This window comes from Bacillus sp. A01H (assembly GCF_045277205.1).
Taxonomy (GTDB): Bacteria; Bacillota; Bacilli; order Bacillales; family Bacillaceae_G; genus Bacillus_A; species Bacillus_A paranthracis.
Map to the genome: position 1 here is coordinate 675,172 of NZ_CP117702.1, position 57,671 is coordinate 732,842.

The following is a 57,671-nucleotide window of genomic DNA, read 5'->3' on the forward strand; positions in this document are numbered from 1 at the left end:
ACTCGGCGGGGATTGGAATTACGAAAGTCCAAGTGAAATTATGGACGAAATCGCATCGCTTGCACCGTTATACTCTCAAGCAACGTACGATCGTCTAGAAGGATGGAATAGTTTATGTTGGGGTAGTCATGATGGTAGTGATACACCGCTATTATATGTAGACGGATTTAACTTCCCAGATAAACTAGCTCGTTTATCATTAGATGAATGGATACCACCAGTTGTAGCGCCAGATGAGTATGATTTACTTTTAAATAATGGACGTATGCTAGAACATTTCCATGAAGGGAATATGACGAATAAGTCGGCTGGTATTTTATCTAAAGTATCTGAAGTGTTCGTTGAAATTTCACCTGAACTTGCTATAGAGCGCAATGTGAAAGATGGTGGTCTTGTAGAATTAGCATCACCATTTGGCAAAATTAAAGTACAAGCGCTTATTACTGAGCGTGTAACGGGGAAAGAGCTATACTTACCGATGCATGCAACGATAAATGAAGAAGCGATCAATATTTTAACTGGGACGGCAACAGACCTTTATACGTGTACACCGGCGTACAAACAAACGATGGTGAAAATGCGTGTATTACGTGAAAAAGGAAATCGTCCGTTACCATCTTCAAACCCGCGAGATAAAAAGCGTAATCCGCAAAATGGTGTTGAAATCGAGCAAAAATGGCAAAGAAAACAATACGTATCACTCGTGGACTAGGGGGCGGAGATAGTGGCGAAAGAGATTACTTTAATTAAAAAGAAAGTTGTAACAGAGGAAGAACAGAAACAGCAAGTAGCAGATGAACTTCTAAATGAGCTATCTAATAATCGTGAAGCAGTAGAAGAAACGATGCAGCTGTTAGCGCAGTTACAGAAGGCTGGAATATTAGATGCGGCGATTAGTTTACTTGCTGCTAAGGAAGATGTTTCAAAAATCGCTGTGGAGCAATTAAATCGTGAACCAGTTAAAAATGCACTTAACAACATGATGGGGGCGGGGGAAGCACTGTCCTCAGTTGACCCAGAAGTAACAAAGCAAATCACATCGAGTTTAGTCACTGGATTGCAATTTGCAACAGATGAATTAAAGAGTGGTAAAAAAACAAAAGTGATGGACTTCTTTAAAGTGTTAAAAGATCCAGATATCAATAGAGCCATCACATTCGGATTTAGCTTCTTGAAAGCATTTGGACAAGGGTTAGAGAAAAAATAGAGTAAGTGAAAAGTGATGGGAAGTAGCCATCACTTTTTTCATTGTATGTATAAGAGTGTTCATGTTAAGCGGAATATATTATTATTAAAGGGATGGGTTAGAAATGGAAATGTGGAATCCATCTCAAATATCGTTTTAGAATGTGGAGGAATATATGCAACACCGTAAAAGACTATCTATACCAGGAGTAATGAGACATTCCTTTCAAACTGTTAGATTTGCCTTTTGGAATGTGTTAACATTCCAACTTGCTTATAAATTGTTAGCAGCGATTGTGTTTATCCCGCTTTTCGGTATTATTTTCAATAAGTTGTTGTACTTTGGTGGGTATGCAAACGCAACAAATGATGAGTTATTAGCATTTTTGAAAACACCATACGGGATTTTGGCGATCGTAATTTTATCTATATTGGCATTGTTCCTGATCTTTACAGAGTTTGCAGTACTTATTATCATTTCGTACTTCGCTCATAAAAGGCAGAAGGTGAGATTACGTCCGATTTTATATAAAACAGTAACGTATTTACCTTCTCTGTTTACATATTGCTTACCTGGCTTTGTTTTGTATGCAGTTGTACTATTACCACTATTAAGTATGGGATATAAATCTGCATTGATTCCTGAAATTCAAATTCCTAATTTTATTACAGGTGAACTATTTAAGACAACAATGGGGCAAGTTGGATATTATACTTTCTTTGCTGTAGTTGCCTATTTGAACCTTCGTTGGATTTTTGTTTTACCTATTATCGTTTTAGAGGAGAAGCCGTTCCGTACGGCAGCACGCAAAAGCGCAAACTTAGTAAAAGAAAGCTTCTTTAAAGTTTTGTTCTTTTTAGTAGGTTTTTTCATATCTGTAGGAATTGTTTTTCTTTTATGTGTAGGAGTTTATTTACTTTGTCTGTGGGGAGTATATGAATTTACAAACCCAGAAGGGACATTTGCACTACTAGCAGAGTCAACTATTTCAGTTTTCCTAACAAGTACATTGTATCTATTTAGCTTTATTATGACACCGTTCTATATTATGGCGTTAACAAGATTGTATTTACAAAAGGTTCCAGTCGAAGATGTTTTATTAGAAGAAGGATTAGATTATTCAAAGACGAAGGCAGATAAATGTTTCTTCCAAAAACATCGTTGGAAATTTATTGGTGTATATATTGTAGGAATTATTACGGCGGGAATGGTTGTTGCTTTCATTGTGACCTTTATTACAAACACATATAAAGAACCGATTATTATGGCTCATCGCGGTTATATTTCAAAAGGTGTAGAAAATACGAAAGAAGCTGTGCAGGGAGCTATTGATGCGAAAGCAGACTACGCTGAAATAGATGTATTACAAACAAAAGACGGTGAACTAGCAGTTATACATGATTTGAAGTTGAAACGTCTTGCCAATGCTAACGTTCATGTTTCGGATTTAACGATGGAAGAGTTAAGGCAGCTTACCCTTAGTCAAGATGGTTTTTCAGGACAAATCAGTACGCTGGATGAAATCATTAAGTTGGCAAAGGGTAAAATCAAACTCAATATTGAAGTGAAGCTTCATGGGGGCGAAAAAGACTTTGTAAACAAAGTATTAAAAACGATTAAAGATAATGAATTTGAGAAGCAATGTGTTATTCAAACGTTACATTATCCGCTTATAAAAGAGTTTAAGCGTGCAAATCCAAATATAAAAGTAGGATATATATTATATGCAAGTAGAGCTCACTTAAAGAATGTAAAGGCTGATTTTTATGTAGCGGAAGAATACATGTTAAATAAGAAATTAGTAAAAGAAGCAAGGAAGTTAAATAAACCAATTTACGTATGGACGGTAAATGATATGGAAAGTTTAAAGGGATATTATAAATTGAACGTAGATGGTATCATTACCGATTATCCTGAATCGGCACGTGAAACAATTAAGATGTTAAAAGAGCAAGAAGAGGAAGAAAGTGATCTGTTTGATAAAATTACGGAAACAACAGATGATTTATTTTCCAAGTTATTTATAAGTTATCCAGCTGCTAGTTAAATGCTAGCAGCTGTTTTTTTAGGGAAAGAATATATCTCTAAAGTATTGTTTAAACTTATAACTGTATATGTATACGGCATCATTGGTATTTCTTACATTGTTACATTATTGTCGAATAATAAATGATTGCTGCTTATTTTAAAGGAGTATAATAAAAATAGAGTGATAGATAATGAGATGGAACAACGAGGCTAATAGAATCAATGTTTTATATATTTGCACTATTCTAAATATATAAACTTTAAAAATATGGTATGTTAGCGTTTTCATAACTTTTAAGTTATGCTAGAATAAGGACATAAGTTATTAATTATTACAAAAAGAAAAAAGACTTTCTTTTTTCTGTTAATTATAAGGGGGCATTTCATTATGCGTATTGGGGTACCAGCAGAAATTAAAAACAACGAAAACCGTGTGGCAATGACACCAGCAGGTGTTGTACATTTAATTCGTAACAATCACGAAGTATTCATTCAAAAGGGTGCAGGTTTAGGATCTGGTTTCACAGATGCTCAGTATGTTGAAGCGGGAGCGAAAATTGTTGATACAGCTGAAGAAGCTTGGAACATGGAAATGGTTATGAAAGTTAAGGAACCAATTGAAAGCGAATACAAACACTTCAGCGAAGGTTTAATTTTATTCACATACTTACACTTAGCTCCAGAACCAGAATTAACAAAAGCATTAATCGAAAAGAAAGTTGTTTCTATTGCATATGAAACAGTACAATTAGAAAACCGTTCTCTACCATTACTTGCACCTATGAGTGAAGTAGCTGGTCGTATGGCTGCACAAATTGGTGCACAATTCCTTGAGAAGAACAAAGGCGGTAAAGGAATTTTACTTGCAGGTGTTCCAGGGGTTAAACGTGGTAAAGTAACAATCATCGGTGGTGGACAAGCTGGTACAAATGCTGCTAAAATTGCAGTTGGACTAGGTGCGGATGTAACAATCATCGACTTAAGTGCAGAACGTCTTCGTCAATTAGATGACATTTTCGGAAACCAAGTAAAAACTTTAATGTCTAATCCGTACAATATTGCAGAAGCTGTAAAAGAGTCTGATCTTGTAATCGGTGCAGTATTAATCCCAGGTGCAAAAGCGCCAAAACTTGTAACAGAAGAAATGATTAAATCAATGGAACCAGGTTCTGTTGTTGTAGATATCGCGATTGACCAAGGTGGTATTTTCGAAACAACTGACCGTATTACAACTCATGATAACCCAACTTACGAAAAACACGGCGTTGTTCATTATGCAGTTGCAAACATGCCAGGTGCGGTTCCACGTACATCAACTCTTGCATTAACAAACGTAACAGTACCATACGCAGTACAAATTGCTAACAAAGGCTACAAAGAAGCTTGCTTAGGCAACTCTGCATTACTAAAAGGTATTAACACATTAGATGGCTATGTAACATTCGAAGCAGTTGCAGAAGCTCACGGTGTAGAGTACAAAGGTGCTAAAGAATTATTAGAAGCAGAAACAGTATCTTGCTAATACAAGCATTATACAAAACAAAATCGAACAATATATAAACCAACATGATAAGAGCTAAGAGTGAATATCTCTTAGCTCTTCTTGGCAAAAGGGGGCATACATCGTGGCCAACCTATTTAAAAAGAAATCCGTTACGCAATTGTTAGGGGAAAGTAAAAGTAAAACTTTAACGAAAACGCTAGGGGCATTTGACCTAACAATGCTAGGGATTGGTGCGATAATTGGTACAGGAGTACTAGTATTAACAGGATTAGTAGCAGCAAGAGATGCTGGTCCAGCAGTTATCTTTTCATTCATGATTGCAGCGATTGTTTGTGGATTTGCAGCGTTGTGTTATGCAGAAGTTGCATCTACACTTCCGGTTTCAGGTAGTGTGTACACATATTCATATGCGACAATTGGTGAGTTTATTGCCCATCTAATGGGATGGACATTACTATCTGTATATGTCGTAACAACTGCCGCAGTAGCTGGTGGATGGACAGGTTATTTTAATAACTTAGTGAGTGGATTCGGATTAGAAATTCCAACAGAGTTGTTAAAGATTCCATCACAAGGTGGGATCGTGAATTTACCAGCAGTAGTCATTACATTAGTTTTAACTTGGTTACTATCAAGAGGTACGAAAGAAAGTAAGCGTGTGAATAACATAATGGTATTAATTAAAATTGGTATTGTTATTTTATTCATTGCAGTTGGTGCGTTTTACGTACAACCAGAAAACTGGACACCATTTGCACCATACGGTATTAGCGGAATCTTTGCCGGCGGAGCAGCAGTATTCTTTGCTTTTTTAGGATTTGATGCATTAGCAACTTCTGCTGAAGAAGTAAAAAATCCACAACGTGATTTACCGATTGGTATTATTGCTTCATTAGTTATTTGTACAATTATTTATGTTGTAGTATGTCTCGTTATGACAGGTATGGTTTCTTATAAAGAATTAGATGTACCAGAAGCTATGGCATATGTATTAGAAGTTGTAGGACAAGATAAAGTAGCGGGTGTAATCGCAGTTGGAGCTGTAATTGGTATTATGGCTGTAATCTTTGCTTACATTTATGCAACGACACGTGTATTCTTCGCGATGAGCCGTGACGGTTTATTACCAAAATCATTTGCGAAAATTAATAAGAAAACAGAAGCGCCAGTATTCTCAACTTGGTTAACAGGTATTGGTAGTGCTTTAATTGCTGGATTTATCGATTTAAAAGAATTGTCGAATTTAGCGAATATTGGAGCATTGTTAACATTTGCGATGGTAGGTGTGTCAGTTATTATTCTTCGTAAAACACATCCGAACTTAAAACGTGGCTTTATGGTACCACTTGTACCAACGCTACCGCTTATTTCAATCGCATGTTGTCTATTCTTAATGTTTAACCTACCATTAACAACATGGATCTACTTCGGTATTTGGTTAGCAATTGGAGTAGTTGTATACTTTGTTTATTCGAAAAAACATAGTCATTTAAAAGACGATGGAAGTTCGCAGGATAATTTAGAACAAGCTAATTAAAAGCTTAGTTAAAAGGGATATAAGTATAGTAAGCCTTGTGCGTCTAGGGAACGCGCAAGGCTTTTTCTTTTGTGTAAAGTGTATATTCTTTTTTGTATGAGAATGTAATGGATGCGGAAAATATGTGTAGATCTTTTTAAAATGTGAACGAAATGTTCAAAAAAATGTATGAGATTTCATTGACACATATGAATGGACGCTCATATAATAAAGGTATAAGATATATGAATGATTGTTCATATGTTCAAATAAAGAGGTGAGCTATAATGGCTGGAAATAAAGTAGAAACACCACAAGAGACATGTTCTCAAACGATAATTCATGAAGAAGTTGTTGAGCAAGTAAAACAAACAATTCCAACGGATGAAAGTTTAAGTAAAGTAGCAGAATTATTTAAAGTATTAGGCGATCGTACACGTACAAGAATATTACATGCGTTATTTGAAGCTGAAATGTGTGTTTGTGATTTAGCGTATTTATTAGGAATGACACAATCATCTATTTCACATCAGCTTCGTGTGTTAAAGCAAGCGAAACTTGTAAAGAATCGTAAAGAAGGAAAGGTCGTTTATTATTCGTTAGCTGACCAACACGTAATTCATATCTTCGAGCAAGCGTTTGAACACGTAAACGAGGAAGAATAAATAGAACGCGAGGAGGGAGAACGATGGCTGAAGCATTAGTGAAAAAGAAACTGATGTTAGAAGGTTTAGATTGTGCAAACTGTGCAATGAAAATTGAAAAAGGCGTTGGGAATATAGAAGGAGTAAATTCTTGCTCTGTAAATTTCGCGACAAAAACAATGGTTTTAGAAACAGCGCAAAATAAAGAAAGCGAAGTTGTTACAGAAGCAAAACAACTCGTTACAAAATTAGAACCGCACATTAAAGTGCAAGAAGAAAAAAACACAAAAATGGCAAAAGAAGTGTTTATATTAGAAGGTTTAGATTGCGCAAATTGTGCGATGAAGATTGAAAATAAAGTTAAGGAAATGCCGACGGTTTCAGCAGCAACTGTTGATTTCGTATCAAAGAAATTACGAGTTGAAGTAGCGAATAAAAGAGAATTAGAAACGACTGTAGCCAATATAACAAATGTCGTTCAAAAGTTAGAACCAGATGTGAAAGTTGTTCGTGAAGAAAAGGGTGGTCATGACCATGGACATAGTCACGATCATGGAGAAGCAAATGTGAAAAAAATGTTAGGACGATTAGTGGTTGGCGGAATTTTGACAGCAATTGCTGCATTAGCTGGCTTACCACAAATGATCACAATTCCGTTATTCGTCCTTGCGTATGTATTAATTGGTGGAGATATCGTTTGGAGAGCAGTAAGAAACATAACTCGTGGCCAAGTGTTTGATGAGAACTTCTTAATGGCAATTGCAACACTAGGAGCTTTCGCAATTCAACAATACCCAGAAGCGGTTGCAGTAATGTTATTCTATCAAGTAGGAGAACTATTCCAAAGTATTGCGGTAAACCGTTCTCGGAAATCAATTACTTCATTAATGGATATTCGTCCTGATTACGCGAATGTAAAGATTGGAAATGACACGAAACAAGTATCACCAGAAGATGTACAAATCGGCGATTATATTATCGTGAAACCTGGTGAGAAAGTACCGTTAGACGGAAAAGTAATTGAAGGAACATCAATGGTAGATACTTCAGCATTGACTGGTGAATCTGTACCACGTGAAGTTGAAATTGGAAATGATGTATTAAGTGGTTTTGTGAACCAAAATGGTGTATTAACAATTGAAGTTACAAAAGAATTTGGTGAATCAACTGTATCAAAAATTTTAGATTTAGTTCAAAATGCAAGCAGTAAAAAAGCGCCAACAGAAAACTTTATTACGAAGTTCGCGCGTTACTACACTCCAGTTGTAGTAATTACAGCAGCGATCATGGCGTTTATTCCACCACTTATTTTAGAAGGAGCTACATTCTCGGATTGGATTTATAGAGCGTTAGTGTTCCTAGTAATCTCTTGTCCATGTGCGTTAGTTGTATCTATTCCTCTTGGATTCTTTGGAGGTATCGGTGGTGCATCTAAAAGTGGTGTGTTAGTAAAAGGGAGTAACTATTTAGAAGCTTTAAATGATGTGAAATATATTGTTTTTGATAAAACAGGCACATTAACAAAAGGTGTCTTCAAAGTTACAAAAATGGAACCGAGCGAAGGTATTACAAATGAAGAATTATTAGAGTATGCAGCATTTGCTGAAGTGTATTCTAACCACCCAATTGCACAATCGATTCGAAATGCATATGGAAAATCAGTTGATGAAAAAATAATCGATGATTATAACGAAATTTCTGGTCACGGTACAGTCGTAAAAGTACAAGGAAAAGAAATTTTTGCAGGTAATGCTAAATTAATGAGAAAAGAGAACATTACATTTAAGCAACCAGAAACAGTAGGTACATTAGTTCACGTTGCTGTAGATGGAAAATATGCAGGTTATATTGTTATCTCTGATGAGGTAAAAGAAGATTCAAAACAAGCAATTCAAAAGTTAAAAGAACTAGGTATTAAGAAGACAGTCATGTTAACTGGTGATGCAAAACCAGTTGGTGAAGCTGTTGGTAAAGAGTTAGGTTTAGATGAAGTTCACGCAGAACTATTACCGCAACAAAAAGTAGAAGAGATTGAAAAAATTGATGCAGCGAAGCATGGAAAAGAAAAAGTTGCTTTCGTTGGTGATGGTATTAATGATACACCGGTATTAGCAAGAGCCGATGTTGGTATTGCAATGGGTGGTTTAGGATCAGATGCAGCAATTGAAGCGGCAGATATCGTTATTATGACTGATGAGCCTTCAAAAATTGCAACAGCTGTAAACATTGCAAAACGTACAAGACGCATTGTATGGCAAAATATTATCTTTGCATTAGGGGTAAAAGGATTAGTTTTACTACTTGGTGCTTTCGGTATTGCAACAATGTGGGAAGCGGTTTTCTCAGATGTTGGTGTGACACTACTGGCAGTTCTAAATGCAATGCGTGTACTACGAGTGAAAGATTTATAAAGTGAAACTTTAATCAGTGGGGGGCTTCATCCCCCGCTGATTATTAGCCTTCACCAATCGGGCTTTTACGGACAGTTGATCCCCCATCTAACGCCCTTGCTTTTGCTGAATTTTGGGGGTCTTGCTGCCCGTTAATGCGGGATAAAAAAGAGGACGCAACCTGCGTCCTCTTTTTTAGGTTATTCTGTTGAAATTGACTCAATAAAATAATAACAAATATTATTTTAGAAATAAATAACGTAATATTAAAATTTACAAATAAAAAATATTTGTCTTGTTATTTTAATATATTTTTTACAAAGATATATAGCATTGAAGAAAACAGAGAAGGAGCAGCTTCTCTGTTTTATTTTTGTATATTTTTTTCAACTTGTTCTCGAACAGTTTGAATGTAATTCATTTTATGATCCCAGCATTCTTGACTTAAATCGACAGGGTACTCTTCAGGATTTAAAGTTCGCATATACTCTTCCCAAAATAACGCGAGACTCTGTTCATTGTATTTTTGAATATCCAATATGTCAGGTAGTTCATATGTTCTTTCACCGTTAACGAAAATGTCTTTATGCAGTTCGCGCGCTTCAAAGTTTGTTACAAATTTACTTATATACGTGTGAACAGGGTGAAACATTTTTAAGCGTTCTTCTTTTCCTGGTTCTTCACAATCTAATGCAATATAATCGCCTTCTGCATGATCATTAACTCGGTTGATAATGCGATAAATTCGTTTTAGTCCTGGAGTAGTGATTTTTTCCGGGTTAGATGAAATTTTAATTGTATCATTTAACTTTCCATGAGTATCTTCAATCGCAACGAGTTTATAAACAGCCCCTAATGCTGGTTGCTCAAAGGACGTAATCAATTTTGTTCCAACGCCCCATACATCAATTTTTGCTCCTTGAGATTTTAAATGCATAATGGTGTATTCATCTAAATCGCTAGAAGCAATAATTTTTGTATTTGTAAACCCGGCTTCATCTAGTAGTTTTCTTGCCTTTTTAGATAAATAAGCCATATCACCACTATCGAGGCGAATGCCATAAAAATCGATGCGATCCCCGAACTCTTTTGCCACGCGAATTGCATTTGGAACACCAGATTTTAATGTGTCATATGTATCAACGAGAAAGACACACTTTTTATGAGTTTCAGCGTATTTCTTAAAAGCAACATATTCATCGCGATAAGCTTGAACAAAAGAGTGCGCATGTGTGCCGGCTACAGGTATCCCAAAGCGTTTTCCAGCCCGTACGTTACTCGTAGATGAGAAACCACCGATAAAGGCAGCACGTGTACCCCAAAGGGCTGCATCGAACTCGTGGGCACGTCTTGTGCCGAACTCTAAAAGTTCATCGTTATTTGCAGCGTGCTTCATACGAGCTGCTTTCGTTGCAATTAATGTTTGGTAATTCACAATGTTTAACAGGGCGGTTTCAATAATTTGTGCTTCGCCGAGCGGTGCATCGACACGTAATAAAGGCTCGTTATTAAAGACAACTTCACCTTCTTGCATACTTCGAATCGTCCCAGTGAATTTCATATTTTGTAAATACTGAAGAAATTCTTCTTCAAATTGTAATTCTGCTAAATAAGCGATATCGCTTTCGGTAAAGCTGAAGTTTTCTATGTACTCTACAATTTTTTCAAGGCCAGCAAAAACAGCATAACCGTTCTCGAATGGAAGTTTTCGAAAGTATAAATCAAACACCGAGCGGCGGTTATGAATACCATCTTTCCAATATGTATAAGCCATATTAATTTGATATAAATCTGTATGTAAGGCATAGCTATCGTCTTTATAATAAGTCATCGCGAAAACACCTCCATAATTTGGTTATAGTATACCAATTTTTCACGGATCGTAGCAAAGAATAGATATGAAAGTATAGTCAAGAGGGAAAAAAATGAAATATTGCATATTTTTTAGAAAATTAACATTTATCAATTTATATTTCTCAAGATTTTATGTATTATTAAAGTAATGGGGGTAAATGAGAATGGAGGAGGACAATGCAACAAACATTAGAAAAAATAGGCAAACAAGTCTTTTACAAACGGCTACAGCAAAAAATGACACAAGAAGAATTATGTCAGGGCATTTGTTCTGTCTCATACTTAAGTAAAATCGAAAATGGAAAAATCGAAGCATCAGAAGAGATTCTACAATTGCTCTGCGCAAGATTAGAAATTGCCGTGACGGATTTGAGAGATGTAGAAGAAGATGTGAAGGTGAAGTTGGATGAATGGTTGAATGCATTAGTTCATTTGGACAAGCCACAAGTAGAACGCATATATGAAGAATTACAAGGTGAAATGAAGCATGTTTTGGATTTTGAAATTATAAATTATTATAAACTGCTTTATACGCGTTATTTAATTATGAAACGAGATTTTCCTGCTGTTGAAGAAGAATTAGAGAGTTTAAAAAAGATGTACAAAAAGTATTCACCATTCCAGAAATTATTATATACGTATAGTAAAGGTCTATATTATTTTTTACAGCATAAATATAAGAGGGCATTGGAATACTTGACTCGAACAGAAGTAATGGCAAAGGAACAAGGTTATCACGAAAATGGAATATATTTCAATTTAGCTCTTGTTTATAATGAATTGGAAGTTGAACATATGACTTTACATTTTGCTAATGTAGCAATGGAAGGATTCAAGAATGAATATAAGTTTCGTTATGTGATAAATTGCCAGTTACTTATTGCATTGAGTTATATACAAAAAAAACAATATAATGAAGCACTATCTATTTATAATAATATTTTGAGGGAAGCAAATTCTTTTGCCGATAAAGAAAATATAACAGCTATTGCTTTAAATAATTTAGGCTTCCTGTACTACAACTTAAAAGATTATGCAAAAGCTAAAGATTATTATTTGCAATGCTTAAAGTACAAGAAGGAAGAGGATTTAAATTATATTGATGCAGTGTATGAAATCGCTTTACAGTGTATTGAATTAAAAGAATTTGAAGAAGCGAAAGATTGGATTGATAAAGGGATAGATATCGCGAAGAGGGATGAAAAGTATAAAAGTATGCTATATATACTTTTAATGCTTAAGCATAAATACTTTGAAACTAAAGATGTTTATAAAAAGTTTTTAGAAGTTGAGGCAATCCCATTTTTTAGAGGCGAAGAAAATAAAAAAGAATTAAAACTGGTTTATTTAGAACTAGCAGGATACCACGAAGAATTATTAGAGTTTAGGGAAAGTAATAATTATTATAAATTAGCAATTAATTTATTAGAAGAAAAGGGAGGAAAATAGTATGAAAAAGAAAATAATTATTGGTGCTTTAGCTTTGGTAGCTGTACTGGTGGTATTGGAACCGCAATATGCTTGGACATCGGATATCTATGGTCAAGGAGAAAAAGTAGTTGAATTGGTAAATTCTTAATAAAAACCCCCTTTCCAACCGGAAAGGGGTTTTTCAATATTTGTTCCTCAAAATTCTACAAAACTTGAGAAAAAATTAATTGAATTTTTAGTATATTAATAGTGGAAACATAATGCTAATATGAAACTACTCTTTTTCAAAAAATAATTTATTAGGGGGAAGGTTCATGAAAAAGAAAAGTTTAGCATTAGTGTTAGCGACAGGAATGGCAGTTACAACGTTCGGAGGGACAGGCTCTGCATTTGCAGATTCTAAAAATGTGCTCTCTACGAAGAAGTACAATGAGACAGTACAGTCACCGGAGTTTGTTTCTGGGGATCTAACTGGGGCAACTGGTAAGAAAGCAGAATCTGTTGTGTTTGATTACTTAAACGCAGCAAAAGGTGATTACAAGTTAGGGGAAAAGAGTGCGCAAGATTCTTTCAAAGTGAAACAAGTGAAGAAAGATGCTGTAACTGATTCAACAGTATTACGTTTGCAACAAGTATATGAAGGAGTACCTGTATGGGGGTCTACGCAAGTAGCTCACGTAAGTAAAGATGGTTCTTTAAAAGTATTGTCTGGAACAGTTGCGCCTGATTTAGACAAAAAAGAAAAATTGAAAAATAAAAATAAGATCGAAGGCGCAAAAGCAATTGAAATTGCGCAAAAAGATTTAGGGATTACACCTAAATATGAGGTAGAACCAAAAGCGGACTTATATGTATATCAAAACGGTGAAGAAACAACATATGCATACGTTGTAAATTTAAACTTCTTAGACCCGAGTCCAGGAAACTACTACTATTTCATTGAAGCAGACAGCGGTAAAGTGTTAAATAAATATAATAAACTTGATCATGTAGCAAATGAAGATAAATCACCAGTTAAGCAAGAGGCACCTAAACAGGAAGCGAAACCAGCTGTAAAGCCTGTAACAGGAACAAATGCAGTGGGTACTGGTAAAGGTGTATTAGGAGATACGAAGTCGCTTAATACAACGTTATCTGGCTCATCTTACTACTTACAAGATAATACGCGCGGAGCAACGATTTTCACATATGATGCGAAAAATCGTACTACATTGCCAGGAACGTTATGGGTAGATGCGGATAATGTTTTCAATGCAGCGTATGATGCAGCGGCAGTAGATGCTCATTACTATGCGGGTAAAACATATGATTACTATAAAGCTACTTTTAATAGAAACTCTATTAATGATGCAGGAGCGCCATTAAAATCAACAGTTCATTATGGAAGTAGATATAATAATGCGTTCTGGAATGGCTCTCAAATGGTATACGGAGATGGTGATGGTGTAACATTCACTTCATTGTCTGGTGGAATTGATGTAATTGGCCATGAATTAACGCATGCTGTTACAGAGTATAGCTCAGATTTAATCTATCAAAATGAATCAGGAGCATTAAATGAAGCTATTTCAGATGTTTTTGGTACTTTAGTAGAATTCTATGATAACCGTAACCCAGATTGGGAAATTGGTGAAGATATTTATACGCCTGGTAAAGCAGGAGATGCGCTTCGCTCTATGAGTGATCCAACGAAATATGGTGATCCAGATCATTATTCTAAGCGTTACACTGGTACTAGTGATAACGGTGGGGTTCATACGAACAGTGGTATTATTAACAAACAAGCTTATTTATTAGCAAATGGCGGTACGCATTACGGTGTAACTGTAACTGGTATTGGTAAAGATAAGCTAGGTGCAATTTATTACCGTGCAAACACACAATATTTCACGCAATCTACTACATTTAGTCAAGCGCGTGCTGGTGCAGTACAAGCTGCAGCTGATTTATATGGTGCGAACTCTGCTGAAGTAAATGCAGTTAAGCAATCATTTAGTGCTGTTGGTATTAACTAACGATCTAAAGGATAGCTATTAATAAAATACCTCAAAAATAAAGAAGGAGCATAGGCTCCTTCTTTATTTTTTTCTCCATTTTTTCCACAAATAAAACAATCCAATAGCGCCCGCGATTGTTACAATCCACTTCGCTTCATTTGTTCCGTTCATGACATGATAGGCCGAATATACTTCGATTAACAAAGCCGGTATTTTCCCTATCGTACTGGTAATACTGAAGGATAGTAATGACATTTTGCCTAGAGCTGCAAATAAAGTCACGATACTAGACGGAATGAAAGGAATGAAAGGAATGAGGCGGAACGATAGGACGAGTAGAAAGGCCTCTCTACCCTCTACATAAAGTAGGCGTTCTACCTTTGGATACTTATTTACTTTGCTGTGAGTGAATTTCTGAAGGCCTATACGATAAATATAAAACGAGATAATAGCCCCTAATGCCTCACCTGCGATCGAAATAAGGGTTCCGTTTGTTACACCAAAGAGCTGTATGTTAATAGCGGTCAAAAAAATACTAGGGATAACACCTAAAAGGCTAATGACTATGTTGATTAAGATACTAAGTGGAATTGCGATTGAATAATAGTCTGTTAAGAAGTTTTGAATTGTTTCAGCCATTGTTTAAAATCCTTTATCTTTTTTTGCATTACACCATATTTCCATTGTGTAGGCAAGTACAAATTTACATAATGTAGAAAAACGTTAAAAACACCATTATTATACCTTATATGGGTATTAGGTATATGAAGTAAGGGGTATATTTTACTTTTTAAAAAAATACAAATGAAACCTTTATTTAAAAGGTTAATAGATGATTTTAGGGGGAGGTTTAACTCGGGAAATAATCATAAAAACATAGGGGGATATTTATGTAAGGGCGAAAATAGCGGTTTTATGAAAAACGGGTGGTAATTTGGCAAAATAGATGAGGAATTTGAAAAATGTGTATGTTTTTTCGATGTGAAATTGACTTTTAGTGAAGTTACGATAATAATCATGAAAGAGGTGATATGATGAAACGAATAAGTAGTCTTTTCGTGAGTAGTTTATTGGCACTCATGCTGATCTTAAGTGGATGTGCAGGAAAAGAACAAAAAACAGAGAAACAAACAGGGAATCAATCGGCATCAGTAGAAAAAATTAGTGATAATATTTTAGATGAAATGGAAGGGCCACCTAAAAATGGTCATACGATTGAAAGACATGTAGGCAAATCAGAAGAAGATTTGAAGAATCGCTTGAAGACAGATAAAGTATCAGCAGCAAGTACATACTATGACAAGGAAACGGCAACGAAAGCTGTAAAAGATAGTTTGAAGCAGCATGATAAGGAAATTCAAGATTGGTTAAAAAATTCTAAAGAGGCTCGTCTCGTATTAAATACAACACATTCATTCCCGGTTGGAAAAACGGTAATAAAGAAAAATATGAATGTAAAAGACAAGTTAGTCAAAACTGTTACTGTTTTAGCGAGAGATAAGTCAGGGGATTTAGGATATAAGATCATTACTTCTTATCCATCTGATAAATAAGAAGGGGGAGTAAATATGTATACGACATTACAATATTTTTTCAAATCGTATTGTACGTTAAGTATCCATGAAGATGAAATAGTAGGCGTGATGGAAGAGTTTATAGAGCAAGAAGACGAAGAAATTGTTTTGAAATTACGCGATGAATTATTATATATGAAGAAAAAGGATGCTTGGGAAGAGGCGTGCGTACTAGCTGCGAAGCAAGGAAATCGTATGTGGTCGTTAGAAGAAACGAAAGACCATCTTGCAACCTTTTTATTATTATTGCAAAAGAAAAAGGCGTGAGTAGATCACGCCTTTTTTGTTTGATAGTGTCTTATTGTTTTGGAGCGCTTTTATATACGCTTTTTGAAATTTGTCCATTAGATATTACTTCACCGTTTTGTGTAACTTTTTTATATGTAACTGCTGTTATTTTATCATTAGTCCTACTAATTACTTGAGAAGAAACTTCAACATTTTTACCAGTATTTGTGCCGAAAATACGTGTAGTAATACTACCTCCATTTGAAAATGCTTGAATATAAATATGATTGCCTGTATTATTTTTAAATTTTAAATCTGGACCATAATCTGCTACTGCTGCATCTTGCCCAAGTGGTAAATAATTTACGGGCATAGAATGGTTGCTTCGAGAAACAATTCCTAAATCTGCTCTTAAAGCTGCGCTATATAAAGTACTACTCACTTGGCAAACGCCTCCGCCTGCACTTTGTATAACTTTCCCTTGTGAATATACAGCTGCGGATTTATAACCATGAGCAGCATCCGTTACGCCAACGCGGCCATTAAAACTAAATGTTTCATCAGGTGCGACAATCACTCCACTTAAAGTATTAGCTGACTTATTTACGTTAAAGGATTGATTCCCATTACGGCCAGCCATTGGAGTTGAATATTCAGCAATTACTTCTTTAATCCCCATTTTCTGTATATCTTCTGTAGAACGTTCAGGCTTTAATAGTGTAACGGGTAATGTAACGTCAGATGTGCCAGAAGTAATGGCTTGCCGCGTTAAATCAGTTAACTTTTCTTTATCGATTTTTTCTCCATTTTGGCTCTGGCTAATATTTACTGTAGTGCCTTCAATACTTAATTCTGCATTAACAGGATTTTTTAATGTTTCATTATATTTATCCTTCATAAAGCTTTCATAAGCAGTTGTATTTAATTGAGGTGTTAATTTATAGTCACGTTTTAATTCGCCGTTCTCAGCTTGTTTCCGCATTTTGTAACGATTTATTGCGTTGCCTTCTTGTTCTTTAAAGATTTTGTCGATAATATCTTTTTCTTTATAATTTATCCCTAAATCTTTCCATGTGTAAGTTTGTTTATCGTTTTGGAATATGTACGTAAGTGATTTTTGATCTAATTCAGTGATTTTTTGATTAATAATAGCTTGAATATCTTTTTTATTTTTTCCATCGAGAGAAATACCTTCAAATGTAGTATTGGGTAATGCAGTAGTATCTAATTGATTATTTAGTTTGGATACATATTGATATCCGCCAACACCGCCAACACAAAGTAATATGCCTCCAGCAATTGCAGAACCGATCAGTATTTTACTTAGCTTCATTTATTTCCCCCCAGAAATTTTTGTATAAATATATGTATTACATTTTTTGTATAAAAATGATGAAAATAACATTATGTACGTACTAGTATACTATTATTTTCACTGTGTGTGTAATGTTTTTATAAAATATGTTACACTGTTGTAATAATTGTCTCTTTTTGTCACAATGTGTACGAGAAATATGTTGAAAATTATAATAAAAAGGCTGTCTAGAAAGTTCTAGCAGCCTTTTTATTATAATTTTTTATGTTCATTTTTATTCGTAACACCGAGATGTTCTTGTAGTGTTGTCGAAATATTATCGACGCTTTTTTCGTTTGGAACGTAATAATAAATACCACCTATATATTTATCAGTACCTTCTACTTGCAATTTGTCCATTTTTAAGTTTGAACCCATTGAATTTTTCGCAATTGTCATCATATCATCAAAAGTTAAATTTGTTTTTAAGTCTTTATCAACAGCGTCTAATAAACCACCGATTTTATTAATGGAATTCAGAGATAATGCCTTTTCAGCAATAGCTTCTAAAACAAGCTGTTGTCGTTGACCGCGCATATAATCACTATCGATATGACGAGTTCTCGCTAGTGCCAGTGCTTCTTCTCCATTTAAATGTTGACGTCCCTTTTTAAGGTGAATTGCATCTGCTTCATCTTTACTATTTTGTTCTGTGAACTCCACTGGAACATCTACAGTAATGCCACCAAGGGAATCAACAATTTTGATAAAGGATTTAAAGTTGAATTTTACATAGTAATCAACTGGAACATCTAAAAATTTCTCAACTGTATCAATCGTGCTGTCTACACCACCGAATACGTGCGCATGTGTAATTTTATCGTATTTATCACGTGATTTAATATAGACACGTGAATCACGTGGAATACTGACAAGCTTAACAGATTTATCGTTTTTATTAATGGTTGCAAGTAATAGTGCATCTGTACGAGTTGCTTTCCCATAATTTTTGTCCCTAATATCACTTTCATCAACACCCATAATAAGTACGGAAATGTTGTCAGTCATAGGTTTAACGGCTTTTTCACGTTTGCTGGATTTGTCTCCGCGGCCAAGTTCAGAATAGGCATTACTTAGAATTGATTTTGCTTTACTGTATATATGGAAGGAGTAGCCTCCTGCTCCAAGTGCTATAATCAGTAATGGAATAAGAAGGAACCAAAGTAGACGTTTTTTCTTTGAGCGTCCCTTTTTGGCTCGAGTATCTTTGTGCATATCGGATTTCATCATTTTTTCTCCTTTAAAACTATCAAAGTATATACATCTAGAAGCGCATTTAAACACATAAAAAATATTGTACGCTAAATAAAAGCGATTGTACATGTATAAAAAATAGATGTCTTGATTATTTATAAAGACATCTATTCGTTATTGTATACAAAAGATAGGGATAAGAAAATGATAAAATTTTACCTAATTACAACATAATGCTTACGATAATTGCAGATAAAATGCTAACGAGAGTCGCTCCGTATAGTAATTTAAGGCCAAATCTGGCAACGACGTTTCCTTGTTCTTCGTTTAATCCTTTTACCGCACCTGAAATAATGCCGATAGAAGAAAAGTTGGCAAAAGAGACGAGGAAGACAGAAATAATACCAACTGTACGAGGAGAAAGGCTATTAGAAATTTTACTAAGATCCATCATTGCTACAAATTCATTCGTTACAAGCTTCGTTGCCATAATGCTACCAGCCGCGACAATTTCAGAACTTGGTACACCGATAAGAAACGCAATTGGTGCAAAGACGTAGCCGATTAATTGCTGGAAAGTAATGCCGAATATAATGAGGAATAGATCATTAATGCAGCTCATTAATGCGACGAATCCGATAAGCATAGCACCGACAACGATAGCTACTCGAAAGCCATCTAGAATGTACTCTCCAAGCATTTCAAAAAAGCTTTGCTTTTCGCCTTTTAGTTCTAAAATATCTTCGTCATCCCTCACGTCGTAAGGGTTAATGATAAGTACGATAATAAAGCCGCTAAATAAATTGAGAACGAGTGCGGTTACTACATATTTAGGTTCGATCATTGTCATATAGGCACCTACGATAGACATAGATACAGTTGACATGGCAGATGCACAAAGTGTATAAAGACGGTGTTTTGGAATTTGAGCTAATTGTTTTTTGACCGTAATAAAAACTTCTGATTGGCCGACAATGGCAGATGCGATAGCATTGTAAGACTCTAATTTCCCAAGACCATTTATTTTGCTAAGGAAGTAACCGATCCAACGAATGAAAAATGGTAGTATTTTGAAATGTTGTAGTATACCAATTAAGACGGAAATGAAGACAATTGGTAATAAGACAGTAAGGAAAAAGGGCATTTCACCTTTATTGGCAAGGCCGCCAAATACGAAGTTTATACCATCAGCAGCATACTCGAGTAGCTTTGTAAACAAACTGGAGATGAACCGAATAAGTATGAGACCGATTTCTGTATTCAATAATAAATAGGTTAAAATTAACTGTATAAGAAGCATGATGAAAATAGGTTTAAATTTAATATGCTTCTTATTGTTACTAGCGATATAAGCAAGGAAGAAGACGACGATAAGTCCTAAGAAAAAGGTAATAAATTTCATAGTAAGCCCCCTAAAAGAGATATTCTGCTATATATGTTTTTCATTTCAAGGGAGAATATGCATCTTTGGTAAAGAAAGGAATAGAGAGAGTATGAATATATGTAGAGTACACCACGTTGCAATTATTTGTTCAAATTATGATGTGTCAAAAGATTTTTATACTAGGATATTAGGTTTTGAAGAGGTAAATGAGGTATATAGAAAGGAACGAGATTCTTATAAGTTAGATTTATGTGTAGGGGGAGAGTATCAAATTGAATTATTTTCATTCCCAAGTCCGCCTGAGCGCCCGAGTTTTCCAGAAGCGTCTGGACTTAGGCATTTAGCATTTGCTGTTACAAATATAGAAGAAGCCGTGCAACATTTAAGTCAATGTGGTGTTGAAACTGAGGCGATACGTATTGATGAGATAACCGGGAAAAAATTTGTTTTTTTCCAAGATCCGGATGGTTTACCTTTAGAATTGTATGAGGTTTGAAATTGGTGAATTTTATATAGGGTTGCTTTTGAGTAAATGAAGAAACTAAAGTGAAACTTCTTTTTTAAAGGAGGTGTCACTTTAGCTAAGAAAGCTAAAGGATATATGTGGATATTTTAAAATTACTGATGGTAGTCATTCTTATTGCATTAACAGGTTTTTTTGTAGCTGTTGAGTTTGCAATTATTAAGGTGCGTAGCAGTCGTATTGACCAACTCGTTAGTGAGAAACGACGAGGAGCATTGGCAGCAAAAAAAGTAACTTCAAATTTAGATGAATATTTATCAGCATGTCAGTTAGGTATTACCATTACCGCTTTAGGGCTTGGGTGGTTAGGCGAGCCGACTATAAAACATTTACTAGAGCCGTTGTTTTTAAAACTACACCTATCTTCTGCAATTGCAAGTACCGTTTCATTTATTATTGCTTTTGCAGTTATTACGTTTTTACATGTTGTTATTGGTGAACTTGCTCCTAAGACGTTCGCCATACAAAGAGCAGAGCAAGTTAGCTTATTATTATCGAAACCACTTATTTATTTTTACCGAGTAATGTATCCGTTTATTTGGGCTTTAAATGGTTCAGCAAGGCTTGTAACAGGGTTATTCGGATTACATCCGGCTTCTGAACATGAAGTTGCTCATTCGGAAGAAGAATTACGATTAATCTTATCTGAGAGTTATGAGAGCGGAGAGATTAATCAAAGGGAATTTAAATATGTAAATAATATTTTTGAATTTGATAATAGAGTGGCAAAGGAAATTATGGTGCCTCGTACGGAAGTTGTAGGTTTATATGAGGACGAACCATTTGAAACACATATTAAAATAATCGCACAAGAAAAATATACGAGGTATCCTGTATTTGGTGAAGATAAAGATGAAATCATTGGAATGGTTAATGTAAAGGATTTATTTATTCGTTATATGGATGGTAATCGGGACGAGGAGTGCTCGATTATGCCATATACAAGGCCGGTCATTGAAGTGCTAGAAAATATTCCAATTCATGATTTACTATTACAAATGCAAAGAAAACACATTCCATTAGCTGTGTTGTATGATGAATATGGTGGTACAGCTGGGATTGTTACATTAGAAGATATTTTAGAAGAAATTGTTGGGGAAATTCGAGATGAATACGATGAAGATGAACACCCGCCTATAGAGCATATAAGTGAAGGGTGTAAAATTGTAGAGGGGAAAGTGCTTATTAGTGAAGTAAATGATTTATTTGGCATACACTTAATCGCTGATGATGTAGATACAATTGGTGGATGGATTATGGTACAAAAGCAAATCGTTGCTGAAGGAGATATTATTGAAAAACACGGCTTTTCTTTTAAAGTTCTGGAAAAAGATATGCATCAAATTAAACGAGTGGAAATAAAGAAGGGAGAAGAATGATTTTCTATAAAAGGTATATATAGAAAATTAAATGTTTGCGCTTTCAAAAAAGGTGCTATATAGTGAAGGTGGACACTGAAAAATTCTTCTGAATGATACTCGTATTTTTAGAGGGCGAATTTTTTAAATAGGGATTTAGAATGAAAAGTATAGGTGATGAAAATGATAGCAACGAAGGATATACGTATAGAAAAAGATTTTTTAGGTGAAAAGGAAGTACCAAGTAGAGCTTATTACGGTGTACAAACATTACGTGCGGTAGAAAACTTCCCGATTACAGGATATCGCATCCATCCGTCACTCATTACGGCAATGGCAATTGTGAAAAAAGCGGCGGCACTTGCAAATATCGATACTGGTTACTTGGCGAAAGACATTGGACATGAAATTGCGGAGGCAGCGCAAGAAATTGTTGATGGGAAATTCCATGATCAATTTATCGTAGATCCAATTCAGGGCGGTGCTGGAACTTCTATTAATATGAATACAAACGAAGTAATTGCTAATCGAGCGTTAGAACGTATGGGATATGAAAAAGGCGAGTATGCAAAAATTAGCCCAAATACGCATGTAAACATGGCTCAGTCAACGAATGATGCGTTCCCAACGGGAATTCATATTGCAACTCTTATGATGTTAGAAGAACTTCTTATTACAATGGAAGAACTTCATGCTGCTTTCCGTGCAAAAGCAAACGAGTTCGATCACGTCATTAAAATGGGACGTACGCATTTACAAGATGCTGTTCCGATTCGTCTTGGACAAGAATTTGAAGCGTATAGCAGAGTGCTTGCGCGTGATATAAAAAGAATTAAACAATCTCGCCAACATTTATATGAAGTGAATATGGGGGCGACAGCTGTTGGTACGGGATTAAATGCAAACCCTACCTACATTGAACAAGTGGTTAAACACTTACGAACATTTAGCGGATTCCCACTTGTTGGTGCAGAGCATTTAGTTGATGCAACGCAAAATACAGATGCATACACAGAAGTATCTGCAGCGTTAAAAGTATGTATGATGAATATGTCTAAAATTGCGAACGACCTTCGTATTATGGCATCTGGTCCACGTGTTGGATTGGCGGAAATTCAATTACCAGCTCGTCAGCCAGGTTCATCTATTATGCCAGGTAAAGTAAATCCTGTTATGGCAGAAGTAATTAATCAAGTCGCTTTCCAAGTAATTGGTAATGATCATACAATTTGCTTAGCGTCAGAAGCAGGACAATTAGAGTTAAACGTAATGGAGCCTGTGCTCGTATTTAATTTAATTCAATCTATTAGCATTATGAATAACGGATTCCGTGTATTCCGTGAATATTGTATTAAAGGAATTACAGCAAATGAAGAACTGCTGAAGCAATATGTTGAGAAAAGTGTTGGAATTATTACAGCAGTTAACCCTCATATTGGTTATGAAGCGGCATCTCGCATTGCACGTGAAGCAATTGAAACAGGAAAATCTGTTAGGGAGCTATGTTTAGAGCATGGTGTACTGACAGAAGAAGAATTGGATATTATTTTAGATCCATTCGAAATGACGCATCCTGAAATTGCTGGAGCTTCTTTACTAAAGAATAAGAAGATGTAATGTAAAAAACACCGATCCATTTGGATCGGTGTTTTATTTTAAAAGATATTAAATACAGCGTTTAATTGAAGTAAGCTAATGATAGCTAAGAAGATTAGACTGTATTTCATTGCTGTTTTAAATAAGGCAGATTCTTTACCAACTAGTCCAACTGCTGCACAAGCAACTGCTACAGATTGAGGTGAAACCATTTTTGCCATTGTACCACCTACTACGTTTAAGGCAACAAGAGTAGAAGGAACGATGTTTAATTGATCTGCAGTTACTGCTTGAAGCGGTGCGAATAATGAACCACTTGATACTACTGATCCTGTAATGAATACGCCGATCCATCCTAAGATTGGAGAAAGAATTGGGAATGCATTACCAGTAGAAGAGAATGCAAGTCCAAGTGTAGATGACATACCAGAGTAGTTTTCTACGTAAGCTAACGCGATAACGCTACAGATTGTATATACTGGAGCTTTTAGCTCTTTCATTGTTTCAACCATTAATTCTTTAACCATTTTACCTTTAACGCGGTACACGATAAGTGAAACGATAATTGCTAATACAATTGCAGTAGTTGTAGATGAGAATACATCAAATTTGAAAACAGCTGCGAAAGGTGTATCAGCTTTTGTAATTGGTGTAGTTTTCATAACAGCATTATGAAGACCAGGGAATTGAATGTTAAATACTAAGTTTGCTAGTGCACCATCCGGAGCAAATAACGCTTTAATTGGTTTTAAATTAAAGATTGTTACGAATGCAGTTAAGAATACGAATGGAGACCAAGCATATAAAATTTGATTGAATGTATGAGATTCTTTTTCTTCTTGTTTTTCTTCTTTAGTAGAAGATTTTGGCTGCCAAACACGTAAGAATAATGCAAGAGAGATCATACTTACAACGGCTGCGAAAATATTAGTAAGTTCTGCACCTAAGAAGTAAGTTACAACGAACTGAGTAATTGCGAAAGAAATACCACTTACAAGAATACCTTGCCAAGTTTCTTTAATACCTTTAATTCCATCGACCATTGAAACAAGTAAGAAAGGTAATACAATACTAATGAATGGTAGAATAAGAACAGTTTGACGACCGATAGTTAATGCATCAAGTTCAGTTAATTGTGCTGGTACTGTAACTGGGATACCCATAGCACCCATAGCACCACCAGCGATATTAGCTACTAAACAAATACCTGCTGCTTTTAATGGGTTAAAGCCCATACCTACAAGTAGTGCAGCTGTAATAGCAACTGGAACACCTAGACCAGCTGCGCCTTCTAAGAAAGCACCGAAAGAATAAGCAATTAATAATACTTGTAAACGTTGATCATTTGTAATACTTGAAATGCTATCACGAATGATGTTGAATTGTTCTGTTTTAACAGTTAATTTGTAAAGGAAAATTGCTGCGATAACGATAGTACAAATTGGGTAAAATCCGGATAAAATACCAAATCCGGCAGATGCTACAGCTACTGTTGCTGGCATTTTATAAACGAATATAGCAAGAATAATAGCGACAATCACACTGTAAAGCCCAGCGATATAACTTTTCATTTTCAGTCCCATTAAACAAATGATGAAGCAAAAAATTGGAAGTGCTGCGATTAGAGCAGATAACCAAATATTGTTTAATGGGTCATAAATTTGTGTCCAAGTACTCATAATAATGACAACTCCTATCTATTATATGTGAAGAAATTCACATTATTTGTGAAACTATTCACAATCAACTTACATGCTTAGTATATTCTCCTTCAACACTATTGTCAACGTAAAAAAGTATAATTATTCCATAATAGTGTTAAAAGAACTGCTTTGTTCATAAAGTCGACAAAAAGCCCACTCAAATCTATTCGAGTGGGTGAGATAAATTATTTGCATATTCTTTTCTTGTAGTTGTTTATACATTATTGATACTACAGCTCTATAGTAGAGACCGTCTTTGTATCGAATATAGAGCTGCAGAATGTACCGTTTGTCCTATTTGATCAAGTCAGGGGTGGGACAGTAAATGTACTTAATAGGAAGTGTTCCATCATAGTTCAAGCGATTGAATATTAATTAAAAAGCAATAAGTTAAAATTTAATGTTATGATATCTCTTTTTACTGAAAATTCCTTTTAGCATAACAAAGAGGTTAAATATAACCCCAAAACGTTACGATAGGTTATCAATTATAGACGGTATTTTACAATATAATTACTGTACGTTGCAATGAGGTGAAAATATAACAAAAAGCTTGATAAAACAACGTTTGTAAGCAAAGTATTCATAGTCCTTACTTTTGCTTTTTCGTTATATCATATAGTATAATATTCAAAATCAGCAAGGAATTTTTCCTGAATTCTTTCCTGATAAAGGTGGAAAAATTTTTCAGCTTTATAGGTTGATAAAGTTATGTCGTAACAGGAAATATAAGAACAGATATATAAATAAATAAAAAGAAAATAAAAACGAAAATGAGGGGAACTTTATGAGCCAAAATCAATTCGAATGTCATATTTCAGAAGAAGATGTACAAATGTTAAGAGCGTTAGCGCATCCGTTACGTCTACGTCTAGTAATGGAACTAATGCAACGTGGAACATGTAATGTAACACAATTACAGGAAGTGCTAGAAATTCCACAATCAACAGTTTCGCAACATTTAACAAAATTAAAACAAAATAAAGTAGTACGCTTTGAAAGACGAGGATTAGAAGTGTATTATCAAATTCATAATGATAAAGTAAGTGAAGTTGTAAAAACATTATTTTCTTAAAATTTGAATATTATGGAAAAAGACGTGTGGGACCTACGTCTTTTTTTATTTGTTAGAAGGTGATATGAGAAAGAATATTAATATGTAAGGAAAAAAGGCTAACCATTAAAATGTTGCTATATGGAATATATTCTAAAAGGAAAAGAAAAGATAGAAAGGAGTGTAATAAGTCAAAGGAGGGATAGTAGAATGGATGTAAAACGTGTGAAACAAATTTTATCTTCTTCAAGTAGAATCGACGTTACATATGAAGGTGTACCAGTATGGATTGAGAGCTGTGACGAGCAGAGTGGGGTTGCTCAAGTGTATGATGTATCTAATCCTGGAGAAAGCGTCCACGTGAACGTGACGGCTTTAGAGGAGAAGTAATAGAAAAGACGCTTCTGATTTTAGAAGCGTCTGTTTTTGTATTATTCCATCATACTCGCAACTTTTTTAGAGAAGAGAAGGAGTACAAGTCCTAAGACGATAACGATAATGCCAATACTTGCAAATACTTCAAGGTATCCTAATGATTGTGTAAAGGAAGCAAGTTTACCAGCTAACCAGTTAGCCATACCTGAACCAGCTAACCATACACCCATTAGTAATGATGCTAATTTAACAGGTGCAATTGCACTTACCATTGATAGACCAATTGGTGATAAGAATAGTTCTCCAATTGTATGGAACATATAAGTGATAACGATGAATAATAAGTTTGCTTTAACAGTTATATCAGCTTCACTACTTCCAGTTTTTAGAACCGCTAATGTTAAAACAAGGTAACCTATACCTAGTAAAATCATACCAAATGCCATTTTTGTTGGTATTTTTAAATCGCCACGCTTTGATTTAGAAAGTTTTAACCATAGCATAGATACGAATGGTGCAAGTAGTACGATGAACGCTGGATTAACGGATTGGAACCAAGATGTTGGGATTTCCCATCCAAAAATTGTACGATCAACAAATTTATCTGTATAAAGTGTTAAAGAACTACCAGCTTGTTCAAAGCCTGCCCAGAAGAATACTACGAAACAAGTTAAAATTACAATTGCCCAAGTGCGGTTTTTTTCTTGTTTTGTTAAAGGTTTCTTTTCGACTGCAGGTTGATTTTTTGTTTTTTTACCAACAACTGTTGTTCCTGCTGTACCAAGATAGCGAGGAGCTAATAAGTTGAAAACAATTTGTCCAATAATCATACCGATACAAGCTGCTAAGAATCCGTATTTATATCCCATAACCATAACGCCATCAACGCTTGTTTTAAAGAAATCTTCTGCTAAAAATCCACAAATAAGTGGAGCGAAGAAAGCACCTACGTTAATACCCATATAGAAGATAGTAAATGCACTGTCACGACGTGAATCATTTTCACTATACAATTCACCTAACAGTGTAGAAATATTTGGTTTGAAGAACCCATTACCAATAACTAATAGTATTAATCCTAGAAATAGTCCTGTTTTTGTATTCATTGAGAATAGTACAAAGTTGCCGATTGCCATAATAATTCCGCCGAGAGTAATGGCATGACGTCTTGTAATATAATGATCCGTTAGCCATCCACCTATAATTGGCATGAAATATACTGCCGCTGTAAAAGTACCATATAATTGCACTGCAAACGCCTTATCAAATCCTAACCCGCCACTAACCGCAGCAGTCGTTAAGTAAAGAACTAAAAGGCCACGCATTCCATAATAACTAAATCTTTCCCACATTTCTGTTAAGAACAACAAGTACAATCCTGGTGGATGTTTTTTTGGTGATTGTTGCTCTCCAGCTTTGTCTAATTTTAAAGCTGCATCCATTTTTGTTTCCCCCTAATCCTGTATAACGGATATTTATGTAATCATTTTAATTTACAAAATATTTAGAAGTCAATAGAATTATATGGAAATAGAAAGAAAATTTCTAAAAAAGTTCTATTTTACTTCGACCGTTACTGTATTTTGCCCTGAAAACAAGATGATAAGCGTTTTCAAATGTAATAATTGAATTCTAAAAGAAAATAAAATAGTGATTAATCAGAAAATTTATATTAAAATATTTATTCTGATATAGAGAAAATATATTCTATTTACTTTTATAATATAACATATTGGGAATAAAAATACAAAATGAAATAATGTGACATTTAAGTGAATTGAAAAATAACCAGCTCCATAGAAGGGGAGCTGGTTAGGGAAATACTATTTAACAAAGCGTTTTTCGATATCATCTAATAGTAGGTTAGCAGCCATTACACCGCCAGCAGTATTCCAAATCACATCGTCAACTTTGTATGCTTTATTATTTTTCACTGCATTTAAATTTTTAAATAGTGGATCATTGATATATTCTTTTTCTAATTCAGAGCCTTTTTTCTCATTTCCTTTATCGAATGTGAAGTAGAACAATACATCGCCATCCATTGCAGAAATACGTTCTTTAGATACGTTACGCTCTGCGAAGTCATCTTTATTTTGATCGCCAGGACGTTTAAATCCAAGTTCTTTTAAAATAACACCAGAGAATGTATCACCATGATAAATACGAACATCACCAGGCATGAAGCGAACCATAGAGATTTCTTGATTTACTTTATCACCTAGTTTGGCTTTTAAATCTTTCATACGTTTATCGTAATCAGCTAAAACCTTTTGGCCTTCTTTTTCTTTATTTAATGCTTTCGCATAAAACTTGAAGTTATCTTTCCATTCACCGCGTAATGTTTCAGAGAACACAGTAGGTGCAATTGCTTTTAGTTGCTCGTACACTTTTTCGTGACGCATTTTGTTACCGATAATTAAGTCTGGTTTTAAAGAAGCGATTGTTTCTACGTTCACTTGTCCTTCATCACCAACAACTTTTACATCTTTCATTTTATCTTTAATATGTGGATACCATGGATCACCAGTCCAAGATTTTACAGCCCCAACTGGTTTAACACCTAATTCAAGTAAAGCTTCAGTACCTTCATTTGTTAAAATGACTACACGTTTTGGATTAGCAGGAACTTCTGTTTTACCCATTGCATGTTCCACAGGAATCATTTCTTTTTTCGTACCTTCTTTTGATTCTTCTTTCGTATTTGATTTTCCACAAGCACTTAAAAGTAGTGAAAAGGCTAATAAAAATACAAATACTGTAAACGATTTCTTTCGCATGAAATTCATTATGTACCCCCTACATAGTGAGAATTTTTTTCAATAGCAAGCATGATATTAAGCCTTTATCTTTAGATTGTCAATACATACGGTTGAAAATAATTCTCATTTCCGTTGACAATGAGAATTAAGTTGAAATACACTTACAACGTATCATTATACATTGAAGGGGAAACGCTGCATGTTATTAAAAACAAATCGAGCAAAATGGATTGGATTATTTGTTGGGATCATTGCAGTCATTACTTGTATTTGGGGCAGTATTATTTTCGGATATACAAATACGAGTTGGAAATTAGCGTTAGATGCTTTTTTCCATTTTAATGGGTCCAATGAACATATTATTATTCAAAATGTGCGTCTACCAAGGGCATTAATTGCAGCGAGTGTTGGTGCTAGTTTAGCCATTGCAGGTTGTCTTATGCAAACTTTAACGAAAAATCCACTTGCTTCTCCAGATTTTATTGGATTAAATTCAGGTGCTGCTTTCTTCATAGTTGTAGCAATTGTTATTTTTTCCGTGACATCATTATCAGCTTTCACGTGGATTGCCTTCTTAGGGGCAGCAATTGCAGCTGTACTTGTATTTGCTTCTAGCTCTTTAGGAAAAGAGGGGACAACGCCTCTTAAATTAACGTTAGCAGGAGTGGCAATTAGTGCGTTATTTTCATCATTAACACAAGGATTACTTGTTTTAAATGAAAAGGCGCTTGAAGAAGTATTATTTTGGCTTGCCGGATCTGTGCAAGGAAGAAAGTTAGAAATTTTACAATCAGTATTCCCGTATTTATTAATAGGCTGGATTGCATCTATTATGATGGCAGGGAAAGTAAATACATTGATGATGGGAGAAGACGTTGCAAAAGGACTTGGTCAAAGAACGATTTTAATGAAATCATTCGTACTACTTATTATTGTCCTGTTATCCGGTGGTTCAGTTGCGGTCGCAGGTCCTATTGGGTTTATTGGTATTGTTACCCCGCATTTTGCCAGATTTCTTGTTGGAGTAGATCATAGGTGGAGAGTACCGTATAGCGGCTTATTAGGTGCAATACTATTGATCTTAGCTGATATCGCAGCAAGATATGTCATTATGCCACAAGAAGTACCAGTAGGGGTTATGACAGCATTTATTGGTGCGCCGTTCTTTATTTATATTGCACGTAAGAGAGGGCTTAGCAAATGAAGAAGTATATTCCGTTTCGTATAGGAAAAGGCGGGCTCTCGTTTTTAATGTACAAACGAGCTTGTCTCGTCTTATTCAGTTTACTAGTTGTTTTAATAGGATTGTTTTTTGCGAGTGCAGGTATGGGAGACATGAAAATTGCTCCTTATGATGTATGGCAAGCGATTACTGGAAATGGCGATGCGATGTCCAATATGGTTGTAAATAAGTTTCGTATGCCTCGTATTTTAATTGCTATCCTTGTAGGAATCGCACTTGCTGTAGCAGGATGTATTTTACAAGGGCTCGTTCGAAATCCACTTGCTTCTCCGGATATCATCGGGATTACAGGTGGTGCAAGTGTTGCAGTGGTATTATTTTTAGCTATATTTAGTGATAAAAATAATGCGCTAACTGTAAGCATTCATTATATGCCGTTAGCAGCATTTATTGGGGCAACGATTGTAGCACTTTTTGTATATTTATTTGCATGGAGAAATGACGGATTATCACCGATTAGTCTTGTTTTAATTGGTGTTGGTTTTTGGGCATTAACGAAAGCGGCAACGACTTTGTTTATGTTGTTAGCGCCAATTTACCAAGCGAGTCAAGCGAATGTATGGATTACAGGCACTGTTTACGGGTCTTCATGGCAAAACGTCATGGTACTTGCGCCGTGGGTTCTTATTTTAACGGTAATATCATTTATAGCTGCTAGACATTTAAATGCGCAAGAGCTAGGGGATGATATTGCGGTAGGACTTGGTGTTCCTTTAACGAAGTCACGCATATTTATGTTATTACTTAGTACAGCTTTAATTGGTGGAGCAGTTGCCTTTGCTGGTGGAATTGGATTTGTCGGTTTAATGGCACCTCATATTTCACGAAGACTAGTTGGTTCTTTATACGGTGCATTACTCCCGGTTGCGGCTATTGTCGGTGCAATTTTAGTACTTGCTGCAGATTTAATTGGGCGTACAGTTTTTACCCCACTTGAAATTCCAGCAGGGGTATTTACATCAGCAATTGGTGCACCTTATTTTATTTATTTACTTTATAAAAGTCGGAATTCATAAAGGAAGATGAATATGCAAAAAGCATTGGAGACGAAACGTTTGACGTTGTCTTACGGTGAAACAATTATTATTGATGAGTTGAATTTAGAAATTCCAAAAGGTGAAATTACCATCTTTATCGGTTCTAACGGTTGCGGGAAATCGACCTTATTACGTTCACTAGCTAGATTATTAAAACCAACAGCTGGTGACATTTTGTTAGATAATCAAGCCATTCAAAATATGCAAACGAAGCAAATCGCTCGTCAAATGGCAATTTTACCGCAAGGACCGCAAGCGCCAGAAGGGCTTACAGTATTGCAACTTGTAAAGCAAGGACGTTATCCGTATCAAACATGGCTGAAGCAATGGTCAGAAAAAGATGAGGAAATGGTACAGAAAGCACTTGCAGCAACAGGTATGACAGAATTTGCTGAGCGTGATGTGCATGCTCTTTCAGGTGGACAACGACAACGTGCTTGGATTGCAATGACGCTTGCGCAAGATACAGATATTATTTTATTGGATGAGCCTACTACCTATTTAGATATGACTCACCAAATTGAAGTGCTAGATTTATTATTCGAATTAAATGAAACAGAACAAAGAACAATTGTTATGGTACTACACGATTTAAATTTGGCCTGCCGTTATGCAGACAATATTGTAGCCATTCAAGATAAAAAAATATATGCACAAGGTAAGCCAGAAGAAGTAGTAGATGAGAAGCTAGTACGTGATGTATTCCGAATGGAATGTCAAATTAGTACGGATCCGTTATTTGGGACGCCACTTTGTATTCCGCATGGAAAAGGAAGACGTGTACGTAAAGAAGTTGCTCATGCAATGAGATAAAGAAAAAGACGATGAGGAAATCATCGTCTTTTTTATTTTCGGCAAGAGAATAAGAGAAAGAGGGGAATACGTAAACGACGTTCATATTCTTCCGCGCTTTGAAAATAAGTTTGATCTGGTGTAGCTTCTTTTAAATTTGTAATTGTAAATCCAGCTTGTTGTAATAGTGTAAAATATTCTTCCGTTGTACGATGATATTTAATAACTTCTTGATCAATCCAAGGTTCAACCCGTTTGCCTAGTTTAAAGTAATCATCGACAAGCCAACTCGTTCTTTTTCCGCTCGTTTGCAAGCTTTCAAATGAAGAGGTAATAATAGGGTGTTGAACGCTAAAAGTAAAGGTTCCATTTGTCTTTAAAGTTTCGTACACATTTTGAAAAATGATAGTAAGATGTTCGATATAATGTAAGGCGAGTCTAGATGTTACTAAATCAAAAGTAGAAGGAGGGTATGTGTAGTCTTTGAGGTTTAAAAAATGAACGGCGCCATTTTTGTTTTCTAGTTGTTTTTTAGCTTTTTCATACATAAGTTCGGAGCCTTCAATACCGGTGTAAGAGTGGCAGTCTTTTTCTAATAATTCCTTGCCAAATTTTGCGTCCCCACAGCCTAAATCGAGAATTTTCTTTCCTTTCACATCACCAATGAGTTGAAAGAAGGCTGGTTTTTCAAGTGATTCATTTGGGCTATTTTCTCGGTATCTTCGTTTCATATATTGTTCAAAAAACGCTTCGTTATTATATACATCAGATTCAGTAAATGCCATGATTGAAGCCCCCTTACATATTTTTTTTATTCTACCAAATATGAAAAGTAAATGATAGATTTCTTGTAATGAATCATATATAATCTAGAATTGTAAGCGGTTACTTTAAACTATTTTTCTATAATAAATTCTGAAAACGTGTTAAGCTAGTAGAGGGATTATTAGAACTATTAAGACAATAATTCGCTTACATGAACGATGGGAGGCTTCACGATGTCTAGTAAAACACTTGCGAAATTTTTAGAAGAAAATTTAGAGGATTTAAAATCAAAGGGGCTTTATAACGTAATTGATCCGCTCGAAAGTTCAAATGGACCGATCATTACAATTGGCGGAAAAGAATATATTAACTTATCTTCAAACAACTATCTTGGATTAGCAACAGATAGCCGTTTGCAAGAAGCTGCAATTGGTGCAATTCATAAGTACGGCGTTGGAGCAGGAGCGGTTCGTACAATTAACGGTACTTTAGATTTGCATATTAAATTAGAAGAAACAATTGCAAAGTTTAAACATACAGAAGCAGCAATTGCTTATCAATCAGGATTTAATTGTAATATGGCAGCGATTTCAGCTGTTATGGATAAAAATGATGCGATTCTTTCAGACGAGTTAAACCATGCTTCTATTATTGATGGTAGTCGTCTATCAAAAGCAAAAATTATTGTTTATAAACATTCTGATATGGAAGATTTACGCCAAAAAGCAATCGCAGCGAAAGAATCAGGACTTTACAATAAATTAATGGTAATTACAGACGGTGTCTTTTCAATGGATGGAGATGTTGCAAAACTACCAGAAATTGTTGAGATTGCGGAAGAATTAGATTTAATGACATACGTAGATGATGCACACGGTTCAGGTGTACTTGGTAAAGGGGCAGGAACTGTAAAGCACTTTGGTCTGTCTGATAAAGTTGATTTCCAAATTGGTACATTATCAAAAGCAATTGGGGTAATTGGTGGATATGTAGCAGGGAAACAAAACTTAATTGACTGGTTAAAAGTTCGTTCACGTCCATTCTTATTCTCTACAGCATTAACACCAGCTGATGCTGCAGCTTGCATGAGATCAATTGAAATCTTAATGGAAAGCACAGAGTTGCACGATCGTTTATGGGAAAATGGTCGCTATTTAAAACAAGGGTTAAAAGAACTTGGCTTTAACATCGGAGAAAGTGAAACGCCAATTACACCTTGTATTATTGGTGACGAAGTATTAACACAAGAATTTAGTAAACGTCTAAATGAAGAAGGCGTATATGCAAAATCTATCGTGTTCCCAACTGTAGCTAAAGGAACAGGACGTGTTCGTAATATGCCAACAGCAGCTCATACGAAAGAAATGTTAGATGAAGCAATTCGTAAGTATGAAAAAGTAGGGAAAGAAATGGGCATCATTTAAGTAACGACATCTTTTGAATAGCTTGCAAATGAGGAGTGGGGAAAATGAAAAAAATTCTAGTAACCGGTTCTTTAGGGCAAATTGGTTCTGAACTAGTAATGAAACTTCGTGATGTATACGGCGCATCAAATGTTATTGCAACAGATATTCGTGAAACAGATAGTGAAGTAGTAACGTCTGGTCCATTTGAAACGTTAGATGTAACAGATGGACAAAAACTACATGATATCGCAAAGCGCAATGAAGTAGATACAATTATTCATTTAGCAGCTTTACTTTCAGCAACAGCAGAAAAAAATCCGTTATTTGCATGGAATTTAAATATGGGCGGACTTGTAAATGCATTAGAAGCAGCTCGTGAATTAAACTGTAAGTTTTTCACGCCAAGTTCTATCGGTGCATTCGGTCCATCAACACCGAAAGATAATACACCACAAGATACAATTCAACGTCCTACTACGATGTATGGGGTAAACAAAGTAGCAGGGGAATTATTATGTGATTATTATCATCAAAAATTTGGCGTTGATACGCGCGGTGTCCGTTTCCCAGGTTTAATTTCTTACGTAGCTCCTCCAGGAGGCGGAACAACTGATTATGCAGTTGAAATTTATTATGAGGCGATTAAAAAAGGCACATACACCTCATACATTGCAGAAGGAACATACATGGATATGATGTACATGCCAGATGCTTTACAAGCGATTATTTCATTAATGGAAGCTGATCCAAGTAAGTTAGTGCATAGAAATGCATTTAATATTACAGCAATGAGCTTTGAGCCAGAGCAAATCGCAGCATCAATTCGTAAACACATTCCGACGTTTACAATGGACTACGCTGTAGATCCAGCTCGTCAAACAATCGCTGATAGTTGGCCAAACTCTATTGATGCAACAGCAGCAATGAAAGAGTGGGGCTTTAAAGCAGAATACGATTTAGACAAAATGACAACGGACATGTTGGCTAAGTTAAAAAAAAAGCTCACAGCTGAGTTAGTAATGAATTAATAGGAAGGGTCGATTCTTAGGAATCGACTCTTTTTATTTGTATTTTAGGAATATACAAATAATTACAAGTGTGATAGAATGAGTTAATTTGTGTGTAAAGGGGAGACAGGAAATGGAGAAATGGGAGTTAGCAAAAGAAATTTATAATACGTCACGTTTAACGGGAACGTTTAAGCTTCGATCAGGACAAGTATCAAATCAATACTTTGATAAGTACTTATTTGAATCTAATCCAGCATTGTTAGTAGAAATTGCTAAGCAATTGAAAGAGCTCATTCCTCCTGAGACAGAAGTGCTCGCAGGCTTAGAGATGGGAGGAATTCCAGTAGCAACAGCATTATCTTTACAAACGGGTATACCAGTTGTATTTGTAAGAAAAGAAGCGAAGAAGTACGGTACATGTAAGTTAGCAGAAGGCGTTAATATTACTGAGAAAAATGTTTGTGTTGTTGAAGATGTTATTACGACAGGTGGTCAAATATTATTAAGCACGAAAGATTTAAGAGAACTAGGTGCGAAGGTACATCATGTTTTAGGCGTAATTGAACGAACAAAAGAGGGAAGAGAAAACTTATTAGAAGATGGCTTACAGCTACATTCTTTATTTACAATGGATGAGTTAATTGAAGGAGAAAAGGAACATGCAAAGGGTTGATGTCGTATACACACTAATACATGACGAAGAAACAGATAAAATATTAATGGTACATAATGTAGAACAAAATGTTTGGTCATTGCCGGGTGGGGCTGTTGAAAAGGGTGAAACGTTAGAGGAAGCTTTAGTAAGGGAAGTAAAAGAAGAGACAGGTTTAACTGCTGTGGCAGGTGGACTTGTTGCGATTAATGAAAAATTCTTTGAAGAGCCAGGGAATCATGCGCTATTATTTACATTTCGAGCGCATGTAGTAAAAGGTGAACTTGTTGCAGCAGATGAAGGAGAAATTTCCGCAATGGAGTGGGTGGACAGAGCAATTGCAAATGAACGATTCCCATTCTACGATGGAGGATTCGATTCATTATTAGAAGTAGCCATTCCATATAAGTTTCAACCAGAAACAAAGTGATTGAATAGAAAAAACAGGAGCGCAAAGCTCCTGTTTTTCTATTCAATCGTCTTCAGTAATAACTTTTTCAATAGTGGTTTAATCTTCAGACGTAAATCTTCAGCGTGATTTGCAACTAAGAAGTGATGGTTATAAATGTTCTTCATTAATTGATAAGTTGCTTCTTTCGCTTCGCCTTCTTCGATGAAAATTCCGATTACTTCCATACCACTTTTACGAGCAAGTTTGACAGCTTCATGCGTATCTAAAATACCGTCTTGTTGGTAGTCTAGCGCAGAAGGTTCACCGTCTGTGAAGACAAGTAAGAATTTATGCTTTTCTGGTCTTTTTGCAAGTTTTTCAGAAACGATCCGAATGATATATCCATCGCGATTATCTTCTTCTTCGCGAAGCTGCATAATTTCGGGACCAACGTTTGGTAACGTTGAGTTTTTATACGTTACAACTTCATGGATAACGTTCGGTTTATCTTCAGGTTTCGCACTAGAAGCATCTTCCCAAAATCCGCTAATAGCGTGCGGGATTTTTAAAGATTTTAACGCTTCATGGAATAGAACCACACTCTTTTTCGTTTCTTCCATCTTGTTATACATAGAACCAGAACAGTCTACTAATAGTTGGAATGCAACGTCAAGCTCTTGCGATTCTTGTCCTTTTTTATAAAACATGCGCGGCTGCTTTTCAGTATAAATACGAAGGAATTTCTTACGAAGTCTTCCGTAATATTTATCACTATTTGCATTCGTTTTATTTTCAATCGTTTTTTCGATAATTTTCTTTAATTCTTTTACATCTTTATTAACGACTGATTTGATAGCTTGGTAATCCTTTTTCTCATCAGGATTTGGTTTACGTGCTTCTTTAAATGTATGAGAAGCGCCAGTGTTATATTTACCATATGCACCATCATTTTGACTAGAAGCGTGAGAAGCTCTTGCTTCTTTTGTGTCAGCACCATCAAAGTTAGATTGTGTACTTTTTTGAGAAGTACCTTGTACAGAGCCAAGTGCTTGGTCGCCATCTTCTGATTCGCGAGCAGTGTCACCCATCATATTTGTTTTTGTTCCGCTTTCTAATTCAAAGCGTAAAAAGTTCTCGTTTTCATTGTTTTTATTTTCACGGTGCCATGTTGAGAAGCTTTCATCCATTTTGTTTTTATTTTCATCGTCATCTATGAGCTGCGTATCATCGTTTGCTAAATCTTCGACGCGACAGTTTTTTTCATCTGCAATGACAGATAAATAAAGCGGTGCATGCCCGAAATAGTTGTTCAGCATATCACTTTCAAGAAGCTCCTCTAAGCGATAGCGAATTTTCTCAACGATATACATAATATCTTCCGTATTACGAGCTGGGAATGTTTCATGCAAAATAGCTTCAATTTGCTCGAAATATTCATTATTAAACATTTCATATTTATCGCTCGTTAATGAAAGATAGCATAGACAAAATAGACGATCACCGTGATAGTTACGAACACGATTGATTTCATTTTGTGAGCTAAAGTAATTGCGATACATTTCTTTTCTTCTTTTAAAAACATGCTTTGTGCCAGGGCGTAAGTTTTTTACGATTTCCTCAACACGTAAATCTTCTAATAGAACAAATAATTGTGTTAAAAACTTTTTTAAGGGTGATTCTTGCAATTCAATTGCATAAGAACGAATTAAAGTCATGTCCGAGTAATGTTTATTACCAAGTGCTTTTAAAAACACTTCGCTTTTTAATCCGATTACTGTATCCTCTTCTTTTCGATCATCCCAAAAGTGACTAATGACAACCTTTTTTTCAATTTCGTCGTAGTATGCTTTATAGCCATACTCAAGGTAGGCATCATCTTCTTTGAGAAGGGCATACATTAAGTTTTCCATTTGTAGAAACAGCGACGCATCAATTTTTTTGTCACTAAAAATTTGTCTCATAAATTATCCCTCAAAGAAATAACTTTCTGCTAATTCACGGACAGTCATTTGTTCTGTTTCATCGTTTAATTTTGCGATAATACTACGTTCAATTGCACGCATAACGGGAATATATACACCTAAATCACATGCATCGATAATGCCACGAATACTTGCTGCTTCTTCACTTACGCGGCCATCACGAGCTAAAGGCATAAGATCGCTTGCAAATGCAACGAACTTTTCAATTGTTGCAGTGTCTTTTAGTTTTGATTCTGCTAATAATAGTTCTTTTAATGTATCACCTTGGATGTAGGGAACTTCAATAATAACGAAACGGTTTTTTAACGCTTCGTTTAGTTCACTTGTTCCAACGTAGCCTTCATTAATTGCTGCGATTACACGATACTCATCATCACCGTATACAACTTCTTGTGTAAACGGGTTTGTAATCATTTTACGGTAATCTAATGCACCGTGAAGAAGTGGTAACGTTTCAGGTTTTGCCATATTGATTTCATCAATATATAGGAAATGACCGTTCTTCATTGCTTTCATAAGAGGACCGTTAACGAATGTAACTTCAGATGCGCCATCTTTCGTTTGTAGTGTGTTGTATCCTAAAATACCTTCTACATCTAAATCGACAGAACAGTTAATGCTATGCATTGGTTTTTGGAATAAAGAAGAAAGAGTTTCAGCTAGTACGGTTTTACCACTACCAGTCGGCCCTTTTAATAGAATATTTTTGCCAAGAAGAAGTGCTGTAATGGCATCTTCGATAATGCTATTATCAGATGCTTTATATACTTTTGTACCGATTAAATGTGCATTTTCACCAGCTTCTTGTTTATTCTTTTCGTGAATTGTAGAAAGTTGCTGTTTTAAATCAGCATGTATATGAAATTGTTCTAACATGTATGTCCCACCTAACATTATTTTCATAAAGTAATACATCTTATGATAACTTGTTTTAATATGGTATGCAAAGAAAAGGAGAGGGGACAAATATAAAAGAAAAAGCAATCAATAGTACATTGATTGCTTATAGTAAAGGAGAAATGAGCCTCATAAAAGACTCTAATATTCGTTTTTTGATACTTCTCTTTTGGAAAGCGTTCCATTTAATTTCGGTAGAATGCTTAAAGTCATCTTCAAAATCACGTTTAATATCATGAACAGTTTCTGATTCATACAGTACGCTAATAATTTCGTAATTCAATTCAAAGCTGCGTACGTCCATATTTGCTGTTCCGATTGTTGCAATTTTATCATCAACAAGTACAATTTTTGCATGCATAAAGCCATCTTTATAACTATAAATGGAGGCACCAGCTTTTAAAAGTGGAGTGAAGTAGGACTGAGATGCTTGGTCACTAATAATACTATCACTTTTACCAGGATATAAAATGCGTACATCTATGCCAGATATTGCACTTAAACGTAATAATGTTAAAGTTTCTTGATCTGGAATAAAGTATGGTGTAGCAATCCAAATAGATTTTTTTGCCGAGCCCATAACAGCTAATAATGTATTGCGAATGCTCTTATCATCTGAGCTTGGCCCGCTTGCTACAATTTGCACGGCACCTTCTGCACTTGAAATTTCTTTACCTGGGAAGTATTGTCTATTCATAAATTGATCCCAAGAATAGGTTTTCAAACCACTAGATGCATAGAGCCAGTCCTCTAGAAAAATTGCTTGTAATTTATATAACGCTTTTCCTTCGATTTTTAAATGACTATCACGCCAAACGGGAAACTTTTTTGAACGGCCAAGATATTCATCACCGACGTTAAGTCCTCCAGTAAAACCGATTTCTCCATCTACAATGACGATTTTACGGTGGTTACGATAATTGACGGTTTCAAGTAACCAAGCTGAAAAAATAGGATCAAATTCAACAATTTCAATCCCAGCTTCTTTCATAGGTTTTAAAAAGCGTCTTCTTAACGTATTACTTCCTAATCCATCATAAAGGAAGCGTACAATAACACCAGCTTTTGCTTTGTTTATTAAAGCATCCCGAACTTTTGTACCAATCTCATCAGATTTATAAATATAGTATTGAATATGTATATGATGTTTTGCTTGCTCGATCGCTTGCAAAATTGCTGAAAATGTTTGATCTCCGTTTGTTAAAAGTTTTGTAGTTGTTCTATCTGCGGCAGGCCCGCCTCCAAATTTTTGTACAACTTCTGTTAAATGGGTAGAGCGTTCACTTAATGGGACTTTGAGTGATAACTCTAGTCGTTTTCCTTCTAATATTTCACGGAATAATTTTCTTTGTTCTTCTGAACGATGGAGATGCTTTTTTCTTCTCCAACGGCTACGCCCGAAAATAGAGTATAAAAGTACACCTACAACGGGAAGAAGTGCTAATACTAAAAACCACGCTAAGGTACTTTGCGGAGACCTATTTTCGATAAAAATAACGAATGAAATTCCTACAATTGTGATGGACCAGAGAACGCCGACAAATGTATATAACGAAATATACGATGTATTTAATAGGAAAAGAACGATAGATACAATTGTAAATATTAATAGTAATTGGACAATAGGTTTCTTCATTTCTATATAATTCCTCTAATCTTTCTTCAATATAGACTTCCTAAATAGCGGATGTAATGTGACATTTTTATCCCACTTTAATGGGCAGTAAGCCCCCCACTGATTAAAGTTTCACTTTATTATAAAGTGTTTTCTGTTTTTTACAAAATGTAGGTATTTCCCCCATACTTTCCGCATTTGTCCTACATACAGTGTATTGTTACGTTTTTAAAGAGAAAAGGAAGGTGAATAAAATGTATGGTCGTCCAATTGGAGGATTTGGTCACGGAGGTTTTCATGGTGGTTTTGGACATTCACCATTTTTGGGTGGAGGTTTCTTTCCAGGGTTTGTAGCAGGAGCATTACTCAGCCCTGGATTTAGTTATGGCGGATATGGTTATCCGTATTACTCGGATTATTCTTATTATACAGGTTACCAACAAGATCCATATTATTCTTACAATACCTATTAAGATGAGAAAATGGAAAAGGAGAGGGGAAATATGAATTATATAGAAAATAACGGATTGTATTATCGTAATCATCATCATGGAGGGCACCATCATAACGGCGGACATCACCACCATGGTGGGCACAATCACCATGATCATCATCACCATCACGGAGGTGGATGGGGCTGGGGTGGCGGCTCATGGGGCGGTGGATTTTTCCCTGGAAGTTTTGCTGGAGGTGTGTTAGGTGGGCTTACAGCTGGCGCATTAACGGGTGCAGCAGGTGGAGGCTACTATCCAGCACCATACCCAGTAACTTATCCAGCGCCATATCCAGTACCATATCCAGCACCGTACCCAGTAACTTATTCAGCGCCATATCCAACACCATATCCGTATTAAACAAAAAAGAGGATATCCTCTTTTTTGTTTAATACAGTATTTATTTATAAAATTCTTCCAAAATCAAGGTGAAAATATGTTAATATTTTGTTATTATAATTCAAAAACTACTATTTATAATCGAAACGGTATTATATTGCTTTTTATTACAAATAATATTATGTTATTTTAATCGACATATTTCAAAACGTGATGTATGTAAAGAACGATTATTAGGAAATGAAATATCTCTATTTCTATGAAAAGAAACAAGTTGTGTTTTAGTCAGATAGGAAGCAAGGAGAGATGCGCATGCTAGAACAAAGAGGTCATGCATTATATGAATCTTCATTGCGAGATTTAAAGTTAGCATTAGATGAGTCTTCAATTGTTGCGATTACAGACCGAAAGGGTCTTATTACATATGTAAATGATAAGTTTTGTGAAATCTCCAAATATACACGAGAAGAGTTAATAGGGAAAGATCATCGTATTTTAAATTCAGGACATCATCCGAAAACATTTTTTCAAATGCTATGGAAGCGTATTTTGAGCGGAAAAGTATGGAGAGGGGAGATTCGAAATCAAGCAAAAGATGGTACATATTATTGGGTTAAAACAACAATTGTTCCATTTTTAAATGAAAAAGGAGAGCCATATCAATTTATTGCGATCCGAAATGATATTAGTAGTAGGAAAGAAGCAGAACAGAGGTTACGGTTAAGCGAAAGTCGTTATAGGGAGCTTGCGTATCATGATGCTTTAACGAGTTTACCGAACCGTTTACAATTAATAACGACTGTTAACGAATTAATTGCAGATAAAAGAGAGTTTGGTATGATTTATTTTGATTTGGATCGTTTTAAATTAGTAAACGATACGCTAGGTCATATGATAGGAGATTTACTTTTAAGCGAAGTTGCTTCACGGTTGCATTATGTGCTAGGAGAGAAAGATGTTCTGGCTAGGCTGGGTGGCGACGAATTTGTGTTGTTAACAAAAAATCATACACAAGATGAGATGAGGCAGCTAGCGACATCTGTGTTGTCATGCTTTCAGGCGCCATTTATACTTGAAGGTCACGAAGTATACATTTCAGCTAGTCTAGGACTGTGCTCATATCCGCAAGATGGACAAGATGTAGAAACTCTATTGAAGAATTCAGATTTAGCTATGTATAGTGCGAAAGAACAGGGAAGAAATGCAGCGTGTTTCTTTACAGATGAGTTACGTGCGAAAATAAATCGTAGAATGAAAATTGAATTTGCTTTGCAAAAGGCAATTCGTGATGAAGAGTTAGATGTGGCACTGCAGCCTATTATTGATTTGAAAACGAAGAAATATACTGGTATTGAAGCTTTAGCGCGTTGTTCGACAGAAGAAGGACCTATTTCACCAAGCGAATTTATCCCAGTAGCTGAAGAATCTGGACTTATTATAAAATTAGGAGACTGGGTATTAGAAAAGTCATGTCGCTTGTTTAAAACATTGCCAGAGTATGAAGAAGGACTAAAGTTATCTGTGAATTTATCCATACAACAATTAATGCAAAAGCGTTTTATTTTATCTGTACGTAGCATTTTAAGGAGAACTGGATTTCCTGCAAATCGTTTAATTTTAGAAATAACGGAAAGCATTGCTGTTCGTCATTTTGATTATATTATTGCTACATTACAAGAATTAAGAAATACGGGTATTTTAATTGCTTTAGATGATTTCGGAACGGGTTATTCTTCCTTATATTATTTAAAACAACTACCGCTGGATATAGTAAAAATTGATCGTAATTTTATTCGTGAATTTCATTATGATCATGCACAGCCAGAGCGAACGATTGTAAAATCTGTTATTGAAATTGCCCATAGCTTACATTTAGCAGTAGTTGCTGAAGGGGTAGAGACAGTAGAGCAAGAAAGCTTATTAAAATCGATGGGCTGTGATTATGTACAAGGATTTTATTATGCAAAACCTTTATCTGTAGCAGAGTTAAAGGAAAAGTTAATTATAGACTTCTAATAAAAAAGAGAAGCCAGAAGCTTCTCCTTTTTTAATTCATTTTTTGTGAGTCTTTCATTAGTACAGGATAAAGAATAAGACCTAATACGAACAATCCGATTCCTAAGAAGAACGTTTTTAAATCAGCAGTTCCTGTTTTGATAACCCAAATAGAATATATGAATGCTAATGTAGTAATGATGCCGTCCTTTATTCGAGAGCCAGGCATTATATCATACGTTTCTCCTGTAATAACTAATTTGAATTGGTACAGTGTAGAAACAAGGTATGGAATTAAATAAGCTAATGTTGCTACAACGATAGCGAAATTATAAGCTTCTGATACGGTACCAGAAATCGTTGAGAATAAGAAAATTTGCGTCATCACATTTGTAATAAATAATGATTTTGAAGGACTACCTTTTTTATTTGTTTTCGCGAAAAATTTAGGGAAAAGCCCATTTTTTGCTGCCTGATAAGGAACCTCTGAACTAACAACGATCCAGCCAACTGTAGATCCAAATAAAGATACAAGTGCAAGTAAAGCCATTATATATGCGCCTTTATTGCCAATTGCTAAATTTAATGCGTCTACTAATGGTTTTTGAGACTCTTTTAAAGCATCTTGCGGGAGAGCGCCCATTGTAAGTAGAGTAATTGACATGTAAATAAGAAGAGCGATAATTAATCCGAAAATAGTCGCTTTTTTTACATCGCGCTGAGATTTTGCACGATTAGAAAGCATGACAGCCGATTCAATACCGATAAATGCCCAAAGTGTTGCAATAGCAGCTGAATTGATTTGTCCACCTAACGAAATGGATTGTCCTGCTTCATTCATAAATGTTTGCCCGTCTCCGAAATTAGAGGCATTGAAAATGAATAATGTGATTACAATAAACATTGTAAATCCGATAATTTTTGCAATAGTAGCAAGAAGATTCATATTTCCAGCACGATCGATATTTTGAGAAAGAATATATTGAATTCCCCATAACATAAGGCTACATACGAGGAACGTTAACCCTTTTCCAAGTTCTAGTGAAAATCCGTTCGTTGAAAAGAGAATTTGCTTACTTTGTAAAACTGGAAAGAATGTTGATAAATATCCAGCAAAGGAAATAATAACAGATGCTGTTGCAGCCCAGTTCGCAGCCCAATATCCCCATGCCATACTATAGCCTGCAACTTTACCCGCTTTTTTTGAAGGGAACATCGCTTGAGCATAGCTTTGTGGTCCCGCTTTTAATTCTGGTTTTCGGATTGCTAAATTTCCAAATACGAGTGCAATCATAAATACGCCAAGTCCTGTAATACTCCATGCAAGTGTAGAACCCATTGGACCTGATACTTGTGCTAAATTTGCTGGGAGCATAAATACGCCACCGCCAACCATATTCCCGATAACAAAAGCTGTTAAAACCCATAATCCCCATTTTTTCGTTTCCATTTTTGTTAACTCCTTTGTAGTAATATTTGCTTAAACATCATTTTTTACTAGCTTTTTGGTAATAAAAAAAGAGCCATGTAGATAAAAAATACCTACATGGCTCTTCGCCAAAGCGTAGGTACAACGGGAATAACCCTTGTACCTACGCGTAATTTTTCCGCTAGGTTTCAAGGGTTACGTATGATGATGATGTTTTTGTGCAAATGTAACTACAATTGTTGTATAAGTAAGCATAGTTCTTTGCTCCCTTTCTCCTCTGATTTTGAAGTTAGTATACTACATGTTTTTTTGAATGAAAAGAAAAATATAAAAATTTTTATAAAAATACGTTTTAGAGATTAAATATTTACCTTTATTTTTCCTATACTGGAAAATAAGTGAGAGATTGGCAGAAGAGTGTAGCATGGTATAATACATATAGAACTAGAAGGTGACAAGGGGCTATTGTAGATGATGAGTAAGTATGAACAAATTTATACAGAAATCAGTAATTCTATTGATAATAGGCAATTAAAAGAGGGATGCAAAATCCCATCAGAAACTGAATTAATGAAGCAATATGAAGCGAGCCGCGGTACTGTAAGAAAAGCTGTAGATTTATTACAAGAACGTGGATATGTTCAAAAAATACACGGAAAAGGTGTTTTTGTTTTAAAGCGAAAAAATATTGAATTCAACTTTGGTGGTATTGTAAGTTTCCAAGAAGAAAATGAACGTTTAGGACGCCATTGTATTACAGAAGTCGTGGAAATGGAGAAAGTAAAAGCGACAAAAGAGGTTGCAAAGCTATTAAATGTGAAAGAGAAGACAGACATAGATCATATTAAACGCGTACGAAATATTGATGGAGAAAAAGTAATTTTGGATATTAATCATTTTGTATCGGAATATATTCCTGGATTAACGAGTGAGATTGCAGCGGGGTCCATTTATAAATATATTGAGAAAGAACTAGGTCTTCATATTAGTTACTCACAGAGAGTAATTGAAGTGCAACCATGTACAGAGGACGATAGAAAGTATTTAGATTTAAATGGAACAGATTATGTTGTTGTCGTGAAAAACTTTACGCATTTGTATGATGGAAGTCAGTTCGAATATACAGAATCCCGCCACCGCTTAGATATTTTTCATTTTTCGGATGTGGCGCGGAGAAAATAAGGAGATGGAACGTAATGTTTCATCTCTTTTTTTATAAAAAAATGACAAACTCGTATATACGAGTGTTGACTAACTTATATATACGAGTTAATATGTAATTGTAAACGGTATCAAAAAAAGAAAAGAGGGACGGGAATATGGGGAAAGACTATCGTAAAACAGCAGAGGAAGTGTTGCAGTATATTGGCGGGAAAGACAATATTGAACAAGCTGCGCACTGTGTAACGAGACTCCGTATCGCTTTAAAGGATGAAAGTAAAATAGATAACGATAAATTGCAGTCTGTTTCATTAGTGAAGGGAGCGTTTCATAACGCTGGGGTATTTCAAATTGTAATTGGTCCAGGAGATGTTGATCGAGTATATGCTGAATTGATAACGCTTGCAGGTATGAAGGAAGCGACAGTAGCTGATGTAAAAGATTCTGGAAACCAAAAGTTAAATCCAGCTCAAAAGTTTGTAAAAGTATTTTCAGATGTATTTATGCCGATATTACCAGCAATCGTAACAGCTGGTTTATTAATGGGTATTAACAATCTATTAGGCGCAAAGGACTTATTTTTTGATGGAAAAAATTTATTAGATGTGTATCCAAACTTAGGCGGGCTTTGGGATTTAATTAATATGATGGCGAATACAGCATTCGTATTCTTACCGGCACTTGTCGGGTGGTCAGCAACAAAACGTTTTGGTGGTAGTCCAATACTAGGGATTGTTATGGGATTAATGCTTGTGCATCCGGCCTTATTAAATGCCTGGGACTATGGAAAAGCAGCGACTGGTTTAGATGGTCAAAAGATTGAGTACTTCAATATTTTAGGGCTGTTCCAAATTGAGAAGGTAGGATATCAAGGACAAATTTTACCTGTTTTAGTAGCAGCATTTGTATTAAGTAAAGTAGAAATCTTTTTAAAGAAACATGTACCAAATGCAATTCAATTATTAGTTGTACCAATTACAACAATCGTTGTGACAGGTGTATTAGCATTAGGGATTATTGGTCCGGTTACACGTCATATTGGAGATTTATTAACAGTAGGATTAGTAGGTGTATATGAAACAGTACCAGTAGTTGGAGCAGTATTATTTGGAGCATTGTATGCACCACTTGTAATTACAGGTATGCATCATATGTTTATTGCTATCGATTTACAATTAATTGCACAACACGGTGGTACATTCATTTGGCCGATGATTGCTCTTTCTAACATTGCGCAAGGTAGTGCGGCACTTGCGATGTTCTGGATTTCTAAAAATCAAAATGATAAAAGTATGGCATCGACATCAGCAATCTCGGCATATTTCGGTATTACAGAGCCAGCTATGTTTGGTGTAAACTTACGAAATAAATTCCCGTTCTATGCAGCGATTATCGGATCGGCTGTGGTGGCGATATTCATTACATTAAATGGTGTATTAGCACCTGCTATCGGAATTGGTGGATTACCAGCATTTATTTCTATCATTCCGAAATCGATTCCAATGTTTATTGTCGGAATGGTTATCGCAATTGTAATTCCATTTACGTTAACGTGGTTATTTGCAAAACGAGTAAAACAGAAGTAGGAGGAAGTTAAACATGAAGGATTGGCATAAAAGTGTAGTTTATCAAATTTATCCGAAGAGCTTTAATAGCTATTACAATAAAGAAACCGGTGATATAAAAGGGGTTACAGAAAAACTAGATTACTTAAAAGAACTCGGAGTAGATTATATTTGGTTAACACCGATATACCAATCGCCACAAAATGATAATGGATACGATGTAAGTGATTACTACAATATTGATCCATCTTACGGAACGATGGAAGAGTTTGAAGAGCTTTTAGAAGAAGCAAAAGCACGTAACATTGAAATTATGCTTGATATCGTTGTAAATCATAGTTCGACGGAGCATAAGTGGTTTAAAGAAGCGAAGGAAGATAAAAATAGTCCATATCGTAATTACTATATTTGGCGTGATGAAAAAAATAATTGGCAATCTAAGTTTGGTGGGTCTGCTTGGAAATATGATGAGAAGACAGAGCAATATTATTTACATCTATTTGATGAGACACAAGCAGATTTAAACTGGGAAAATGAAAAACTTCGTGAAGAAGTATATGATATGATGCGCTTTTGGCTTGATAAAGGGGTAACTGGATTCCGATTAGATGTTATTAATTTAATTTCAAAAGATCAACAGTTCTTAAATGATAATGGAAGTACGGCGACAAGCGATGGCCGTAAATATTATACAGATGGCCCACGTGTTCATGAATATTTACAAGAAATGAACCGAAATGTTTTTGAAGGGAAAGATGTAATTACAGTTGGAGAAATGTCATCTACGACAATTGATAATTGTATTAAATATTCAAACCCTGAGCGTAATGAATTAAGTATGACGTTTAGTTTCCATCATTTAAAAGTTGATTATCCGAATGGTGATAAGTGGACGAAGGCTGATTTTGATTTTATTAAATTAAAAGAGATTATGTCTAATTGGCAAATTGAAATGCAAAAGGGCGGGGGATGGAATGCGTTATTCTGGTGTAATCATGACCAGCCTCGTATTGTGTCACGCTTCGGTAATGATGAGAAGTATAGAAATGAATCTGCAAAAATGTTAGCAACGGCTATGCATATGTTGCAAGGAACGCCTTATATTTATCAAGGCGAAGAAATCGGTATGACGAATCCTAATTTTGAGTCTATTGAACAATATCGTGATGTGGAATCGTTAAATATATATGATATAAAGTTGGAAGAAGGATTATCAAAAGAAGAGATTATCGGGATTTTAAAACAAAAATCTCGTGACAACTCCCGTACTCCAATGCAGTGGAATGAAGAGATGAACAGTGGCTTTACAACAAGTACACCTTGGATTTCAGTGGCTGAAAACTTTAAAGAAATAAACGTAGAGAAGGCATTAGAAGATAAAGAGTCTGTATTTTATCATTATAAAGAGTTAATAGAACTTAGAAAAACGTATGATGTAATTACAGAAGGAGAATATGCTATTTTGGATGAAAATGATCCTAAAATTTGGGCATATACTCGTACTACAGAAAGTGAAGTGCTACTTGTTATCAATAACTTCTATGGAGAGGAAATAACGTACTCTGTACCAGCGCACGTTCAATTAGATGGAATGCAACAAGAAGTATTACTGTCGAATTATAAAGATTCCAGCAAGGATATTACAAACCTTGACTTAAGACCATATGAATCAATTGTATATCGATATACGAAATAAAAGGTTGTATGCCTGCGTGGCATACAACCTTTTATTTTAAGACACCACTATACAAAATGCTTACTTCTACCTCAGGCTTAAATTTTACTTTTGCATAATCTTTATTCCAATTTTTTTTCTTCCATAGGTCAGGATGATAAGCGATAAGATGTCTACCAATTCCGAAAGCATCACAATTTGCCTTTTGTAACTTTTTCGTTATTTTTTTCGCTTCTTTCGTGAGCTGTTTGGATAGTTCCTTATTTAGTTTTTTTCTTTCATCCATTTTGTAAAGATTATCTCTCGGAGCTTCAAGGGCTATAACTTTTAATTGAAGCTTAATGTGAGCATAAACATTTCCTTTTTTATCTGTTGTTATTTTTAAGTCTCGTTTTAATTTCCGATTGCTCACTTCCATTGTTAAATAGTCAGATGTCTTCTCGGATTCATCGCTAGTAAGTTTTTGGGTTATACGGGCACTTGTTCCCATTTTTCCAGTTAATAATACGAATAAAACAGATTGTTTTAAAGGTAAATGCCCGGTCAATTTATCATTGTTAAATAAAGCTAATCCGTTTGTAATTACTTCTTTTCCTTTTATTTTTATAGAAGGGAGGGTAAAGTCTTTACCCGGATCTAACATTTTTGTAGCAGCTGTTTCTAAAGTTTCTTTTGGAAATACACTCATATCTTCTAAGCTTTTCACTTTTTTCTTTAGAAAATCTCCAATTAGTAAATTTCCTACTTTCTTTTTTTCTAGTATCTCGGATGTTTCACCATCTACTGCAATAAGTTTTACTAAAGCAGTTGGGTTTGTTGGGTCCCGAAAGCTGACATCTAAATAAGGTAGTATACCTTTTTTTAAAATTTTGGTTCCTAGTAATTGAACACCATATTTAAAATAACGAATATTTCCAGTCACATTTTTTTTCAGTGCATCGCTTGTATCTCTTATGTTATGCCCGGTTGCTGAATGTATTTCATTCTCGAATGAAGATTGTTCGCCGCTTGAACTTTTTACGAGCTCAATTGTTTGCTGGAGTTGATTCTCTTCCGTAATATCAGATCCAATACTATAAGCTAACCTTGCTTCCCTTAATGGTTCTTGATCCCAACAGCCAGCAAGGAATGCACTAGTGCATAATACAAAAAGTAATTTAACTCTTTTTTTGAACATACTGTTCTCCTTTCTTATTTCTTATTACTGAATAAAGTAGAAATAAAAGAGGGAGGACAACGATGAAAATATAGGTGAACTTATCTGTGAAAGTTGCAATCACTTTTAATTCTTCAGGTGTATCGATAAATAGGGCTATACTAAAAGCAATAATACCAACGATTGGGACAGCCTTTTTATGATTACCAAGATTGAATATATGTCCAATTCCTATAGAAGCAGCGCAGTAATAACTAGCGATAGAAGCTACAACTGTTATCATCCAAATTGGTATGAATAGTAAATCAGTTCGGTCTATAATCCCGATATGCAAGGATCGTAATAAGTAAGCAACTGGTTCTGGAATAAGCTCAATTTGTTTTGGACTAAATACGATAAAGCAAATCCAAACAGTAAAAGTATAAAAAAGGGTTACAAATCCATTCGCGATAGAAATTGCCTTTAGTTTTGCAATAGAACCCCCATTTACTTTGGGGAAAGCGATAAGAATAATTTCAAAACCATACATAGCTGTAATTGTTTCTTTAGATGCTTGAATAATATTCCACCATCCAGCTTCTGTAATTGGAAAAATATAAGAAAAATCGGCTCGCGTGAGTCCTAAGGCGATTAAAAGAGCCATTGGTAAAATGAGAATAGAGGCCATGACATAAAATCGTACGATGACTTTAAAAGTGTTATAAGCTACATAACAACAAGCTATTGTAAATAGTATGAGAATGGCATACCAAGGAGTTGCTTGTAATATCCACACTTTAATGACATTACAAGCATTCAACATAACCGTCATACCAATAAGGGTAAAATAAAAAACATAAGCAAAACCTAATAGTTTTCCAAACTTATTCCCAAATAGCATACAAACACTTTCATACATATCTGCATCAGGAAATCGTTTTAAGAAAAGCCACATAAGTAAAATAATAAGCTGAATCGCAAGCCCAGCGATGAGTGCAGAAATCCACCCACCGCCTTTAGCAATCGGGTGAAGGCGATTCGGTAGAGAAAGTATGCCTACTCCGATTTGGCACTGAATAACGAAAAAGGTAAATTGAACTAACGAAATTTTACTTTGCGTGTTTGTCACCGTCCTCATCCTCTCTCGTTACATGTTGGCGCTGCATTTTTTTCGGTTTTGGATCATGTGGTCGTTCCCAAAATGACCAAATTGGTAGTCTGACAAAAGAATCTTTCATATCTTTAATCCGCATTGGTGCAACAGGAGAAAGATATGGTGTATGAAAAGAATGAAGCTGACATAAATGAACGAAAGTTATAATGAGACCGAACGATATTCCTACATATCCGAATAGGGCAGCAAGGAGCATTAATGGAAATCGAAGAATCCGAACTGCTGAACTCATATCGTTTGATGGAACGAGAAAAGATGAGATTGCAGTTAAAGCTACAACGATAATCATTGTGTAAGAAACGAGTCCGGCTTTTACAATTGCATCACCAATTACTAAACCGCCTACAATACCGATTGTTTGTCCAACTCTGCTCGGCAAACGAATACCAGCTTCCCGTAATAACTCGAAAATTAGCTCCATTAAGAGAGCTTCAAAAATAGGAGGAAGTGGTACTTTCTCTAATGAAGCTTTAATTGTATATACAAGTTCGAGCGGCAATACATCAGGATGAAAGGCTACGGTTGCGATATATATAGCTGGTAAGAGAAAAGCAATCAAAAAACTCACTAAGCGAATCATTCGGACGAAAGAACCGACAATCCAGCGGTTATTATAATCATCTGGTGATTGATAGAAAGCGAATAATGTAACAGGAACGATGAGCGCTGTTGGATCTCCATCAGATAAAATAGCAACTCGTCCTTCCATTAAATTTGCTGCGACTCTATCTGGACGCTCTGTATTTAATTGCTGCGGAAATGGTGAGAAAGACGTATCCTCTATAAATTCTTGTATATATCCTGGAGGCATAAGTGCATCTGTCTTAATCGTTTCTAACCTTCTTTTTACTTCTGTAACTAAATCGTCATTCGCTATGTTTTGCATATAAGCAATTGCCACTTTCGTATGCATTTCTTCACCAAGTGTGAAATATTTAACGACGATATTTGGACTTTTTATGAGTTTACGAATGGAAGCTAAATTGGTTGCTAAATCTTCTACAAAACCAGTATGTGGTCCACGTACAATGCCTTCATTATCAGGCTCTGCTATATCTCTCTTTAAAGATAAAGCTGTTTCGAAAATACAAAAACTGTCGACTTGTTCATGAAAATATAATGATTTGCCTTGTAATAAAAGTTGCACACCGTAATTTAAATTTGTTTCTTTCTTCATACTTAATGTGGCAAATGCTTTATCTAAAGACAAATCCGACCGAGTTAATAAAGGCTCAAGAGCTAATTGGTGAATTAAATTTAAATCTGCTAAAGATTCGATATATAAGATTGTTCCTTTGCCGTTTTGGAAAGGAAGATCTAATTTTTTTATATCGTCTGAATGACAGAGCTTATTTTCGATATAATTAATGTTTTCCGGAAGTGATGGAAACATATGCTTTTTGTTATTATCTTGTTGTGAGTGCTTCTGTTCGGTCATAATTTCCATCTCCTTTACATTGAAATTATTTCTGTTAATTTTTGTTTTTTGTGAGAAAATTATGCTTGGATTTTTTAGAAAAGTAGGGAAATGGAAAGAACGTATATATTTGCGATATTAATATATATCTTTTGTACTATAGGAGAGTAAATCTAGCGGGATGCATAATTACATCATTTGATGAATAGGAAATTTAAGAAAAACGATTTATAATACTAGTATTGTGTCTTGCCTTTTTAGGTACAGTACACAGCCGGTGATTGGCTAGTGGATGTTCTTCCATTTTGCCAGTGCCGGTTTTTTATTGGATAATAGGGAAAATGAAGTTTTTATAAAGAAAGAAGGGGTTGTTTTGAAGGATGTAAATTCTATCTTTATGAGAGAAAAGATTGCTAGTTCTTATCTTTATTTTATTTCTTTTCTTGGTTTGGTTACTATAACTATATCTTTACTTGAAATTAAAATCCCTTCTCATCCAACAATACTAATAATGTTGTTACTATTTATGGGGATTGCAGAGTATTTTCCTGTAAGATTTTGGAGAGGAACTAGCTCGCTTACTTTTCCGATCATTTACGCTATGAGTTGGCAGTTTGGAATCCATATAACTATTACTGCTATTGTATTCGTAACGCTAATTATTCACCTGCATCGTCGTTCACCGATACAAAGAATGTTATTTAATAGTACTCAGCATGCACTTAGTTTGATTTTGGCCGAATGGTTTTCAAACAAATGTATGTCCTTATTACTTAATAAGATAGTTATGCCAGTTCTATATGAAAATTTAATATCTTTGTTATTATTTTGCGTGTTTTTTTGTTTTTTCAACAATCGTTTTTACGATTTGTTGATGATACTTCTTCCACAGCCATATTCAATATATCAGTGGTATAAAAAAACTGTAACGGTATTTCTTTGCGAAACTTTTGGTTTCTCTTATGCGGCCCTGATGCATGTATTAATTAGTATATATAGTGTGGAAATAAACGAGATTACAGTACTGTTTTTCTTTTTTCCACTTGTAGCAGCTTCAGTTATTAGTTCTTTTTCTGTACGGATAAGGATGGAGAAGGAACGATTATATGAGTTATTTCTTATTACGACCGAAATTAGTCGAGGATTAACTGGAGGAAACTTGAAACATATTAAACAAGCACTTAAAGGTTTTTTTGGCATACAAGCATATGTAATATGGACAAAAGATGATGGGAACTGGAGTATTCTATTAAAAGATGGGAAAGTGCGCTCTTATATTTCTGATGATTCAGAAATATCAAGGGCGTTTGAGGAACTTTCTAAAAATCTTGTATTTAATGATTGGAAAATTGGTACGGCTCCTGGAGATGAAATATTTGATAGTGTTATACGCTCACTTGTATATTTTCCTCTTATAGTAAATGATGAATTAGTCGGAATGTTTGTTGCAGGGAAAAGTAGAAATGCGGGTTTCTTTCCGGAAGATGTACAGTCGTTAGCTACATTTTCTAACCAATTAGCTAACGTTGTTAAAACAAGGATATTGATTTCTGAACAGAAAAAAAGAATGATTTTAGAAGAAAGAAATAGAATTGCCCGTGAAATTCACGATGGTATTGCGCAAACATTAGCGGGGGTAATATTCCAACTAGAATCCGCACGGAAAAAATACCATGATAAACCAAAAGATATGCAGCAAGTAGTTGAGAAAAGCATAAAAGATTTAAGAGGAAGTCTAGGAGAAGTTCGCTATTCTATTTATGCTTTAAAACCATATCCGACACAACAATTAGGTCTTAAGCAGGCAATAGCAAGTAAAATAAAATCTTTAAAACGAGAATATGAATTAGACATTACCTATCATGAAAGAGGCCATGCACGTGCGCTTAGTTTTTCAAAAGAAAGAGTTATATTTGATACATTACAAGAGAGTTTGCAAAACATTGTAAAACATGCACAAGCAAAAAAGGCTGATGTTTTACTCAGTTATCAAAGTGAACACGTTCTTTTAAGGGTTAAGGATAATGGAGTTGGCTTTTCACTATTTGAGTCTATGGTTAAAACAAAGAATGAGCCACATTATGGTATATTACATATGAATGAACAAGCTGACCAATTAGGGGCTACTTTACAGATTGATAGTTCTATAGGAAAGGGGACAGAAATTACACTGTTAATTCCAGATTCACAAACAAGGGGTGCGTAAAATGATTAAAATATTAGTAGTAGATGATCATGCTTTTTTACGGGATGCAATTCGGAGCATACTAGAAGATGAATCTGATATGAAAGTGGTTGGAGAAGCTAGCTCTGGGGATGAAGTATTGGGAAAAGTAGAAGAATGCGGACCAGATTGTATTTTGATGGATATTAACCTGCCAGGGAAAAATGGGATTGAAGCTACAGAGTTAGTGAAAAAAATTTATCCGAGTTGCCGAGTACTTGTGTTTACAATGTATGAACATGATGAGTATTTAATGGATGCACTTCAGGCCGGTGCTGATGGTTATTTATTGAAGGATTCCTCATCAGAGCAGGTAGTAGCAGCAATTCGAATGTTATATCGAGGTGATTCAGTTATTCATCCGCGTATGACTAAAAAATTAATTACATATCATCAGCAAAAAATGAAAGTAGAATCAAATGAAAATGAACTGACGGAACGTGAAAAGGAAATTCTCTTTGAACTAGTAAAAGGACTTAGTAATAAAGAAATTGCTGAAGTTTTATATATTAGTGATAAAACAGTTAAAATACACATCAATAAAATTTTTAAAAAACTAAATGTGAAAAGTCGATCGCAAGCAGTGATTTATGCAGTTCGAAATCAATTGGTTCCGCTAGATTAAATAAGAAATTTATCAAAGAACTATCGTGTCGATTTATTCTGTATCACAAAGAATAAATGACAAGATAGTTCTTTTGTACTATGTAGGCATAGAATAATTAGAGAAAAGATACTCCTTTTGTTTAATTTTCAGAATAATCAAAATGTGAAATAATAAAAATAGAATTACATTTTAATATTGTTAATAATTCATTTCATGAAAATCTTTTGTTGGAAACAAATGATGGGGGGCTCTTATAAAAAGAGTAAAGTGAGTGGTTAGCTATATGAGGTATGGGGATGGTAGTAGTGTTGGAATCTTTCATGATACAAAAGATTAAGATTGATAGAGTTTCCGATGCTACATGGGAATGTAAGAATCAATTTGTTTCAAAAATAATATGAATAATGGGGAGATGCAATATGAAACGAGGGAAATTTGGAAAGGTTCTTATTGGAACGTTAACAGTTGGAATGTTATTGTCTCAAGGGATTCCATATAACGTATTAGCGGAAGAGGTAAATACATCTACTTTAACTGGAATTGATGATGCAGATGCTATCTTAAAAGGCCTTACAAAGGAACAACGTAATGCCTTAAAAACGTTAGATACAAAACCAGGTTTTGTTATTTCGCCAGGTATCAATACAGCAAGTCCTAATAATGTAAATGTGATTATAGAATTTAAGCAAGCGCCTAGCAAAATTGAGGTATTAAAACAAGCGGCTAAAGGGAAAAAGATAGCTCTTTCAAATGCGGAACAAAAGGTAGAGGCATCACATAAAGGATTTAAAGCAGAGCTTGAACAGCTTCAAAAGAATAAAGAGAAAGGGACAAATGTAAAATCTGCAAAAATAACAAGAGAGTATAAGAATGCTTTTAATGGTGTAGCGATTTCTTTACCAGCAAATATGATCGAAGACTTAGTTCGTACCGGTATCGTTAAGCGCGTATGGGAAGATCATGAGGTTAAAATTGATTTGCCGAAAGAAACAGCTAAGACTGCTGTTGAAC

General features: G+C 35.1%; 49 protein-coding genes (2 of these 49 only partly in view). 33 read left to right on the forward strand and 16 right to left on the reverse strand.

What is annotated here, in order from left to right; genetic code table 11:
- The 7 genes from fdhF to PSR14_RS03705 form a co-directional block, all read left to right on the forward strand.
- Positions 1-712 carry the end of a formate dehydrogenase subunit alpha gene (fdhF, locus tag PSR14_RS03675; RefSeq protein WP_000840655.1) on the forward strand. 2,225 nt of this gene lie to the left of the window's left edge, so 712 of the gene's 2,937 nt are visible here — the last part of the coding sequence; its start codon lies beyond the left edge, outside the window; it ends in the stop codon at positions 710-712.
- Positions 713-724: 12 nt separating this feature from the next.
- The gene (locus PSR14_RS03680; RefSeq protein ID WP_001040528.1) at positions 725-1,207 is read left to right on the forward strand and encodes a DUF1641 domain-containing protein; all 483 of its coding nucleotides are present in this window, start codon (positions 725-727) and stop codon (positions 1,205-1,207) included.
- Positions 1,208-1,361: 154 nt separating this feature from the next.
- Positions 1,362-3,233, forward strand: a complete 1,872-nt coding sequence (locus PSR14_RS03685; protein WP_001164743.1) for a glycerophosphoryl diester phosphodiesterase membrane domain-containing protein — start codon at positions 1,362-1,364, stop codon at positions 3,231-3,233.
- Positions 3,234-3,602: 369 nt separating this feature from the next.
- Positions 3,603-4,736 carry an alanine dehydrogenase gene (ald, locus tag PSR14_RS03690; RefSeq protein WP_001219742.1) on the forward strand — a complete coding sequence of 378 codons (1,134 nt, stop codon included), beginning with the start codon at positions 3,603-3,605 and terminating at the stop codon, positions 4,734-4,736.
- Between the two features lie 103 nt (positions 4,737-4,839).
- Positions 4,840-6,255, forward strand: coding sequence for an amino acid permease (locus PSR14_RS03695; protein WP_001284877.1), 1,416 nt, complete (start codon positions 4,840-4,842; stop codon positions 6,253-6,255).
- Positions 6,256-6,521: 266 nt separating this feature from the next.
- Positions 6,522-6,899 carry a metalloregulator ArsR/SmtB family transcription factor gene (locus PSR14_RS03700; RefSeq protein WP_000918378.1) on the forward strand — a complete coding sequence of 126 codons (378 nt, stop codon included), beginning with the start codon at positions 6,522-6,524 and terminating at the stop codon, positions 6,897-6,899.
- A 23-nt stretch (positions 6,900-6,922) separates the two neighbouring features.
- Positions 6,923-9,289, forward strand: a complete 2,367-nt coding sequence (locus PSR14_RS03705) for a heavy metal translocating P-type ATPase (protein ID WP_098487504.1) — start codon at positions 6,923-6,925, stop codon at positions 9,287-9,289.
- Between the two features lie 346 nt (positions 9,290-9,635).
- Here PSR14_RS03705 and PSR14_RS03710 read toward each other — a convergent pair whose 3' ends face one another.
- The gene (locus PSR14_RS03710) at positions 9,636-11,099 is read right to left on the reverse strand and encodes a nicotinate phosphoribosyltransferase (protein ID WP_098487505.1); all 1,464 of its coding nucleotides are present in this window, start codon (positions 11,097-11,099) and stop codon (positions 9,636-9,638) included.
- A gap of 200 nt (positions 11,100-11,299) precedes the next feature.
- Between PSR14_RS03710 and PSR14_RS03715 the strand changes: the two genes are divergently transcribed.
- The 3 genes from PSR14_RS03715 (at position 11,300) to PSR14_RS03725 (ending at position 14,568) form a co-directional block, all read left to right on the forward strand.
- Positions 11,300-12,571, forward strand: a complete 1,272-nt coding sequence (locus PSR14_RS03715; RefSeq protein WP_073536210.1) for a tetratricopeptide repeat protein — start codon at positions 11,300-11,302, stop codon at positions 12,569-12,571.
- Position 12,572: 1 nt separating this feature from the next.
- The gene (locus tag PSR14_RS03720) at positions 12,573-12,701 is read left to right on the forward strand and encodes an NprX family peptide pheromone (protein ID WP_000726843.1); all 129 of its coding nucleotides are present in this window, start codon (positions 12,573-12,575) and stop codon (positions 12,699-12,701) included.
- A 166-nt stretch (positions 12,702-12,867) separates the two neighbouring features.
- Positions 12,868-14,568, forward strand: coding sequence for a M4 family metallopeptidase (locus PSR14_RS03725; RefSeq protein ID WP_000730398.1), 1,701 nt, complete (start codon positions 12,868-12,870; stop codon positions 14,566-14,568).
- Positions 14,569-14,631: 63 nt separating this feature from the next.
- Here PSR14_RS03725 and PSR14_RS03730 read toward each other — a convergent pair whose 3' ends face one another.
- The gene (locus PSR14_RS03730; RefSeq protein WP_406644150.1) at positions 14,632-15,189 is read right to left on the reverse strand and encodes a TVP38/TMEM64 family protein; all 558 of its coding nucleotides are present in this window, start codon (positions 15,187-15,189) and stop codon (positions 14,632-14,634) included.
- 395 nt (positions 15,190-15,584) lie between these two features.
- Between PSR14_RS03730 and PSR14_RS03735 the strand changes: the two genes are divergently transcribed.
- Together PSR14_RS03735 and PSR14_RS03740 are read left to right on the forward strand one after the other, a co-directional pair.
- Positions 15,585-16,103, forward strand: a complete 519-nt coding sequence (locus PSR14_RS03735) for an RNase A-like domain-containing lipoprotein (RefSeq protein ID WP_000822717.1) — start codon at positions 15,585-15,587, stop codon at positions 16,101-16,103.
- A 15-nt stretch (positions 16,104-16,118) separates the two neighbouring features.
- Entirely contained in the window at positions 16,119-16,391 is a 273-nt protein-coding gene (locus PSR14_RS03740) for a hypothetical protein (protein ID WP_000288788.1), read from the forward strand.
- A 31-nt stretch (positions 16,392-16,422) separates the two neighbouring features.
- On the opposite strand, the gene PSR14_RS03745 is transcribed toward PSR14_RS03740, so the two are convergent.
- From PSR14_RS03745 to PSR14_RS03755, 3 genes are all read right to left on the reverse strand, one after another.
- Positions 16,423-17,685 (reverse strand): VanW family protein, encoded by a 1,263-nt coding sequence (locus tag PSR14_RS03745; RefSeq protein ID WP_000777346.1) that lies wholly within the window; start codon positions 17,683-17,685, stop codon positions 16,423-16,425.
- A gap of 234 nt (positions 17,686-17,919) precedes the next feature.
- Positions 17,920-18,933, reverse strand: a complete 1,014-nt coding sequence (locus PSR14_RS03750) for an LCP family protein (protein WP_000834032.1) — start codon at positions 18,931-18,933, stop codon at positions 17,920-17,922.
- Positions 18,934-19,123: 190 nt separating this feature from the next.
- Positions 19,124-20,302 carry a NupC/NupG family nucleoside CNT transporter gene (locus PSR14_RS03755; RefSeq protein ID WP_000668837.1) on the reverse strand — a complete coding sequence of 393 codons (1,179 nt, stop codon included), beginning with the start codon at positions 20,300-20,302 and terminating at the stop codon, positions 19,124-19,126.
- A 91-nt stretch (positions 20,303-20,393) separates the two neighbouring features.
- Here PSR14_RS03755 and PSR14_RS03760 point away from each other — a divergent pair, with 91 nt between their 5' ends.
- The 3 genes from PSR14_RS03760 (at position 20,394) to aspA (ending at position 23,782) form a co-directional block, all read left to right on the forward strand.
- A complete protein-coding gene (locus PSR14_RS03760; RefSeq protein WP_001017666.1) occupies positions 20,394-20,780 on the forward strand; it encodes a VOC family protein in 387 nt (128 codons plus the stop codon).
- Positions 20,781-20,887: 107 nt separating this feature from the next.
- Positions 20,888-22,186, forward strand: a complete 1,299-nt coding sequence (locus PSR14_RS03765) for a hemolysin family protein (RefSeq protein WP_000353305.1) — start codon at positions 20,888-20,890, stop codon at positions 22,184-22,186.
- A 162-nt stretch (positions 22,187-22,348) separates the two neighbouring features.
- A complete protein-coding gene (gene aspA / locus PSR14_RS03770; protein ID WP_000562151.1) occupies positions 22,349-23,782 on the forward strand; it encodes an aspartate ammonia-lyase in 1,434 nt (477 codons plus the stop codon).
- A gap of 38 nt (positions 23,783-23,820) precedes the next feature.
- Here aspA and PSR14_RS03775 read toward each other — a convergent pair whose 3' ends face one another.
- Positions 23,821-25,440, reverse strand: coding sequence for an L-lactate permease (locus tag PSR14_RS03775; protein ID WP_000109110.1), 1,620 nt, complete (start codon positions 25,438-25,440; stop codon positions 23,821-23,823).
- An 811-nt stretch (positions 25,441-26,251) separates the two neighbouring features.
- On the opposite strand from PSR14_RS03775, the gene PSR14_RS03780 reads away from it, so the two are divergent.
- Positions 26,252-26,539: a helix-turn-helix transcriptional regulator gene (locus tag PSR14_RS03780; RefSeq protein ID WP_000081427.1), complete on the forward strand. Its 288-nt coding sequence runs from the start codon at positions 26,252-26,254 to the stop codon at positions 26,537-26,539.
- Positions 26,540-26,728: 189 nt separating this feature from the next.
- A complete protein-coding gene (locus PSR14_RS03785; RefSeq protein WP_000382683.1) occupies positions 26,729-26,908 on the forward strand; it encodes an acid-soluble spore protein H in 180 nt (59 codons plus the stop codon).
- A 41-nt stretch (positions 26,909-26,949) separates the two neighbouring features.
- Here the strand turns inward: PSR14_RS03785 and PSR14_RS03790 are convergent, their stop codons facing one another.
- Complete coding sequence (locus tag PSR14_RS03790; protein ID WP_000338322.1) at positions 26,950-28,335, reverse strand: peptide MFS transporter; 1,386 nt, start codon at positions 28,333-28,335, stop codon at positions 26,950-26,952.
- A 381-nt stretch (positions 28,336-28,716) separates the two neighbouring features.
- Positions 28,717-29,682, reverse strand: a complete 966-nt coding sequence (locus tag PSR14_RS03795; RefSeq protein WP_001010266.1) for an ABC transporter substrate-binding protein — start codon at positions 29,680-29,682, stop codon at positions 28,717-28,719.
- Positions 29,683-29,854: 172 nt separating this feature from the next.
- Here PSR14_RS03795 and PSR14_RS03800 point away from each other — a divergent pair, with 172 nt between their 5' ends.
- From PSR14_RS03800 to PSR14_RS03810, 3 genes are read left to right on the forward strand one after another with little or no spacing between them, the layout of a single operon-like run.
- Positions 29,855-30,859, forward strand: a complete 1,005-nt coding sequence (locus PSR14_RS03800) for an iron ABC transporter permease (protein ID WP_000925216.1) — start codon at positions 29,855-29,857, stop codon at positions 30,857-30,859.
- The gene (locus PSR14_RS03805; protein WP_000760066.1) at positions 30,856-31,914 is read left to right on the forward strand and encodes an iron ABC transporter permease; all 1,059 of its coding nucleotides are present in this window, start codon (positions 30,856-30,858) and stop codon (positions 31,912-31,914) included. The genes PSR14_RS03800 and PSR14_RS03805 overlap by 4 nt, the downstream gene beginning before the upstream one ends.
- Positions 31,915-31,926: 12 nt before the next feature.
- Complete coding sequence (locus PSR14_RS03810) at positions 31,927-32,748, forward strand: ABC transporter ATP-binding protein (protein WP_001167949.1); 822 nt, start codon at positions 31,927-31,929, stop codon at positions 32,746-32,748.
- Between the two features lie 32 nt (positions 32,749-32,780).
- On the opposite strand, the gene PSR14_RS03815 is transcribed toward PSR14_RS03810, so the two are convergent.
- Positions 32,781-33,512, reverse strand: coding sequence for a class I SAM-dependent methyltransferase (locus PSR14_RS03815; protein WP_000885946.1), 732 nt, complete (start codon positions 33,510-33,512; stop codon positions 32,781-32,783).
- A 213-nt stretch (positions 33,513-33,725) separates the two neighbouring features.
- On the opposite strand from PSR14_RS03815, the gene PSR14_RS03820 reads away from it, so the two are divergent.
- From PSR14_RS03820 to PSR14_RS03835, 4 genes are all read left to right on the forward strand, one after another.
- Positions 33,726-34,916: a glycine C-acetyltransferase gene (locus PSR14_RS03820; protein WP_000095906.1), complete on the forward strand. Its 1,191-nt coding sequence runs from the start codon at positions 33,726-33,728 to the stop codon at positions 34,914-34,916.
- 44 nt (positions 34,917-34,960) lie between these two features.
- The gene (locus tag PSR14_RS03825; protein WP_000723139.1) at positions 34,961-35,926 is read left to right on the forward strand and encodes an L-threonine 3-dehydrogenase; all 966 of its coding nucleotides are present in this window, start codon (positions 34,961-34,963) and stop codon (positions 35,924-35,926) included.
- 112 nt (positions 35,927-36,038) lie between these two features.
- Positions 36,039-36,581, forward strand: coding sequence for an orotate phosphoribosyltransferase (gene pyrE, locus PSR14_RS03830; protein WP_000417029.1), 543 nt, complete (start codon positions 36,039-36,041; stop codon positions 36,579-36,581).
- Positions 36,568-36,990, forward strand: coding sequence for an NUDIX hydrolase (locus PSR14_RS03835; RefSeq protein WP_098487506.1), 423 nt, complete (start codon positions 36,568-36,570; stop codon positions 36,988-36,990). The genes pyrE and PSR14_RS03835 overlap by 14 nt, the downstream gene beginning before the upstream one ends.
- 38 nt (positions 36,991-37,028) lie before the next feature.
- On the opposite strand, the gene PSR14_RS03840 is transcribed toward PSR14_RS03835, so the two are convergent.
- The 3 genes from PSR14_RS03840 to PSR14_RS03850 form a co-directional block, all read right to left on the reverse strand.
- Positions 37,029-38,912, reverse strand: a complete 1,884-nt coding sequence (locus PSR14_RS03840; RefSeq protein WP_406644151.1) for a vWA domain-containing protein — start codon at positions 38,910-38,912, stop codon at positions 37,029-37,031.
- A gap of 3 nt (positions 38,913-38,915) precedes the next feature.
- Positions 38,916-39,809, reverse strand: a complete 894-nt coding sequence (locus PSR14_RS03845; protein WP_048558065.1) for an AAA family ATPase — start codon at positions 39,807-39,809, stop codon at positions 38,916-38,918.
- A gap of 127 nt (positions 39,810-39,936) precedes the next feature.
- Entirely contained in the window at positions 39,937-41,466 is a 1,530-nt protein-coding gene (locus PSR14_RS03850) for a cardiolipin synthase (protein ID WP_000743044.1), read from the reverse strand.
- Between the two features lie 233 nt (positions 41,467-41,699).
- Between PSR14_RS03850 and PSR14_RS03855 the strand changes: the two genes are divergently transcribed.
- From PSR14_RS03855 to PSR14_RS03865, 3 genes are all read left to right on the forward strand, one after another.
- Positions 41,700-41,918, forward strand: coding sequence for a hypothetical protein (locus tag PSR14_RS03855; RefSeq protein WP_098487507.1), 219 nt, complete (start codon positions 41,700-41,702; stop codon positions 41,916-41,918).
- 30 nt (positions 41,919-41,948) lie between these two features.
- Complete coding sequence (locus PSR14_RS03860) at positions 41,949-42,299, forward strand: hypothetical protein (RefSeq protein ID WP_001106393.1); 351 nt, start codon at positions 41,949-41,951, stop codon at positions 42,297-42,299.
- 291 nt (positions 42,300-42,590) lie between these two features.
- Positions 42,591-44,294, forward strand: a complete 1,704-nt coding sequence (locus tag PSR14_RS03865) for a bifunctional diguanylate cyclase/phosphodiesterase (protein WP_098487508.1) — start codon at positions 42,591-42,593, stop codon at positions 44,292-44,294.
- 31 nt (positions 44,295-44,325) lie between these two features.
- Here the strand turns inward: PSR14_RS03865 and PSR14_RS03870 are convergent, their stop codons facing one another.
- A complete protein-coding gene (locus PSR14_RS03870) occupies positions 44,326-45,723 on the reverse strand; it encodes an amino acid permease (RefSeq protein WP_000448454.1) in 1,398 nt (465 codons plus the stop codon).
- 450 nt (positions 45,724-46,173) lie between these two features.
- On the opposite strand from PSR14_RS03870, the gene treR reads away from it, so the two are divergent.
- From treR to treC, 3 genes are all read left to right on the forward strand, one after another.
- Positions 46,174-46,884 (forward strand): trehalose operon repressor, encoded by a 711-nt coding sequence (gene treR, locus PSR14_RS03875; RefSeq protein ID WP_000987250.1) that lies wholly within the window; start codon positions 46,174-46,176, stop codon positions 46,882-46,884.
- A 137-nt stretch (positions 46,885-47,021) separates the two neighbouring features.
- Positions 47,022-48,449 carry a PTS system trehalose-specific EIIBC component gene (gene treP, locus PSR14_RS03880; RefSeq protein ID WP_406644152.1) on the forward strand — a complete coding sequence of 476 codons (1,428 nt, stop codon included), beginning with the start codon at positions 47,022-47,024 and terminating at the stop codon, positions 48,447-48,449.
- A 13-nt stretch (positions 48,450-48,462) separates the two neighbouring features.
- A complete protein-coding gene (gene treC, locus PSR14_RS03885; RefSeq protein ID WP_000656099.1) occupies positions 48,463-50,124 on the forward strand; it encodes an alpha,alpha-phosphotrehalase in 1,662 nt (553 codons plus the stop codon).
- A gap of 31 nt (positions 50,125-50,155) precedes the next feature.
- Here treC and gerKC read toward each other — a convergent pair whose 3' ends face one another.
- From gerKC to gerKA, 3 genes are read right to left on the reverse strand one after another with little or no spacing between them, the layout of a single operon-like run.
- Positions 50,156-51,280 (reverse strand): spore germination protein GerKC, encoded by a 1,125-nt coding sequence (gene gerKC / locus PSR14_RS03890; RefSeq protein WP_000474039.1) that lies wholly within the window; start codon positions 51,278-51,280, stop codon positions 50,156-50,158.
- Positions 51,261-52,367 (reverse strand): GerAB/ArcD/ProY family transporter, encoded by a 1,107-nt coding sequence (locus PSR14_RS03895; RefSeq protein WP_000185780.1) that lies wholly within the window; start codon positions 52,365-52,367, stop codon positions 51,261-51,263. The genes gerKC and PSR14_RS03895 overlap by 20 nt, the downstream gene beginning before the upstream one ends.
- Positions 52,348-53,850, reverse strand: a complete 1,503-nt coding sequence (gene gerKA, locus PSR14_RS03900) for a spore germination protein GerKA (protein ID WP_098487509.1) — start codon at positions 53,848-53,850, stop codon at positions 52,348-52,350. Before gerKA ends, PSR14_RS03895 begins: the two co-directional genes overlap by 20 nt.
- Before the next feature lie 352 nt (positions 53,851-54,202).
- Between gerKA and PSR14_RS03905 the strand changes: the two genes are divergently transcribed.
- From PSR14_RS03905 to PSR14_RS03915, 3 genes are all read left to right on the forward strand, one after another.
- The gene (locus tag PSR14_RS03905) at positions 54,203-56,035 is read left to right on the forward strand and encodes a GAF domain-containing sensor histidine kinase (RefSeq protein WP_002163754.1); all 1,833 of its coding nucleotides are present in this window, start codon (positions 54,203-54,205) and stop codon (positions 56,033-56,035) included.
- 1 nt (position 56,036) lies between these two features.
- A complete protein-coding gene (locus PSR14_RS03910; RefSeq protein ID WP_000590668.1) occupies positions 56,037-56,678 on the forward strand; it encodes a response regulator transcription factor in 642 nt (213 codons plus the stop codon).
- Between the two features lie 401 nt (positions 56,679-57,079).
- A protein-coding gene (locus PSR14_RS03915) for a S8 family serine peptidase (RefSeq protein WP_000820244.1) crosses the window boundary here: on the forward strand, positions 57,080-57,671 show its start. 3,650 nt of this gene lie beyond the right edge of the window; the window shows 592 of its 4,242 coding nt (coding positions 1-592); its start codon is at positions 57,080-57,082; the stop codon falls past the right edge of the window.

Coding starts and splice junctions, on each gene's coding strand:
- PSR14_RS03685 (WP_001164743.1), top strand. CDS start 1,362: ATGCAACACCGTAAAAGACTATCTATACCAGGAGTAATGAGACATTCC.
- ald (WP_001219742.1), top strand. CDS start 3,603: ATGCGTATTGGGGTACCAGCAGAAATTAAAAACAACGAAAACCGTGTG.
- PSR14_RS03700 (WP_000918378.1), top strand. CDS start 6,522: ATGGCTGGAAATAAAGTAGAAACACCACAAGAGACATGTTCTCAAACG.
- PSR14_RS03705 (WP_098487504.1), top strand. CDS start 6,923: ATGGCTGAAGCATTAGTGAAAAAGAAACTGATGTTAGAAGGTTTAGAT.
- PSR14_RS03710 (WP_098487505.1), bottom strand. CDS start 11,099: ATGACTTATTATAAAGACGATAGCTATGCCTTACATACAGATTTATAT.
- PSR14_RS03715 (WP_073536210.1), top strand. CDS start 11,300: ATGCAACAAACATTAGAAAAAATAGGCAAACAAGTCTTTTACAAACGG.
- PSR14_RS03720 (WP_000726843.1), top strand. CDS start 12,573: ATGAAAAAGAAAATAATTATTGGTGCTTTAGCTTTGGTAGCTGTACTG.
- PSR14_RS03725 (WP_000730398.1), top strand. CDS start 12,868: ATGAAAAAGAAAAGTTTAGCATTAGTGTTAGCGACAGGAATGGCAGTT.
- PSR14_RS03730 (WP_406644150.1), bottom strand. CDS start 15,189: ATGGCTGAAACAATTCAAAACTTCTTAACAGACTATTATTCAATCGCA.
- PSR14_RS03735 (WP_000822717.1), top strand. CDS start 15,585: ATGAAACGAATAAGTAGTCTTTTCGTGAGTAGTTTATTGGCACTCATG.
- PSR14_RS03740 (WP_000288788.1), top strand. CDS start 16,119: ATGTATACGACATTACAATATTTTTTCAAATCGTATTGTACGTTAAGT.
- PSR14_RS03745 (WP_000777346.1), bottom strand. CDS start 17,685: ATGAAGCTAAGTAAAATACTGATCGGTTCTGCAATTGCTGGAGGCATA.
- PSR14_RS03750 (WP_000834032.1), bottom strand. CDS start 18,933: ATGAAATCCGATATGCACAAAGATACTCGAGCCAAAAAGGGACGCTCA.
- PSR14_RS03755 (WP_000668837.1), bottom strand. CDS start 20,302: ATGAAATTTATTACCTTTTTCTTAGGACTTATCGTCGTCTTCTTCCTT.
- PSR14_RS03760 (WP_001017666.1), top strand. CDS start 20,394: ATGAATATATGTAGAGTACACCACGTTGCAATTATTTGTTCAAATTAT.
- aspA (WP_000562151.1), top strand. CDS start 22,349: ATGATAGCAACGAAGGATATACGTATAGAAAAAGATTTTTTAGGTGAA.
- PSR14_RS03775 (WP_000109110.1), bottom strand. CDS start 25,440: ATGAGTACTTGGACACAAATTTATGACCCATTAAACAATATTTGGTTA.
- PSR14_RS03780 (WP_000081427.1), top strand. CDS start 26,252: ATGAGCCAAAATCAATTCGAATGTCATATTTCAGAAGAAGATGTACAA.
- PSR14_RS03785 (WP_000382683.1), top strand. CDS start 26,729: ATGGATGTAAAACGTGTGAAACAAATTTTATCTTCTTCAAGTAGAATC.
- PSR14_RS03790 (WP_000338322.1), bottom strand. CDS start 28,335: ATGGATGCAGCTTTAAAATTAGACAAAGCTGGAGAGCAACAATCACCA.
- PSR14_RS03795 (WP_001010266.1), bottom strand. CDS start 29,682: ATGAATTTCATGCGAAAGAAATCGTTTACAGTATTTGTATTTTTATTA.
- PSR14_RS03800 (WP_000925216.1), top strand. CDS start 29,855: ATGTTATTAAAAACAAATCGAGCAAAATGGATTGGATTATTTGTTGGG.
- PSR14_RS03805 (WP_000760066.1), top strand. CDS start 30,856: ATGAAGAAGTATATTCCGTTTCGTATAGGAAAAGGCGGGCTCTCGTTT.
- PSR14_RS03810 (WP_001167949.1), top strand. CDS start 31,927: ATGCAAAAAGCATTGGAGACGAAACGTTTGACGTTGTCTTACGGTGAA.
- PSR14_RS03815 (WP_000885946.1), bottom strand. CDS start 33,512: ATGGCATTTACTGAATCTGATGTATATAATAACGAAGCGTTTTTTGAA.
- PSR14_RS03820 (WP_000095906.1), top strand. CDS start 33,726: ATGTCTAGTAAAACACTTGCGAAATTTTTAGAAGAAAATTTAGAGGAT.
- PSR14_RS03825 (WP_000723139.1), top strand. CDS start 34,961: ATGAAAAAAATTCTAGTAACCGGTTCTTTAGGGCAAATTGGTTCTGAA.
- pyrE (WP_000417029.1), top strand. CDS start 36,039: ATGGAGAAATGGGAGTTAGCAAAAGAAATTTATAATACGTCACGTTTA.
- PSR14_RS03835 (WP_098487506.1), top strand. CDS start 36,568: ATGCAAAGGGTTGATGTCGTATACACACTAATACATGACGAAGAAACA.
- PSR14_RS03840 (WP_406644151.1), bottom strand. CDS start 38,912: ATGAGACAAATTTTTAGTGACAAAAAAATTGATGCGTCGCTGTTTCTA.
- PSR14_RS03845 (WP_048558065.1), bottom strand. CDS start 39,809: ATGTTAGAACAATTTCATATACATGCTGATTTAAAACAGCAACTTTCT.
- PSR14_RS03850 (WP_000743044.1), bottom strand. CDS start 41,466: ATGAAGAAACCTATTGTCCAATTACTATTAATATTTACAATTGTATCT.
- PSR14_RS03855 (WP_098487507.1), top strand. CDS start 41,700: ATGTATGGTCGTCCAATTGGAGGATTTGGTCACGGAGGTTTTCATGGT.
- PSR14_RS03860 (WP_001106393.1), top strand. CDS start 41,949: ATGAATTATATAGAAAATAACGGATTGTATTATCGTAATCATCATCAT.
- PSR14_RS03865 (WP_098487508.1), top strand. CDS start 42,591: ATGCTAGAACAAAGAGGTCATGCATTATATGAATCTTCATTGCGAGAT.
- PSR14_RS03870 (WP_000448454.1), bottom strand. CDS start 45,723: ATGGAAACGAAAAAATGGGGATTATGGGTTTTAACAGCTTTTGTTATC.
- treR (WP_000987250.1), top strand. CDS start 46,174: ATGATGAGTAAGTATGAACAAATTTATACAGAAATCAGTAATTCTATT.
- treP (WP_406644152.1), top strand. CDS start 47,022: ATGGGGAAAGACTATCGTAAAACAGCAGAGGAAGTGTTGCAGTATATT.
- treC (WP_000656099.1), top strand. CDS start 48,463: ATGAAGGATTGGCATAAAAGTGTAGTTTATCAAATTTATCCGAAGAGC.
- gerKC (WP_000474039.1), bottom strand. CDS start 51,280: ATGTTCAAAAAAAGAGTTAAATTACTTTTTGTATTATGCACTAGTGCA.
- gerKA (WP_098487509.1), bottom strand. CDS start 53,850: ATGACCGAACAGAAGCACTCACAACAAGATAATAACAAAAAGCATATG.
- PSR14_RS03910 (WP_000590668.1), top strand. CDS start 56,037: ATGATTAAAATATTAGTAGTAGATGATCATGCTTTTTTACGGGATGCA.